Raw genomic sequence first — 56,984 nt, forward strand, 5'->3', positions numbered from 1 at the left:
CTCAAAAGATACATAGCACGAGAAGTCTTCAACATCATTGCGCGACGCCACAAACAGATTAATCAGGCTCAGATTGCCGCTTGACACTTAGAAGGGCGTCCAGGGCAGCCAATATACAGGCTCTGGCTGGATCACAACTTTGACTGAAGCCAAAATCAAAATCTCAATGGATGGGCGAGGCCGATATCTGGATAACATCTTCATCGAACGGCTGTGGCGATCCCTGAAACAAGAAGCCATTTATCTGCATGAGATCACCGACGGGTTCCAAGCAGAACGGATAATCGATAACTGGATCGCGTTCTACAACTCAGAGCGACCTCACACCGCCCTTGATAAGCGTACGCCGGACATCGCATACTTCGGACAACTAGAAACACGAAACGCGGCATGAACATAAACCAGGTGCATCTTAGCAAAGCCGTAAACCTGTCCTAAAAAGCAGGACCACTTCAATACTCTCAGAAGTGGGCCGACAAGGTCTGTGCATGTCGGTCGCAGTGTTCATAGGAGAGCTCGCTTTTGAGTTTTCGGACGCCGTAAAGGGAGCCGTCAAAATGTTCACGCAAATAGTTGAATAATAACGGATTAATGTAATTACCCCCGAACTCGAATATTGTCGGGTGCTATAATTTTTGGTGACACAGTGTAGGGGTGCGCGTAGTATGGCACGCACCCCATACTTTGGCATGAAGTGCCCATAGTTTGGCATACGTTCGCGAAATTTCCGTTTTTCGGCAACGTTCTTCAACTTTATGCAGAAGTTCGTGGGAGTGAAAACTTCTGCTCAATTCGCTGATGCTTTCGCACCGGGACCCGATGTTCAAGTGCAGCATTTGTCACTATGGGCGGTGGTTTCAACCGGTGGACGCAACACTTTAATCTTTTTGGAAAGATGGAGGGCACTGTCAGAAGAAAACTCGGTTGAAGTGTGCAAGTGGCACACTTAGCGTCTCCGGATGACAAAACGTGACCCATTCAAGTACTTCAAGACGAGCCCGCAGATCATCCGCTTGGCGGTGATGCTTTACGTTCGGCACCCTCTGTCACTCCGGAATGTGGAGGATCTGCTGCATGAGCGCGGTATTGAAATTAGCCATGAGACGGTGCGGTTCTGGTGGAACCGGTTCGGCCCGTTGTTCGCCGCGGAGATCCGAAGGAAACGGGTCGGTCGGATGCGTGCTCATTCGAATTGGCAATGGCATTTGGACGAAGTTTTTGTGAGGATCAACGGCGAGACCCATTATCTTTGGCGAGCCGTGGATCACGAGGGCGAGGTGCTGGAAAGCTATGTTATCAAGCGCCGGGATGGCAAGGCGGCGCTGAAATTCCTCAGGAAATCAATGAAACGATATGGTCGACCCCATGTCATCGTGACTGATCTTCTGCGGTCTTACGGCGCCGCGATGAAGGTCATCGGCAATGCAGATCGCCAGGAGACAGGTCGCTGGATGAACAATCGCGCCGAGAATTCACACTTACCATTTCGACGAAGAGAACGGGCAATGCTTCGCTTCCGACGAACGCGAACCTTGCAAAAGTTCGTCTCCGTCCACGCCTCCGTTCACAACCATTTCAACCAGGAAAGACATCTCTACTCCCGAGAAAACTTCAAGCTTAACCGCGCCGTCGCTCTTGCAGAGTGGCGTCAACTCGGTGCGGCATAAAGGGCGGCTTCATCGTCCTTGTCGAGACTGGTTCGCATTCGTCTGACAGCACCATCTGGGCAGTTCCATATTGAAATTGCGCGGATTGCCGGTCAGGCGACCATTGCCGACTTCGTTGAAACTCTGATTGCAAGATCGTCGCTCATCATTGCCCTTTATTGGCGCCGACAAAGTGCGTTGTGCGAGAGCCACGCTCATAATGCCTTGGTTCAATCGATCCAGGATCATGAAGCCACGCGGGCTGAAGAGCTCATGCGAAGTCACTTAGTTGACCTTCATTCCGCGCTCGACCTGCGCGAAAGCCCCAAACAAATGAAGAAATTACGGGATGTTCTGACGCCATAAAACGTCAGCTCAAGCGAAGACCGAACGCGTTTCTGCGAGGCCAACATCACGGCTTTCAATTACGCAAACCCGCCTCAAATCAGTTGCCGCCAAGTGTATCCAATGCTGCACTTGTGCCACGGGTTTGATAGGTACCAACCCCCATCTTCGCGACGATACCGCCGTTCAGGACGATAGTCTCTCCCCGCAAAATTGTGCGTGTGGGCCAACCCGTAATACGCATTCCCTCATAAGGTGTGTAGTCGCAACCGTGATGCAGTTTGTCCTGCGAAATAACAGCTGTTTTGGTCGGATCCCAAAGAGTGATGTCGGCGTCTGCACCGATGACAAGTGCGCCTTTCTGAGGATAGAGCCCATAGAGTTTGGCAGGGTTCGTTGAGGTCAGCGCTACAAAGCGCTCCAGCGAGATGCGCCCTTTACTCACCCCTTCAGAGAATAAGATTGGCAGGCGCGTTTCGACTCCAGGAATACCATTTGGCACCCATTTAAATGAGGTCCGCGCCTTGGGGTTGTCTTTGCCAGTATTCTCGGGCCCATCGAAATAAAACGGGCAGTGATCGGAAGAAAAAACATCAAATGTACCATCCCGTAGACCTTCCCAGATAGCCGCCTGACTGTCGCTATCACGCGGTGGTGGCGAGCAGACATATTTTGCGCCCTCGAAGTCCATGTTCAGCCCCTTTAGATCGTCGCGCGTCAGGACGATATATTGCGGGCACGTTTCTGCATGCACTTTCATGCCACGCCGCTGGGCCCACTGGATTTGCTCCATTGGATCGCGGCCGGACACATGCACGATCATCACAGGCACATCCGTCATCTGCGCATGACTAATAGCGCGATGTGTCGCCTCGCGCTCCGCGGCTTGGTGATGGGCTTCAGCGTGATAATAGGGCGCAGTTTTCCCCTCATCCTCAAGTCGTTGGGTCATGTATTTGATCGCATCATGCCCTTCGGCATGCACCATTACTAACGCGCGTTCGCGCCGTGCCACGTCGAACACCTCAAGCAATTCGGCATCATTCAGAACCAGATCGTCATACGTCATGAAAACCTTGAACGAGGTATAGCCATCACGTACCAATGCGGGCAATTCCTGTCCAAGCACCTGTGGCGTGGGGTCGGATATCACCAGATGAAACGAGATGTCCGTGTAGCATTGCCCCTCGGCTTTTGAATGATAATCCTGCACACAATCGCGAAGGGAGCTGCCTTTTTGCTGCATTGCAAAAGGCAACACAGTTGTGTTGCCCCCTGCAGCTGCTGAACGCGTACCGGTCTCAAAATCATCTGCCATCACGGTGCCGTCGGACGTTGGCTGCGCCAAGTGCACATGAGCATCGATGCCGCCGGGCAAGACCAGAAGACCGGTCGCATCAATAACTTCATCGGCATCACTAAGTGCGGCAGCAATTTCTACAATCCGCCCATCTTTGACGCCCAAATCCGCGCGGTATCGGTCTGAGGCCGTCACCAATGTCCCCCCACGGATAATTAAATCCAACCTTTCCCTCATGACGCATGCGCCATCTTCGAAACAACTTCGGCAAGGGCAGCAGTTGCGCGGTCGACCTGTTCCAGCGAATTATAATGCACCATCGAAATTCGTAAGACACCGTTGTCCACGTTTTCCTGTAGATCCTCTACCAAGCGGCGGGAATGGAAATCCCCAAACCGAATTGCGACCCCGTAGTCATCCATAGCCCGCGCAATGGCACCGCTATCCAAACCATCAAACTTAAAGGCAATTGTCGGCACCCGCGCCGCGTCATCCTCATGACCGATCACACGGCAATCATTGCGCGCGCTTAACCAGTCAAGCAGCCGCTTTGACAACACCGCTTCTTGCGCCTTGATGCCCTCAAAACCAGCTTCCAAAAGGGCACGGTCACTCCCCTCCCCACCCAGATGGCGACCAAGCGCTACAAAATACTCCACAATGCCCACGGTGCTATAAGCCAGTTCGTAATTTGGATTACCCGGTTCCAGTTTCCCCGGTACTTTGTCTTTGCCGTAAAAATAAAGATACTGCCCATCCAATTCACGAAGCAGATCGTATTTTCCGTACATGATAGCGGTATGCGGCCCATAGCATTTGTAGAGGCTAAAGGCGTAATAATCCACATCCCATGCCTCAACATCAATGGCGCGGTGGGGCGCATAGGCCACCCCATCAACACAAATGCGAGCACCACGTTCATGAACGAATGCCGCGATTTCCTTAACAGGGTTCACCATTCCCAAAATATTAGAAACATGGTGAACACAGACCAACTTGGTGCGCTCTGTCATCAGTGGCTCCAGATCTTCAAGCCTCAGCGACATGCTGGATTGATCCAGCGGCCAGCATTTAATAACAACACCAAATTCCGCCAATTCGTTCCAAGGTCCGATGTTGGATTCGTGATCAGCATGGCTGACAATGATCTCGTCACCGGGGAGGAATTGTCTCCTCATTGATGAAGCTAAAGTCCTCAGAAGCTGGGTTGTAGAGGGGCCGAATACAATTTCCTCCGGACGTGCTGCGTTGACCAACGTTTGCGCCGCTTGACGACCAAGCATCAAGGCCTCAGCTGCAGCCTGTGAAACTTGATAACTGCCCCCAATTTGAACGTTACGTTCAATCAAAAACTCGGTGATTTTATCCACAGCGCCCTGAATAATCTGACTACCACCGGCATTGTCAAGAAATACCCAACCCGATTTCAAACCGGGGAAATGACCCTGTACAAAGTCTAGATCAATTGCGTCTTTTACTGTGCTCATTTTTAGTCCTAACGTTTCTTGAAATCAATGATTCAGCACTGCGCTGAGAAAGTTCTGCGTGCGTGGTTCTTGTGGATTTCCCAGCACTTGTTCGGGTGGGCCAGCTTCAATAACTTCGCCAGCGTCCATGAAAATTACGCGATCAGCGACCTGACTGGCGAAGCCCATCTCATGGGTTACCACGACCATCGTCACGCCTGTGCCGGCCAGCGACTTCATCACATCCAATACTTCTCCCACCATTTCAGGGTCGAGTGCAGAGGTGGGCTCATCAAACAACATTACCTGTGGCTCCATTGCCAAGGCGCGGGCGATTGCCACACGTTGTTGTTGCCCGCCAGACAGATGCTCGGGGTATTTATCGGCCTGCTCGGCGATACCAACCCTTGCGAGCAAGGCATCGGCTTGTGCGATTGCTATCTTGCGCGTGGCTTTGCGAACAAGGCGCGGTGCCAGCATGATGTTCTCGCGCACGGTAAGGTGAGGAAACAAGTTGAATCCCTGAAAAACCATCCCAACTTCAGCGCGAACTTTTGCGAGTGAGCGTCCAGCCTTAACTGGCGTACCGTCTACGCGAATTTCACTACTCGCTTCGAATGCTTCCAGCCGATTGATACACCGAATTAGTGTCGATTTACCTGATCCAGAGGGGCCGATTACACAGACAACCTCGCCTTTTTCGATTTCCAAATTGATTCCGCGCAGCGCTTCATAGGTTCCGTAAAACTTGCGAAGATCGCGAATACTTATGTAACCGCTCATGCCTTTCTCCCCGAATTAAAACGTTTCTCCAGGTGTGACACCAGCAGAACCAACGGCCAAAGGAATGCAATATAGATCAGCGCAGCCCCAATCAGCGGCGTTGGATTGGCCGCCAAGGCCTGTGCCTGCGTAGCTTGCTTCAGTAGATCGGGCATGGCCACGACCGACGCCAATGCTGTGTCTTTGATCACGTTGATCGAGTTATTTGTTAGGGGCGGAATGACAATTCGGATCGCTTGGGGCAGGATTACATTGGCTAACGTTTGGCGCGGCCTCAGACCCAGAGCTTCAGAAGCTTCGAACTGGCCTTTAGGGATTGCCTCGATGCCAGCGCGAAAAATCTCCGCCGTGTAGGCGCTGGAGACAAGGGTAAGTGCGGCTAGAACCGAAGCAAAGGACGACAATCGGAGCCCGACAAATGGCAGAGCGTAGTAAACCACGATCAAGAGCACGAGCAACGGGATAGAGCGAAAAATATCAATATATATCCGCATTAATATACGAACTGGCGCGACGCTATAGAGGCGCATCATCGCAACAGCCAGCCCCAAAGCCAGCCCCGTAACGATGCTGGTGGCACCCAACTGCAGGGTCACAATTAAGCCCTGCATGAGCATCGGAAAACTGCGCTTCAGCACCGCCATATTGAGAAATGTGTCAAAAAAGTCCATGAGGTTCTTTCGTCGCATGGCGCAGACCGCGAACGGTCCACGCCAAGATGAGTTCCTAAAGCTTCGGCATATCCAAAACCATCACAGTCGAGGTCGTCGCTTCGGGCACGGCACCAAACCATTTTTCATGCAATTCAGAAATTACCCCTTCTTCTTTAAGCCCCGTAAGGATGTCGTTGACTTCGACAGCCAAAGGCGCGTCCTTGGCGAACATCATCGAATACTTTTCACCAGTTTCGATACGTTGCACGACTGAAAGGTTAGGCTTGTCCTTCACATAATAAAGCAGTGCGGGGATGTCGGAGATATAGCCATCAATACGACCTGCCGCGAGATCGAGCATGGCGGGGGATAGACCTTCGTAGCGCTTGATGTCTGAAAATCCGACATCACCGGTATTCTCAGTTGCCCACATGTCGCCGGTGGACCCAGTGTCCACCCCAACAACCTTCTCGTTCATGTCCTTTAGATCGATGGGACCACCCGAGACGACGGTGAGTGATTGGTCGCTGTCATAATAAGGTTGCGCGAACGTCACAGATTCTAAACGCGCATCCGTGATCGTGATAGAGGACATTGCCACTTCGATCCGGCCGGATTGCACGGCGGAAAATAAGCCGTTGAAAGGAATATTTACAATTTCGACGTCACGCCCGAGCTTTTCCGCGACGGCATTAACCAAGTCGACTTCAAAGCCGACGAAAGCGCCCGATTCGTCCTGAAATTCCCACGGCACATTGCCAATATTTGCGCCCACTATGAGCGTATCGGCAACTGCCGCGCCGCCAGCCAAGCTGGACACGACAAGTGTAAGTGCAGAGATTTTGCTGATTTTTCCAAACATGAGTAGATTTCCCTGTTGTTTTGTTGAATTTAAATTCAAACTGGTATGACCGGTCTGTCCGGTCATACCAAAACCAATCACGGTACTTGCCGTCTTGCAACCCCATAAGATTGGATTGGGAAAAAAAAGTGGCTATACGAGAGTAACTGCCAAAACAAAGGGCACTTCATGGACTATTCCACCGACAAAAGTTCCGTCACCCAAACCGTTGCGCGCCAATTGCAGGAAATGATCCGCTCGGGATCTTTGGCGAAGGATGAAAAGCTCCCGTCTCAACGTGTTTTATCAGAACAGCTAGGTGTCTCACGCACCTCTCTCCGCGAAGCGCTTTTGACATTAGAAACGTTGGGGCTAGTGCGAACCCTTCCGGCGCGCGGCACATTTGTGGTTGGAATAAACACACAAGAGGCCCGCGGTCAGGATCCGTGGCGTTTTGACGAACAATACAGCATTCTGGATGTATTCCAGTCGCGCATGATGATTGAAACCGAGATGTGCCGTCTCGCAGCGCCACATATTAACGATGCCGTGGCGCAAAAACTGCGCGAAGTCACAGATCAGTTTGAGCTTGCATGGACCCGAGGGGATCTGGTGACACATGTTGAAGCAGATCTAATGTTCCATAGATTGATAGCGCAGGCCTGCCCCAATGCCATGCTGCGCCGCCTGTATCATTCTGTCAGCGACTTGTTGACTGAAAGCCAGCGAGTGCCGATTCCCAGCACGGCGTTGGCTCGAATGAATGCCTCGATGGAGGAGCATCGTACAATTTTGCACGCCTTAACGAGAAATCGGCCTGAGGATGCAGCCAACGCGATGCAGGCTCATATCCGAAACACCGCTGCCTGTGTCGGAATATCGATCTAAGCGGGCTCTGTGGTGGTGTCATGTGTGGACGTATATGGACCCCGCCTTTTTGCAACGCCTTAGTTAGAGCTGATTTTGATCGTTGCAGGTTGCGGTCATGTGTCCCGTTGCCGGCAGTGCATGCAAAGCATGCATGAGAGGGGTCTGTTGACGCGGTGCATGTGACCGCTGGCCTTCCCTCTCAGCGATGCCAGCATCGCCTGCCGGGCAGCGGATGAAGTCCGCGTACCGAGTCCCAATCAGACGAACGAGCTTTAAAGCCCAGACAGCACCCTTAGCCGCAATGCAGCTTCGATACTTGCGATGAATGTCCAGTTTCGGCGGTGAGCTTAACACTTCCCGCGGCGAACGGCGGCTTTCATTAGGCGCCGTAAGACCGCAGAAGATCAGTCACGATGACATGGGGTCGACCATATCGTTTCATGGTGGTGTCAGACCAATTCGAACTCGTCTCAGCTAGGCCAGTGAGACTGCCCTTTATGCCGCGCAAAGACCGCGCCACTCAGCCAGAGCGGCGGCGCGGTTGGCCTTGAAGTGATCGCGTTGGGAGAGGCTTCGGTCCTGGTTAAAATGGTTGTGGATGGAAGCGTGGACAGCAACGAATTTCTGCAAGGTTCGCATGCGCCTAAAGCGGATCATGGCGCGTTCTCGTCGTCGAAACGGCAAGTGGGAGTTCTCGGCGCGATTGTTTTTCCAACGACCCGTTTCCTGTTTCGCCGCGTTACCAATTACCTTCATCGCGGCGCCATATGAGCGAAGTTTGTCAGTAACTAGCACCTCGGCTCTGCCATGACGTTTCATGGCTTTCTTGAGGAATTTCAACGCGGCCTTATGATCCCGACGCTTGGTGACATAGCTTTCCAGCACTTCTCCTTCATGGTCAACAGCCCGCCATAGATAGTGCAGTTCGCCGTTTATCTTCACAAAAACCTCATCGAGGTGCCACTGCCAATTCGAGTAACATCGCATCCGGCTGACCCGCTTTCTACGGATCTCAGCTGCAAACATTGGGCCCAATCGGTTCCACCAGAAACGGATGGTTTCGTGGCTGACATCGATGCCTCGTTCATGCAAAAGATCTTCCACATTTCGAAGCGAAAGTGGAAATCGAACGTAGAGCATCACTGCTAGACGGATGATTTCAGGACTCGTTTTGAAGTAGCGAAAAGGGGAGCGTTTTGCCATAATCAAACACTAGTTGGTTGACCTGCCCCGCTCAAGTCAGTTTCCTCTGACAGCGCCGTTTCGTGGAGTAAATCCTCCACGTTTCGAAGTGAGAGCGGAAACCGAACGTAAAGCATCACCGCTAGACGGATGATTTCAGGGCTCGTTTTGAAATAGCGAAAAGGGGAGTGTTTTGTCATGGCCCTAAGCTAGTTACTTACCCCCGCCCCGCCCCGCTCAAGTCAGTTTCCTCTGACAACACCTGCCCGCCAAATCGATGCGGCATAAAGGGCAGCGTCACTGCCCTTGCTGAGACGAGTTCGATTTTCTCTAATAGCACCCTAATTGGGGATATCGCCAAAGTGATGCGATAGGCCGTCGCGTGCTGCCGCATCAGCAGCGTCCGCAAGTAACTGTGCGTTCAAGCCATCTAAGCCGGAAGGCCACATAACGCCGCCCGATTGCACCACATCAACAAAATGAATCATTTCTGCACGGTAGGCAGCAGCATAGCGCTCAAGGAAAAATGGCTGCGTTGGCGCTGTTCGGGATCCTGAACCATTTGAAAGTTCCACCGTGTTTTCAAGCATATTTTCCGCTCGCAACATACCTAAGGAACCGTGGACCTCAATGCGTTGGTCATAGCCATAAGTGGCACGACGCGAATTGCTAATTTGACACAGTTTTCCGCTAGCTGTTTTAAGCGTCACAACAGCGGTGTCAAAATCACCCGCTTGGCCAATTTCGGGGTCCACAAGGCAGGAGGCTGCAGCCGTGAGTTCAACGGGTTCTTCGCCAAGCAAAAAACGCGCCATGTCAAAATCGTGGATCATCATATCGCGAAAAATGCCACCAGATGTTTTGATATAACCGATGGGAGGCGGGGACGGGTCGCGCGACAGGATCGTAACAATTTCAACGTTGCCAATCACTTGGTCGGTTATTTGTTTTTGCAGAGCGGCAAAGCTTGGGTCAAAGCGACGGTTAAAGGCTGTCATAAAGGGGACACCAGCTTTTTCGACCGCTGCCAAGCATTCGCGGATGCGGTCCACTGACAAATCCACCGGTTTTTCACAGAAGATCGCCTTGCCATTGGCGGCGGCCGCATGGATCAAATCATAATGTGTTGTTGTCGGTGTTCCAATGACCACGGCGTCGATTCCGCGATCGAGTAACACCTCTTCGCTACTCATCACTTTAGCGCCCAAATCCTGCGCCAGAGCCTCCGCCGCGGCGGGCAGAAAGTCAGAGACAGCAACAACGCGGGCTTTATCCATCCCCTTGAGGGTTTTGGCATGAACTTGGCCGATGCGGCCGCAACCAAGAAGTCCGATATTAAGCATTGGTCAGCCTTTCAAAGCAGAGAGAACGCGCCGAGCGGCGGCTACTGTGGGATCGTGGGTTTCCTTTAGGATGGACACACGATCAAAGCGTTTTGGATCTGCGTTTATCGCCGTGCGCATCGCTTCGCCAAAGGCCATGCGCAATTCGGTACCGATGTTGAATTTGCAGATATTGGTACTGTGCGCAAGACGGGCGCGTTGTTCTACCGGAACGCCAGACCCGCCGTGGATGACCAGTGAGACTGTTGTTGCCGCTTGGATGGCGGCAATGCGACCTTCATCCAGCCCACCTTCTTTGTTTTCCTGTAAATGCACATTTCCAACGGAAATCGCCATGGCGTCGACGCCAGTTTCCACCGCAAAAATGGCCGCTTCCGACGGGTCAGTGCCTGCGGATTTTTCGCCATTGGAATAGCCAACAAAACCAATTTCGCCTTCGCATGAAATGCCTGCCGCATGAGCGATTTCTGCTATTTGTTTGGTTTCTTTAATGTTCTCGGCCAGTGGCTTGCGAGAGCCATCATACATCAGCGATGTAAATCCGCTATCGAGCGCCAAGGAACATTCGTCATAGGTATAGCCGTGATCAAGATGAGCCACGACTGGAACAGAGGCGTTTTCGGCTAAATACCGGAACATTTTTCCCAGCACGGGCAGTGGCGTATGTTCCCGACATCCAGGTCCCGCTTGTAGAATTACAGCGCAGTTTTCCGCTTCGGCAGCCGCTACGAAGGCGCGCATATCCTCCCACCCAAGTGTGACCAATCCGCCCACGGCATAGTTGCCTTTTAAGGCGGGTTGAAGCACGTCGGCTAAGGTTACAAGGGGCATTATTTAAACTTCGCAATCATGTCTTTGATGCCTGGAATGGTTTCCAATTGATAGGCATGGCTGGGTTGGAAATATTGCACCAAGGAGCGTTGAGACAAACCACCCAAAATGGTGAAATAATACATCTGATAACCCGGAAGAACCGCGCAGGGATGGTAGCCAGAGTCCAGACAAATCGTGGAGCCATCAACGATGTGATATGCGTCGCCTGCCTTGCCGTCTTCCCTTTGTAGCATCTGAACGCCGGAACCGTGGTTGGGTTTGAAACGAAAATTGTAGGTCTCGTCGTGGCGTGTTTCTAGGGGGAGGCGGTCTGTGTCGTGCTTGTGACTTGGAAATCCAGACCAACCGCCTTCACCAACGGTGAACAATTCAGAAACGAGCAAGCGCCCAACTTTTCCGTGGTATTTTGTACCGAGGATGTGCTTGATTTTGCGGTGGGTTTTGGTGTCGTCAGAACCATATTGAATTTTGTCCAATTCGTCGGACCTTACGGCAAACGCATCCAAAACCTTGTCATAGCGCGCGCCTGCGACGAAGACTTCTGCGGTGTCACTTGTACAAACCATGGTCGCACGTGCCGCTGTCGGTACATACACGCCTTCGGGTTCGCCATCCCACACGTCAGCTTTGCGCAGGCCAAGGCCGCTCACTTTGAACCCTTCGATATCCACTTCAATCGTACCTGTCGCTGGGACAATGCAGGTTTCATATCCGGGAACCGAATACTCAAATGCTTGCCCCTTCGTCAATTTGACAATGTTGAAATAGTTCAACGGGACAGTGGCATCATCAATATCTACGATCGGATTGTTGTTGTTATCAAATGGCGCAATATGCATGAATTTTTCCTAGCTTTCTGTTGGGCCGGAATGGTCGGCCAGAAATTTTTCGAGTGTTGCAGTGTCTGCCATCGCGGGCGCGCAGCCCGGACGTGACACGGTGATGGAGGCGCAAGCAGAGCCACGCAAAATAGCTGTTTTTAAATCGTAACCACCGGCGATTGAGGTCAAGAAGCCAGCCATAAAGCTGTCTCCCGCACCTGTGGGTTTCAGAGCCGAAACCGGATAAATACCCGTGCGAATTTCCTGCCCATCGACAAAAGTAATCGCCCCTTCATGTCCCATTTTGTAGACCACTGCGGCGGCCGTTGTTTGGGAAAGCTCGCGCGCCTTGGCCAGCCCTTTTTCGACGCCACCTGCCATGAAGCCGAATTCTTCGTCATTGCCTACGATCATGTCGCTCTGCGCTGCGGCACGGCTTAAAACATCCGCGGCAACTTCAGCAGATGGCCATGAGTAGGGCCGGTAATCCACATCGAAAATAATGGGCAGACCCGCAGCTCGGGCCAAATCAAATGCATGAAATGTTGCAGCGCGAGAAGGTTCAGCGGCAAAAACGGTGCCCGCGGTAATAAGGGCGCCAAAAGCGTTATAATCAACAGCCGACACATCCGATTTATCCATTTGGAAATCGGCCGCACCGTTGCGGTAGATTACCGATTGGTGGTTTTCGACACGGGTTTCATAGACGGCCAGCGAGTTGCGATATTCGCCGCCAACGGGGGTTACATGGGTAGTATTCACGCCGTATCGTTTCAATTGATTGATGCAATACCGCCCGACGCTGTCGTCTGATACGCGCGTAACCAACGCAGCTTTGCCACCAAGTTTGCAAATTCCTGCTGCCATATTGGCTGAAGAGCCACCCAATCCAACTGTCATTGTGACAGCGTCTTCGGTCGCCGTGCCGGGAGGGTCGGGAAAGAAATCCATTCCCGCGCGTCCGATGACAACAAAATTGTTGGATTTAATTCCGTCAAAAAGTGTGGACATTTATAAGCCCTTCCGCTGCCGGGGGCGGGTCGCCTCCCAATCTTTGTGGGCGGTATTTACGCGCTCGCTTTTTGAGGTATGAGGCGTCCCGACTTCCCACCACGCGTGGCCCTCTGTTGTCCAGCCGTCATAAGGATCGACCTTCATAACGATGACATAAGTTTGCGTTGCGGCTTTCGCGCGCGCAAATGCATCCGCCAATTCGGCAGGGTTTTCAATGGTTTCCGCCAGCGCCCCCATGGAGCGCGCATGGGCTTCGAAATCGACACTCACTTGATGTGTAGCGGTGGGGGTGTCCGAAATGAGGTTGTTAAAGCTCTCGTTTCCAGTGTTGTTCTGGAGTTTGTTAATCACCGCAAATCCACCGTTATCCAAGACAAGAACAATCAGTTTCTTTTCGGTGAGGACCGAGGAATAGATATCCGAATTCATCAGCAGGTAAGAACCGTCGCCCGTGAAAACGATGGTGTCTTGGTTTGGTTCGTTTTCGGATTGAGCAATGCGCGCGCCCCAACCACCAGCAATTTCATAACCCATACAAGAGAAGCCAAATTCAACATCGACCGTGCCAATGTCCAAAGTGTTCCAATTTGCGGTGACTTCGGCGGGCAATCCGCCTGCGGCGGCAACGATGCGGTCGCGGGAATCGCACGCAGCGTTCACAACGCCGATGGCCTGTGCATAGGAAGAGGGGCCATTTCCAAGGCTGGTGTTTTGGGCTACATAGGTATTCCACTTGCTGCGTTCGTCGCGGGAAAATGCTGTCCAACCGGCGGGGGTTTGATATCCTGAAAGCTCATCGCTCAGCGCGGTAATTCCCAGTTTTGCGTCGCCCACAACGGTCAACGACATATGTTTCGCCGCATCATGACGCGCGGCGTTCAACCCGATGATCTTTGCGTCCTTCGCGAAGGCTGTCCACGAACCGGTCGTGAAATCCTGAAGGCGCGTGCCCACCGCTAGAATGACATCCGCTTGTTCTGCAATTGTATTCGCCGAATTCGAGCCCGTAACCCCAATAGGACCAATGTTTAGGTCGTGGGTCGCGAGCATGTTGGCGCGACCTGCAATGGTTTCCACCACGGGAATATTATGCGCTTCGGCAAATTTGGTCAGCTCGGATACGGCACCCGAATATTGCACACCACCGCCTGCGATAATCATCGGACGTTTGGCAGACTTTAGAAGCGCCACGGCATCGGCAACCTCCGCCATGTCGGGGGCTTGGCGGCGAATGCGATGCACATGTTCATCAAAGAATACGACGGGGTAATCATATGTCCAACCCTGAACATCTTGCGGCAGTCCAATGAACGCGGGGCCGCAATCGGCGGGGTCCAACAGTGTGGCGAGGGCTGCGGGGAGGGATTGGAGGATTTGCGCGGGATGGGTGATGCGATCCCAAAAACGGCTTACGGATTTGAACGCGTCATTGAGACCAAGGCTCGGATTGCCAAAATGTTCCAACTGTTGCAGCACTGGATCGGGGAGGCGGGTCACAAACGTATCGCCACACAGCATCAAAACTGGGAGGCGGTTGGCGTGGGCCAAGGCGGCACTGGTCAGAAGATTGGCCGTTCCGGGGCCCGCGGAGGCCGTGCAAAACATAAATCGACTCCGCAGATTGGCCTTGGCGTAAGCTGCGGCAGCAAATCCCATGCCCTGCTCATTTTGGCCGCGATAAAGAGGCAATTCATCTTTGTGGGTGTAAAGAGCTTCGCCTAAACACGTGACATTTCCATGACCGAAAATGCCAAAGCCACCGCCACACAGTCGAACGCGTTCTCCATCAATGTCAATGTATTGCGCTGCCAAATAGCGTACAATTGCCTGTGCAACTGTTAGGGTAACCGTCTCGTTCGCTTGTGCCAAAGTGCTCTCCACGCGTAGTCATTTGAGATGCGCAACGTTATGGGTATTGACCCCTGCGCATAAACAAGGTTACATAATTTGCAACCGGTTGCAATAGTGCTTTTACTTTGGGGGGCGGCATGACGAAAATAGGCATAGGGATTGTTGGCGGCGGCTATATGGGCAAAGCGCATGCTGCGGCCTACGGCTCTGTTGGGAGCCTTTTTGAAACCCCATTGCGCCCTGTGTTGGAAATGGTCTGTGCAACGTCGCAGGAAAGCGCACAGACATACCGTGACAAATATGGATTCGCCCGAGCAACGACCGATTGGCGCGCTCTTGTGGAGGATTCAAAAGTTGAGGCCATTGTGATTGCGTCTCCGCAATCAACGCATTGTGAAATCGCGAAGGCGGCATTTGCGATCGGCAAGCCGGTGTTCTGCGAAAAGCCGCTTGGGGAATCTCTGGCGCAAAGCCGTGCTATGCTGGCTGCAGCTGAGGCTTCTGGTTGTGTTAACATGGTTGGGTTTAATTACATTCGTACGCCTGCGTCGCAATACGCCCGCCAGTTGATTGCCGATGGGCGCATTGGCGATGTCACTTGGTTTCGGGGCGAGCATACGGAGGATTTTCTGGCCGATGCCAGTTTGCCAGCAACATGGCGCACGCAAGGCGCGGCCAATGGGACGATGGGCGATTTGGCCCCGCATATGATCAATGCAGCACGGGCGCTGATTGGTCCGATTGCCTCGCTCAATGCAAACGTAGAAACCGTGCATGCCAACCGCCCTGGCGGTATTGTTACCAACGACGATCAGGCGCAAATGATGTGCAAATTTGAGAATGGTGCACAGGGGCATCTGTTCTTTAGTCGTGTCGCGACGGGTCGTAAGATGGGCTACGCCTATGAGATCTTTGGCACCAAAGGCGCAATCCGCTTTGATCAGGAAGACCAGAACGCGCTGCATCTCTATACAATGGAAGGTCCAGAGGCAGAACGCGGTTTTCGCAAGATACTCGCGGGACCAGCCCATCCGGATTATTTGGCATTTTGTCAGGGGCCAGGCCACGGCACGGGGTACCAAGACCTTATCATTATCGAGGCGCATGATTTTCTGCGTGCCATCCACGAAAAACGAAACATCTGGCCGACTTTCTCCGAAGGTATGGAAGTCAATCGGGTCGTCGCCGCTGCACTCGCGTCGAGTGAAAAACAAGCCTGGGTTCAGATCTCAGATTTTTAAAAAGGGTAATAACATGATTAAAATAGGCAATGCGCCCTGCTCTTGGGGCGTGGAATTTGCAGATGATCCGCGTAATCCCGCGTGGCGCAAAGTTTTGCAAGAAAACGCAAGCGCGGGCTTCACCGGCATCGAACTTGGACCTGTAGGGTTTATGCCAGAAGACCCAGCAATATTGGCAGATGCCTTGGCTGAATTTGGCCAAGAACTGGTCGGGGGCGTTATTTTCCGCCCGTTCCATGATCCTGATATGTGGGACAACGTGATGGACGGTGCCGTCCGGACGTGCGAGGCCCTAAAAGCACATGGCGCAGAGCATTTGGTGCTCATCGACAGTATATCCCCACGCCGCGCGCCGACCGCAGGACGCGCGAGCGAAGCTGAGCAGATGGACAAGGCGGAATGGACGGCCTTTCGTGACCGCATCGCCACTGTCGCGCGTTTGGGGACCGAAGAATACGGCCTAAAGGTTGGCATTCACGCCCACGCTGCTGGGTTCATTGATTTTGAACCGGAGTTGGAGCGCCTTTTAAGTGAAGTCGATGAAAACATCCTGAAGATTTGTTTTGATACGGGGCATCATTCCTATGCTGGTTATGATCCCGTTGCGTTTATGAAGCGGCATATTGATCGCATCAGCTATATGCACTTCAAGGATATCGACCCCAAGGTTAAAGCCGATGTTGTGGCCAAGCGTACGGATTTCTACACGGCTTGTGGGCAGGGAATTTTCTGTAATTTGGGCGACGGCGATGTTGATTTCCCCGCTTTACGGCAGTTGTTGTTGGACAATGATTTCAATGGCTGGTGCACCGTTGAACAGGATTGCGACCCTGAGGGCGACACCTCGCCTATCGACGACGCAAAACTGAACCGCAACTATTTGCAATCCATCGGATTCTAGGGAGACACCGCATGAAAAAATTGAAATGGGGTATGATTGGCGGCGGTGAAGGCAGTCAAATCGGCCCAGCACACCGTTTGGGTTCGGGCTTGGATGGATTGTTAGAGTTCACCGCAGGGGCGTTGGATCACCGCCCTGAGCAAGGCATTGAATACGGCCAGCGCCTTGGATTGGGGGATCGCGCCTATGGCGGTTGGCAGGAAATGCTGGAGGCAGAAAAGCAGCGCGGCGACGACAAAGTCGATCTGGTGACGGTTGCCACTCCAAACTCGACGCACTTTGAAATCACCAAGGGGTTCCTTGAGGGCGGTTTCCATGTGCTCTGTGAAAAACCCATGACGATGACCGTCGAAGAGGGTGAAGAGATTGTCAAAATTGCCGAAAAAACGGGTAATATTTGTGCCGTGAATTATGGCTACTCTGGCTATAGTTTGGTGCGCCATATGAAGGCAATGATTGCGCGCGGAGACATTGGCAAGGTGCGGTTGGTGAATGCAGAGTTTGCTCATGGTCATCACGCGGATGCCGCCGACGCAGAGAACCCACGCGTGCGTTGGCGCTATGATCCCGCTTTGGCTGGCGTTAGTGCGCAGTTTGCGGATTGTGGTATTCACGCGATGCATATGGCCAGTTTTGTAACAGGCCAAGAGGTGACAAAATTGTCTGCAGATACAGTGTCTTGTCTGTCGCAACGTGTCCTGGAAGACGACGCAATGGTCAACTTCCGCATGGATGGCGGTGCCGTTGGTCGGCTTTGGACTTCGAGCATCGCGATCGGGCGCCAGCATGGTTTGGGTATTCAAGTTTTTGGCGAAACAGGCGGTTTGCGTTGGAGTCAAGAGCAGCCAAACCAGCTGTTTTACATGCCTCTGAATCAACGGTTGCAGGTCATTGAACGGGGTGAGGCAAATCTCTCGCCTGAAGCGGATCGCACCTCGCGTGTGACCATTGGCCATGCAGAGGGAATGCCTTTGGCATTTGCGAATATCTATACCGACTTAGCCGAAGCAATTCAGGCCCGCAAAGAGGGGCGCGCAATGGATCCTGCGGCCGATTTGTATCCAAAGGCCGTGGACGGATTGCGGTCAATGGCGGCGGTTGTAGCCGTTGCAAAATCGGGAAAATCGGATGGCGTGTGGTTAGACGCTCGTCCGCCGATGTTCCAATAAATTAAGGGCAGGGCGCGGGACGCAAAGTTCCGCGCTCAATCACCTCACAATCGAAAAGATGGGCTTCTGGCGGGATGCTTTGGTCTTGGATCAAAGCTGCAACTCGCTCAATGGAGGCCGAAATAATTTCAACTAAAGGGTTGCTGATTGTTGTAAGGTTGATGTTGGCCCAACTCGCCATTTCCATATCGTTCAACCCGATCAAACCCACATCTTCGGGTACGCGCAATCCGGCGGTTTGCAAGGCGGACAAAGCCCCGATGGAGAGCACGTCATCTCCGCAAAAATAGGCTTGTGCCGGCTTGCTAGCTAAGAGGCGAAGCATTTCTTTACGGCCTGCTTCAAAGGAATAAGCGCTTGCAAAACTGGTCGTGCAAGAAATGCCCTTATGCGCGGCAATTTCGCGGACAAACCCCGTTTCGCGATCAAGGGTGGAGGTGGCATATTGGGGACCACCCAGAAAGGCGACCTCGTTGTAACCCCGTTCAATCAAAGTACGCGCGGCCATTCGGCCTGCTGCAATATTGTCAATCCCTAGAACATCCACAGTTGGGTTTTCCAAATGGCGACCAAATGAATGGACAACCGGTACGCCCGCGTCACGGAATGCCCGAGCAAACCCAGGCTTTAAGGTTGACGAGGCAACAATCACCCCATCAACGGAGTATTGGCGCAGCATTCGCACCGAGGCTTCAGGCTCAGTTTCATCCGTTAAATTGACCAGCAAGGGGCGCAATCCGCGTTCCTGAAGTCCACGCGTAAACAGATCAAAAACCTCAAGGAATATCGGGTTGTGAAAATTGTTAGAGACAAGGCCGATCATTTTGGTGCGGCCTGTGGTCAAGGAGGAGGCCAGCGCGTTCGGGCTGTAGCCCAAAGTCAACGCGGCGCGCATGACTTTTTCGCGGGTCTTGAGGGAAACGGAGGCACCTTCGGTGTAGGTCCGTGAAACGGCTGAACGTGACACGCCTGCAAGCTCGGCCACATTTTTCAGAGTTACGGCCATCGGACCTCTCCTCGATTAATTATCCGCGTCTGTCCTATAGTCAATTGTCGCGAAACGCCACGTGCAAATACCCGCTACGCCAAGGAAAATAACAGCCCACATGGCCCGCCCGGTAGATAATTCAAACAGACCCCATCCAAAGAGAACGGCAACGATTGCCACACGTATCCATATGGGCGCAAAGAAGGGGCCTGTGAGGTCAATTAGTTTCAAGCAGCGCCCGCATATTCAGCGCCGGTTTTCGCACCAGTGATATAGGCTACGACATCCTGCCCATCGGTTTCATCCTTGTTGAGATTGGCCACGATACGTCCTCGGCGGAACACGATAATCCGATCCACCAGATCAAAAACTTGACGCATGTTGTGGCTGACCAAAATAAGGCTTTCGTTCTGTTCTTTCAACGTGCGAATGATGTTTTCAACCTGCGCGGTTTCTTGCACCCCAAGGGCTGCCGTAGGCTCATCCATGATGGTCAGTTTTGACGCAAATGTTGCCGTGCGTGCAATGGCGACACATTGGCGTTGACCGCCTGACATATTGGCAATCGTGTTGCGGATGTTGGGGATTTTAACGCCCGTTTTGACCAAGCCGGCCATTGTTGCTTCGCGCATTGCTTTGTAGTCCAACAAACGAAAGGGGCCAAGAAAGTTCATTTTGGTGACTTCGCGACCCAAAAACAGATTGTCTGGGACGTTAAGATCATCGGCCAAAGCCAGCGTTTGAAACACAGTCTCAATCCCTGCTTCGCGCGCATCCAAGGGGCCGGAAAAATGCACGTCCTTGCCGTCAAAAGTGACCGTGCCACGCGTACGTTGCTCGACGCCGGTGATTTGACGCACAAACGTGGACTTCCCCGCTCCATTGTCCCCCATAATCGCGACGTGTTCGCCCTTGCGTAGGATAAAATCTGCACCCTCAAGGGCGTGAACGCCGCCGTAATGTTTGGTGAGGCCTTTGGTTTCTAGAATAATATCTGACATTTTACTCTCCTAAGACCGAGCTGCCGCACGTTGTTGTTGCAATTGATCGAGGGCAACCGCACCGACGATAATCCCGCCGAGCACCATTTCCTGATAATAGGCCCCGAGCCTTAGGAAGGTGAAGCCCGATGTAATCACACCGATAATCAACGCACCAATCACGGTACCAATGATAGAGCCACGTCCGCCGAACAACGACACACCGCCAATAACGGCCATCGCGATGGCGTCCAATTCGTAGGACAGGCCCATGCCCGATTGCGCGGTCAAGTTTTTAGAGGTCAAAATCACAGCAGAGAGACCAGCGAGCATCCCCGCGATTGCATAGACCAGCACCAGATGACGCGGAACATTGATGCCCGACATCCGCGCGGCCGCTTCGTTGGAGCCAATCGCGTAGGTGTGTTTTCCATAGACCGTGTAGTTCATAATCAAGTGAAATAGTACCGCGAGCGAAAGGAAAATGATCACGGGCATCATACCCGCACCGATTTTCGCATAGGCTTCGGTGGGGAAGGAAACGGGTTTGCCGCTAGACCACCACTGCGCCACACCACGCGCGAAAAGCATCATGCCAAGGGTCGCAATGAAGGGTGGAATGCGCGAATAGGCCACAAGAATACCGTTGACCATCCCAGCAATTATCCCGCAACCTAGCCCGACAAATATAGGAACGATAACTGGCAAATCCAGAAACGCAGGACCGAAAATTGCTTTTGGGTTTGGGCTGCCGTTCACGATCGAAACCTGTGCAAAACTCATGGCGATCATCGCAGTGGCACCCAAGACCGATCCAGAAGACAAGTCGATGCCAGCAGTGATGATCACTTGCGTTACACCCAGAGAGATGATGCCGATAATGGCAACCTGAATGATGATAATCCGCAGACGCTGCTCGTTGAAAATACTGTCAAAGCGGTCGGTTGTGTCGAACAGGAGGCTTTGTCCCATGAATACCGCCCCGAGGACTTCGAAAACAATAACGATCAAAATGAGCGCACCCAAGACGTTCAATTCGTTTGGCCACTGCCGTTTTGTCTTGTCGTAGGTCAGTCCGCCCGTTCCGTGGCTTGTGTCTGACATCAGTCAGCCTCCAAAATTGTGTGGTTTTTGTGCGATATGGGGCAGCGAGAGGCCGCCCCATATGTTGGCTTGAATTGGTAGCTTACTGCATGAATTCGCCGATATTTTCAGGAGTGACCAGCTTGAAGGGAATGAAGACAGTTTTGTCTACAGCTTCGCCTCTTGCCAATTTCAACGCGGTGTCGATGGCGCCTGATCCTTGACCTGCAAGGTCTTGGAAAACAGTTACGTCCATGTCGCCCGCTTGCATGGAAACAAGCGCATCCGCTGTGGCGTCAACGCCGCCAACAACCACGTCATCCATAGAAATACCGGCAGCCTTCATAGCTTGAATCGCACCGATTGCCATTTCGTCATTGTTGCCAAAGACGGCATCAAATGGTTCGCCAGAGGAGATCCAGTTTGTCATCAAATCTTGCGCTTTATCACGTGACCATTCAGCAGTCTGCTTGTCGATCAGTGTGATGAAGTTACACATGTCCATGCCGATAACGTCTTCGAAGTCTTTCGAACGCTGAACTGCTGCTTGGTTGGAAAGCTGTCCCATCAACATATAGGCTTTAGCACCACCAGACTTACCCTGCGCGCGCAAATCTTGACACATGCGGAACGCGGCCAGTGTGCCGGATTCAATCTCGTTGGACGCAACAAACGCCTGACCTACGGGCAACGTGTCCATGTTTACAGGCTGTCGGTTTACATAAACCAGAGGCACACCCGCTGCGGCGGCGGCATTAGACATCGCTTCAGTCGCGTTCGTATCCACAGCATTCACGATGATCGCATCAACGCCGGAAGCGATGAAATTGTTGATCTGGTCAAGCTGTTTTGCAACGTCATCTGTTGCATCTTCAACCTGCAAGCTAACATCGGGTAGGGTGTCGGCATGGTCGGTCATGCCATTGCGCATAACAGTCAAGCCGTTGTCATCAAAACGTGCAACCGATACGCCGATTTGCTCGGCGAAAGCGGTTGTGCTCAACAAGGCTGTGATACCTGCGGCTAAAATAATCTTTTTCATTTGTATCCTCCCATTGCGTGCCCGGCACACAGTTTTTTACCGGGACCTCATATTGAGGCGTTTTTTTTCAGAAGTCTTCCATCGTCATTGTGGCATTCGGAATTAGTCCAAAACTGTTGAAAACAAGGTGTTGGGCTGCGGGGCACCTCAAATATTAATCTCAGAGCGCAAAGCGACAAAAGAAGAAACTTTTACGCCTCGATTTAACTTCAAGATTAATTTTCGGAATGTTCCCTAAGTTCACGACCCACCCTGATTCGTAGTTTACTTTAACCCAGTTTAATATTTTTGCAACCGGTTGCACAGACCGGCGCGATAAGCTCATTCGAAAGAGGAAATCACTGAAGCTGTGACCTCAAGTTGGGTTGCGACATTTTTTCTATCTCAGTTTTCTAATTCTTCGGTGAAGGCTTCGGTTGGTGGTGTCAGACGAATTCGAACTCGTCTCAGCTAGGCTAGGACCCCTGCCCTTTTATGCCGCACAAAGGCCGCGCCACTCAGTCAGTGCGGCGGTGCGGTTGGCCTTGAAGTGATCGCGTTGGGAGAGGCTTCGGTCCTGATTCAAATGGTTGTGGATGGAAGCGTGGACAGCAACGAATTTCTGCAAGGTTCGCATGCGCCTGAAGCGGATCATTGCCCGTTCCCGTCGTCGAAACGGCAAGTGCGAATTTTCAGCGCGATTGTTTTTCCAACGACCCGTTTCCTGTTTCGCCACGTTACCAATTACCTTCATCGCGGCGCCGTATGAGCGAAGTTTGTCGGTTACTAGCACCTCGGCTCTGCCATGACGTTTCATGGTTTTCTTGAGGAATTTCAATGCAGCCTTGCGATTTCGACGTTTCGTAACGTAGCAACTGTCTTAATTCAGGCCGTTATTTTGCGATAATCTTGGCCTGCTTTCAACATCGCATTTATGATGGTTAGTAGCTTTCTTGCGCACGCCGTCACGGCAAGTTTCACTGGTTTTCCTGCATCCTGAAGCTGCTTGCGGAATGCCTTGAAGTTGAAATCATGGCGCGACGCGATGAAAGCCGCGAGATAGAGTGCGCGCCGGACATTAGCCCGCCCACCCCAAATGCGGCGTTTGCCTTAGAATATGCCGGAATCACAAGCGTGCGGCGCCAAGCCAGCAAGTGCTGCGATCTTTCGCCGATCTAACTGTCCGAGTTCTGGCAGTGACGCAATCAGCACTGCCGCCAAAACAGGCCCAACCCCAGGGATTGTTTGCAGTCGAGTGTGATCCTCGACCAACTTTTCATGCTGTTGAATATGGCCGTTTATTTCGGCATCGCAACGCTTGAGATGTCGCGCAAGAATGCGCAGAAGGCCACTGATTTGGCGACGGATCCAAGCGTCACTTGTCTGAGCATGTCGGTTTCGCTCCCGCCCGATTGTCGCCGTGGGTGGTGTCAGACAAATTCGAACTCGTCTCAGCTAGGCCAGTGAGACTGCCCTTTATGCCGCGCAAAGACCGCGCCACTCAGCCAGAGCAGCAGTGCGGTTCATTTTGAAATGATCTCTTTGGGAAAGGCTGCGCTCCTGATTGAAGTGGTTAAAAACGGATGCATGGACGGAAACAAATTTCTGCAAGGTTCGCATGCGCCTAAAGCGGATCATTGCCCGCTCCCGTCGTCGAAACGGCAAGTGCGAATTTTCAGCGCGATTGTTTTTCCAACGACCCGTTTCCTGTTTCGCCACGGCACCAATTACCTTCATCGCGGCGCCGTATGAGCGAAGTTTGTCGGTAACTAGCACCTCGGCTCTGCCATGGCGTTTCATGGTTTTCTTGAGGAATTTCAATGCAGCCTTGCGATTTCGACGTTTCGTAACATAGGACTCCAACACCTCACCCTCGTGATCTACGGCACGCCATAGATAGTGCAGTTCGCCGTTTATCTTCACAAAAACCTCGTCTAGGTGCCATTGCCAATTCGAGTAACATCGCATCCGACTAACCCGTTTTCTACGGATCTCAGCTGCAAACATTGGGCCAAATCGGTTCCACCAGAAACGGACGGTTTCGTGGCTGACATCGATGCCTCGTTCATGCAGAAGATCTTCAACATTCCTAAGCGACAATGGGAACCGAACGTAGAGCATTACCGCTAGACGGATGATTTCAGGACTCGTTTTGAAGTAGCGGAAAGGGGAGCGTTTTGTCATGGACAAACGCTAGTTTCTTGCCCTGCCAGCCTCAAGAGAATTTCCTCTGACAGTGCCCGATCCCTCGTTCGTGGAGTAAATCTTCCACGTTTCGAAGTGAGAGTGGGAATCTGACGTACAACATCACCGCAAGACGGATGATTTCAGGAGACGTCTTGAAATAGCGAAAAGGAGCGCGTTTTTTCATGACACAACGTTAATTGGTAGCCCTGCCCTTCTCAAGTCAGTTTCCTCTGACAGTGCCCTCTGTTGGTAAAGTCAGAACAAAGCCAAAGGCAATAAGTTTGAGAGCACATGGAAGGGCGACATAGGCGAAAGTCAGTGTTGACAGAGCTTCTGGGCTATTGCTTTGACCAGGGGTAAAGCCGCTTTGTTCCAGAAGCGGCAATACGGTGAAAGCCGCCAGTGCGAGCCCAAGTTTTCCGGCAAATGACCAAATGCCAAACGCCGCCGATGCATTCAGCCCGGCCTTTGTCAAAGCAACGGAAAACATAGTGGGCAGGACGACCATGTCAGCCCCCAAGGCGGCACCAGACGCAACGCAAATGATCGCAAATCCAACCGCATTCCCTGGCGCCAGAAAACCCGCGCCAACGAAGCCAGCAATTGCAAGCGGCATCGCGATCGTCAAGATCGTCTTACTGCCGAAGCTTTGGCTAAGTGCTGCCCAAAGCGGGACGCTCAATCCGGCGCACAGAAAAAACAGAACCAAGAAACCACCGGCTTTTCCGCTAAGTTGCAGACGATCTTCGACAAAAAACAGGAACAAGGTCGAGGTCAACGCCACAGGCATGCTATTGGCCAATGCCAGCGCCAAAAGCTTCAAAGCCCCGGCTTTGGCTAGGCCAGACACAGAAATGCCCTCCCCTAAGATTGGGGTGCGGCGCCAGATCGGAAAAGTTACAATCGCGGCGAAAACAGCGATGGCACCCAGCAAGAAACCAAAGGCTGGGTATCCTAAACCCTTAGCTCCCAATCCGACAAAAATAGCTGGGGCGATCGCTGCAATCACAACGCCGCCCAGCATCCCGCCTTCGCGAAAGGCGGCAAGCGTCAACAATTCGCGCGGGTCAGGACGTTTGGCCAGTGTCGCACTTCGGCCATACAACAAGATAATCCCAAGGCTATAGGATGAGAAGAGCAGGATCAGGATGGCCACTAATTCTGTCGTCGCCATGGGGCCCGGGGTGATCGAGAAAAGCAGCGGAAAGCCAATTGCAAGCCCGCCTGCCGCAAGCATGGCAAACATCGTTTGCGCGTTTGGCCAGCGATCAATGGCCCAGCCAATCAACGGATCCTGAACCAGATCAATCAGGCGGATCAACAGCAAGACTGTCCCGATCACACCCAATCCGATACCAAGATTGATCGACGCAAACCGTGGTAAATGGATGTACAGAGGGATGCCAGCCGCGGCCAGCATCAATGCGTAAAGGCTGACGCGCGGGTAAACCATCATTCACCTTTTAACTTGCGGGTAAAGGCCTTGGACCGGGTGTTTTGGCCAACAAAAATGGCCATAAATTGTTGCTTGAGCTGAGGGTGCGTAAGGGTGCACACACGCATGCCATTGCGCCAGAACCCGATCTGGTCCTGCCCACGCGACACTGCCAGATACTGATCCCCTTTGCTGACATCATCAAAGCACTGGCCAAGCTGCTCGCGCAGCGGCAACGGGTGCCCCAAACGGTCCAGCTCTTTAAGGGTTGATTCAACCAGATCTTTCTTGGTCAGATTGCGAAGATAATTCAGCTCGATTGCGAAATCTTGGCTCCAATCCAGCGGCGCACCGTCTGTTGTGTAAAGACGGGCTTGATAGAGCGGGAATCCCATGAACCGAAGAGTCGCCTCACCGCGAACTTGCAGCGTTGAAAGAACGGTTTTCACTGTCGACGCCTGCAAAAATGTCGGAACCGCCAAAACAACAAGGATCACAAGAGCCCTAAGCATGCGCCAGCTCCACTTGCACCACATTTGTATGGCTAACGGCAAACGAGGCCGCGCAAATTTCCATGCAATACTGCCAGTTTCGAAAGAAAGAGTCACCATACCCCAGTTCGGTGATTTTGCAATTCTGCGAAACCAGGCTTTCTGACCAAATTCTACAGGTCTTGGCATAGTCCTGGCCAAAGGCGAAACTGTCTCGGACCTCAAGGCCAACGTTTTTGGCCTGTTGGGAAATCACCCTGTCGGATAGCAAAATGCCCCCGGGAAATGCATACTGGCGGATATATTCGGACGAGGTTTTGTAGGTCTCAAAAAAACTGTCTTTGACGGTGATCGCCTGTAATACGACACGCCCGCCTTCGGCCAGATTGCGTTTCCACACATCGAAATAGCTGGGCCAATATCTTTCCCCGACAGCCTCGATCATTTCGATGGAGACGATGTTGTCAAATCGCCCATCGATGTCTCGATAGTCACGCAACTGGATGTCTGCGCGTCCTTCCAGACGGCAGACGGCATAGCTGTGCTGGCTTCGGGAAATGGTGACGCCAGATAGGATGCAGACAAGCCCGCAATTCCGCCCCCAACAATGGCGATTTTCTTTCGGGGGCCCTCAGTTTGATCTAGCATTAGAACCTCTTTATCTTCTTGTATTTAGAGGGATACGCTGGGTATCACGGATTGGATCACCTATCCCTTGCAAAAATACTTATCGAATAAGGTGATCCGGATGGTTCGCGCGCGTGCCTGATCTATAATGATGGAACACAAACAATCTCAAACGGTGGTTTCAGACTAATTCGAACTCGTCTCAGCTAGGCTAGGATCCCTGCCCTTTTATGCCGCACAAAAGCCGCGCCACTCAGTAAGAGCCGCGTTGCGATTGGCTTTGAAATGAACTCTTTGCGATAGACTGCGATCCTGATTGAAGTGGTTGAAAACGGATGCGTGAACGGAAACAAATTTCTGCAAACTTCGCATTCGACGAAAGCGGTGCATCGCTCGCTCTCGTCGTCGGAACGGCAAGTGTGAATTCTCAGCGCGATTGTTTTTCCAGCGTCCTGTTTCCTGTTTCGCCGCGTTACCAATCATCTTCATCGCGGCGCCGTATGAGCGAAGTTTGTCAGTGACTATAATCTCAGGCTGGCTGTACCGTTTCATCGCTTTCTTCGTAAATTTAAGGGCTGTGCCCTCATCGCGGCGCTTGGTGACGTAACTTTCCAACACCTCACCTTCATGATCAACCGCTAGCCATAAGTAGTGACGTTCGCCGTTTACTTTCAAAACAAACCTCATCTAGGTGCCACTGCCATTGAGGCCAGGATCGCAATCGTTCCACTCGTTTCTTCCGTATCTCAGACGCAAACATTGGCCCGAACCTGTTCCACCAAAACCGAACCGTTTCGTGGAGTAAATCCTCCACGTTTCGAAGTGAGAGCGGAAACCGAACGTAAAGCATCACCGCTAGACGGATGATTTCAGGGCTCGTTTTGAAATAGCGAAAAGGGGAGTGTTTTGTCATGGCCCTAAGCTAGTTACTTACCCCGCCCCGCCCCGCGCAAGTCAGTTTCCTCTGACAACACCATGCTCCCTCTTGTCGAGATGGTTTTGAAATAGGTCCCGCCGTGTCGTCTTCTTGGCCATGTGCGGATGTATATGGACCCCGCCTTTCAGAAAGTGGCAAACTTAGTCGATGTAGATTGTGCTGGTTTCAGGACCGGAGTGATCATTTTGTTCCGCGCCGTTTCGGGAGACTTCAATAACTCCAACACCAGATCGGCGGCGCTCTCCCCGATTTCTTTCGACATCGGGTCAATAGTGGTCATTGTCGGCACGCAGACCTCAGCAATATCGTATGCCCCAAACCCAGCGATTGCGATTTGATGAGGAACAGCTATGCCGCGGCGTTGACACTCGGACAACGCGCCAAAACCCACAAGATCAGACACGCAAATCACCGCATTCGCATCAGGAAACCGTTCAAGTAATTCGCTCATCGCTTTTGCACCCTTTTGCATAGGACCTTGCGGCGCACCAGAACCGACCAAAAGATCAGTCGGCAATCCATGGCTCGCCATAGCCGCTTGAAAACCACGGCGCCGATCTTGTCCACGCGTGTCGCTTTCAGAATCGCCACCCATAAACGCAATACGCGTGCGCCCTTGCTGAACGAGATGATCTACAAGTAGCTGCATCGTATCTGCATTGGAAAACCCAACTACATGGCCAATTGGGCTATGCGGATTGTCCCATGTTTCAATGACAGGCACACCGGCCCCTATCAACATTTGACGGGCCTTGTCGGTGTGGTGTCCACCTGTGACGATTATCGCTTCAGGGCGACGGCGCAGGAATTGACCGATCAGCTGCTCTTCGCGCTCCAATTCATAATTAGTATGTCCTAGCAGCACCTGGTAGCCCGCTTGGCTAAGCTTGTTGGTCAGCGCCACAACGGTCGCGGCAAAATTGGCATTATTAAGGGACGGAATTGTCACCGCGATAAAATCACTGCGCTTGGTGCGAAGGTTCGCGGCTGTCATATCAAAAACGTAGCCAAGCCGGTTCGCCGTTTCGTGTATTTTTGCCCGAGTCGCAGCCCCCACAGAAGCCTCTTCCTTGAAAGCGCGACTGACCGTCATAACGGACAAGCCAGTAGCTCGCGCTACGTCTTTCATAGTTGGGCTACGCTTCATAGAGCTTCCTTATATGTGATCGATACCACTTCTGGCGAGTTCATCTCGGACTTGCAACCAAATCATGCGCTAACAAGCCTTGGTGGCAACATGGTGGTGGATCCGACCCTTAAAGAACCGCGGCAGCAATGCTTCTGTCGCTTTTTTACCCTCCGTCCTCGCGGGCGAATTCAACGCAGTGGTCACGGCGGTGAGATCATCGTAATCGATCTCCATGATCAAGGGGAATTCTGGCGCGCCAGGATCGGCCTCCTCGGTGAACGTTACACGCACTGCTCGTGCACCGGGGAATGCCTGCCACTTAGGCAAGAGTTCATCCATTATAGCTGCGCGAAACGCGTCCGTCTTTCCCGCGTGGATTGTTCCTTCAAACATTGCAAATCTCGTGATCATTCTGCCAACTCCTCTGGGCCATTGAAATATTCCATCAATGCCGCTTGATCCTCGCCGCCCAATCCGGCGGCCGTCAGCAGGCGGTGCACTTCGGCGCAAACGGCGGTCATCGGCATGGCGGTGTTGGTACGCCGCGCCAAATCTTGGGCGCCATTCAGATCCTTGACCATATTGTCTATTCGGCCTGTGCGACGATAATCTTTGGCGACGTAACGGGGCATGTATTCTTGCAATATTGCGCTATCTGCGCGCCCACCTTTTAAGGCGATCGGGATTTTTGCCGCATCAACACCGGCATCAAGTGCCAATTTTGTAGCCTCAGCCACCGCCAGAAAGTTGAGCCCGCATAGAACCTGATTGATAAGTTTTGTTGTCTGCCCTGCTCCAACGGGCCCCATATGCGTGTAATTCGAAGCGACATGTTTCAGCACATTATGCGCGTCCGCGACGTCTTGCGCATCGCCGCCCGCCATCAACGTCAACTCTCCGATCAATGCCTTGGGTGCACCTCCCGATAGCGGACTATCGACCCAGCGCAACCCTATCTCTGATGCCTTCGCGGCAAGGTTCTTTGTTGCTTCGGGGTCAATAGAGGACATATCGATAATCAGTGTGCCGGGCTTAGCACCCTCCGCCACGCCAGCTTTGCCAAACACGGCGATGTCTACGATGCGCGGCGCATTAAGGCTGGTGATGACATAATCACTCGCAGCAGCGGCCGCGGCGGCAGACTCTGCGGCCACGGCGCCATGTGCGACCAATTCCGCGACTTTGTCGGCATCTAGATCAAAGACTGTGAGCTGATTGCCGGTTTGTGCCAAACGGGTGCCAATCGCACCGCCCATGGCTCCTGCGCCAATTAATGCGACCTTTACTGACATTTTGTATCCTTATAAAAATGGGCGACCAGTTCGGCTACGATCGCATCCGGGCTCTGGGCAATATCGACTCTAACTGCGTTTTCATCCGGTGCGGGTGGTTCAAGAGTTGATAACTGACTGTCAAGCAAGGCAGGCGGCATAAAATGATCTGTACGCGCAGCCATCCGGCCCGCAATCACATCGCGAGTGCCGTCAAGATGCAGAAATGTGACGGCACCACGTGCAGCTCTGCGGATGATATCGCGATAGCTACGCTTGAGAGCAGAGCAAGCAACGACCAACGGAAGCTTGTGATCTACAAAGGTGCGTCCGACGGCAGCGAGCCATGGACCACGATCAGCATCGTCCAAAGGAATACCCGCTGCCATCTTTGTAATATTAGCAGCTGAATGCAGATCATCGCCATCTATAAAATCCGCACCCAACTGGACGGCAAATTCCGCCCCAATCGAAGACTTTCCGCAACCCGCTACACCCATGACCACGAAGCGTTTCATCATAGAGAAGCAGTGATGCCGCCATCCACAAACACTGTCGTGCCATTCACAAAAGAGGACGCGTCGGAGGTCAGAAAAATACACGCCCCAACCAGTTCTTTGACATTGCCCCACCGTCCTGCCGGCGTACGCTTTGCTAGCCACGAGGAGAATTCGGGATCTGCTACAAGAGCCGCATTCAAGGGCGTATCAAAATATCCAGGAGCCAAAGCATTGCATTGCAATCCATGCCGCGCCCAATCTGTCGCCATCCCCTTTGTGAGGTTCCCAACTGCCCCTTTCGTCGCCGTATATGGTGCAATTCCGGGGCGCGCGAGTGCGGTCTGAACGCTTGCGATATTCACAATTTTACCCTTACCACGTTTGATCATATGGTTCGCGCATGCCTGACCGACGTGAAACACGGATGCAATGTTGGTTTGCAGCATTTTTTCGAACATATCAGCTGGAAAGTCTTCAAGCATTTCGCGGTGCTGCATGCCTGCATTGTTTACTAGGATATCAATCGGGCCGGTTTCTGCCTCAAATTTATCAACAGCCGCGCGTACTCGAACATGATCCGTAGCATCAAAAGCAAGCACCTCAACTACCGCGCCGTCTTCCCGCAATCTCGCTGCAGCAGCGTTTAACTTGGCGGTGTCGCGCCCGTTCAGCACGATCGACGCGCCCGCAGATGCAAGGCCGCGCGCAAGGGCAAAGCCTATTCCCTGAGACGACCCCGTTATCAGAGCTCGCTTACCTGTCAGGTCAAACAATTGAAGGCCCATTTTTCGAATCCCTTTTAATATCAGTACCCAATTTATGTTATCGATAACAAATTTTGTCAATAGACCACTTAACAAACGAAGTTACGACTGGACGGCTCCAATTGTCTGATCTATGTTATCGATAACAAATTCAGTCGAACCGCAGGAGTGCACAATGACAAAACCAGATATTCTTCAGGTTGGTTACTATCCGGACTGGGACCAAGAACCGCTGGATGAAGCATTCAACATGCACAAATATTTCGAAGCTGATGACAAAGCTACATTCCTTGCCAAGGTAGGTCCAAGCATCAAAGGCATCGCAACGCGTGGTGAACTCGGGACCACGCAGGCCATGCTCGATGCGTGCCCCAATCTCCAAGTAGTTTCGGTTTACGGCGTTGGCTATGACGCGGTCGATGTGGCTGCCTGCACTGCACGCGGTATCCATGTAACAAACACGCCCGATGTGCTGACAAGCGACGTGGCCGACCTTGGCGTAGCGATGATGCTCGCCCAGTCGCGCGGCATGATCGGTGCATCCCAGTGGGTCCGTGACGGGTCTTGGGAGGCAAAGGGTCTGTACCCGTTGCAATCGCGCGTTTGGGGCAAAAAGGCCGGAGTCCTGGGCCTTGGGCGGATCGGGTTCGAGGTCGCTAAACGGCTCTCGGGTTTCAATCTCGACATCGCCTATAGTGATGTCAGCGCCAAAGGCTACGCGCCGGACTGGACGTTTATCGCAGATCCGATTGCACTCGCGAAACATGCGGATTTCTTGTTCGTAACCCTCGCTGCATCCACTGACACGCGCCATATCGTTGGCAAAGAAGTATTGGATGCCCTTGGGCCTGATGGCATGGTCATTAACATCTCACGTGCGGCCAACATCGACGAAGAGGCATTGTTAATTGCGCTGGAAAACAAGACCGTCGGTGCCGCTGCATTGGACGTGTTTGAAGGCGAGCCGGCCTTGAACCCACGTTTTCTTGCGTTAGACAACGTGATGGTCCAACCGCACCACGCGTCTGGCACCTTTGAAACACGCAAAGCAATGGGTAAGCTGGTGCGTGACAACCTGATTGCGCATTTCGCAGGCAATCCACTTTTGACGAAGGTAAATTAGGATGAAATCGCTTGTCATTCACGCAGCAAATGATCTGCGCATCGAAGACCATGACATCACCCCACCCGCCAGCGGCGAGGTACAGATCACCATGGCCATTGGAGGTATTTGCGGCACCGATTTACACTATTATAACCACGGTGGGTTTGGCGTCATCAAGCTGCGCGAGCCGATGGTACTTGGACATGAAGTCGCCGGACACATCACTGAACTAGGCATTGGTGTTGAACACCTAAAGCTTGGCCAACTTGTAGCCATTTCCCCGTCGCGGCCCTGCAATACATGTAAGTTTTGCCTAGAGGGCGCGCAAAACCAATGCCTGAACATGCGTTTCTATGGCTCAGCCATGCCATTCCCGCATATCCAAGGCGCGTTCCGCCAAGTGTTGAATGTTAGTGACAGCCAATGCGCAGTCGCAGACGGCATAACTCCGGGCGAAGCCGCAATGGCTGAACCACTTGCCGTTTGCCTGCACGCGACGCGGCGGGCGGGCAACTTGGTCGGGAAGTCAGTGCTGGTGACCGGCTGTGGCCCTATTGGCATCCTGTCCATCCTATGCGCCCGTCGCGCCGGTGCGGACCTGATTGTGGCAACAGATCTGAGTGATTACACACTACAAATGGCGCGCGCTGCGGGAGCAGATAAAGTTATCAACATGGCGCAAAATCCCGATGGATTGGCAGAGTTCACACCGGACAAAGGCACGTTCGACGTCTTGTATGAATGCACGGGTGCGGCCCCCGCGCTGGCGGCAGGCATTCACGCGATGCGCCCGCACGGCACGATCATGCAGCTTGGGCTTGGCGGGGACATGACCCTACCGATGATGGCTATCACGGCTAAAGAGCTGTCACTCAAGGGGTCGTTCCGGTTTCATGATGAATTCCAAACCGGTGTCAGTTTGATGCAAAAAGGGTTGATCGACGTGAAGCCGCTGATCACGCACACCGTCAGCATTGATGATGCTGTTGCAGGGTTCAAGCTGGCGTCAGATCGCACGCAGACGATGAAAGCACAGATTAGTTTCGCTTAAGGTCCAGCCATTCATAATAGGCGGAGTGGTCTTTCTCGCCGCCGTTATGGACTTCAACAAAATCGCGAAACCCTGCTGTGATCGTTTCTGAAAGTGGCAAAGACAGACCCGCTGTATGTGCCAAGGTCATCGCGTTGTTGAGATCTTTAAGTTGCGCGACAGAGCGACCACCGGGGGTAAAATTACCCTCGACCATGCGTGCACCGTGCAGATCAAGGATACGACTATCGGCAAACCCGCCACGCAGGGCGTCGCGCAACGCAGCCTTGTCACACCCCCCTGCCTCGGCCAATCGCATAGCCTCAGCCACCGCGCCAATCGTGGTTGCGACGATCAATTGGTTGGCCAATTTCGCGACCTGCCCTGCGCCTACTTCCCCCAAATGCGTTGCCCGACCAAGCAAATTAAAAACAGGGGTTGCACGTAGGAATGAAGCCTTTGAGCCACCAACCAAGATCGCGAGACTTGCGGCCTCGGCACCCGTCACGCCGCCTGACACTGGCGCATCCAGGTAGGCCAACCCGATACTTTCGCTTTGCCTTGCCAGTGCCCGATCTGTGTCAGGATCAACGGATCCCATATCTATGATTAGCCCACCTTTCGCCGCAGCGTGCATCGTAAGGTTATCCAAAACTGCGCGCGTTGCAGGACCATCCAATAGCATGGAAATCACGCACTCCGCACCTTTTACAGCTTCCTGCGGAGTTGCACGGACATTACATACATCCCCAAGGGCCTTCGCCTTGTGCTCACTGCGATTCCACACGGTCACGTCGTGCACAGCGGCCAAATGGCGTGCCATGGGCGCACCCATTAATCCGGTGCCGAGAAACGCAATTTTCATATGTCAGCACCGATTGAATTCAGCGCCGCCACTGCGACCTCAATGTCTTGCTGACCTGTGCCCGACCCGACACCGATCCCTCCCAGCACAACGCCATTTACAATAATCGGCAAACCTCCTGGTAAGCCAGTCATGTGGCCGCCTGTCGCGACCCCAATTGCTGGGCGTACGCTCTCCGGAATATTGGATGAAGCTCCACCGGTCGATGCAGCTGTCAACGCCTTAGCTTTTGCCGACTTGCGGCTCAGAAACTTGGCACCCGTCATCCGGATTTCCGCAATCAACTGCCCGCTGGCATCGACAATAACAATACATTGCGGCTGGCCCATCTGTTCAGCGGCTTCCACACCCGCTGTAAGCATCCCCATCGCTCCCCGATGGGTGAGCAATTTGGTGTCCATAGTTGCAATCATAATAGCCTTCTTTCGTTTTGAAGATGCGAGCAGTTATCGATAACACTTACCCAGACTAGGAAATAAAACACAAATGTCATTTCACAAAAACCATGGCAAGTGTGTGACCGCAATGTCTGGGTCGCATCGGTCAAGTTTCTCGCAACTAGGACGAACTGGTTCAGTATCTGAACTGTTTACTTTTCTCGGACCATCACAATGACAGAATCATACGCTACGCGCCCGTTACAGGTTTGTTGACATTTGGCAGGCCGCCCAGCTTCGACAATGGCTAAACCCGTACCGCGTGGGGCGCTTGGTCTCGTGGTGACATTGAACCCACCGCGTGCCGCATGGATAGCCAAGTAAAAACGCCGATTGTTGCATCCCCGCCTAGCTTTTCCTTTCAAACCTTGCCTCGGAGACAGGTAAAGACACATACTTTTCACTTTACCAACGTGCCCGAAGGTGACTCCACCTGATCGGATTGAGGCGATCAGGTTCCCAGTGCGCCCTCCCCTTAGTTAAAATGAAAACTATGGTTATTGACAGAAAGTTGTTGCAAGTGTTATCGATAACATTCAATATGTGTTATCGATAACATATCTTGGGACATTTGCAATCCCAACTATAGTATTCGATTATTCGACTCTGGCGCCTGATTTAGCCTGTTGAAATTTGCTTTGGGAGGAGCGCATGAGTAAACTTGCCGAAAGGTTATGGAACTCCATTGAAGCCGTAATAGCGGTTCTTATGATTGTCATGATCGCTTTTGTTTTCACAAATGTGGTATTGCGCTACGGCTTTTCGTCAAGTTTGCGGCCTTCAGTCGAGTTATCAAGAATGTGCTTTGTATGGGTAGTCATGCTTGGCGCGGTGGTCGTATTGCGACGTGATGAACATCTCGCAGTGACTGAAATATCAGATGTTCTTTTTCCTCGTGCCGTCCCCTTTCTGCGACGCCTCGGTTGGGTAATTATCTTGTTCGCCGTTGGTATGCTGTTTTGGGGGTCGTTCCGCCAAATGATGGCCAATTGGAACAATATTTCACAACTTACTGGGCTGCCTTCAGGGCTCTTCTATGCAGCCGGCGTTATTTCTGGTGGCTTGATGGCCTTCGTAGCAGCCGTGCGAATTTTCTATCCCGATGCGTTCGCCACTAAAGATGGACCCACACTATGACTCTGGCAATTTTCCTCAGTGTTCTGCTGTTCTCGATCATGCTTCGATTGCCCGTCGCGTTCGCACTGTTGTTGTCGTCCATCGCGCTCATGTTTTACATGGATACGTTCAGCGTTGATATTCTTGCACAGTCGCTGATCAACGGTGTAGATAGTTTTCCGCTGCTAGCGATTCCATTCTTCCTTGTGGCGGGCGAGGTTATGTCCGTTGGTGGCCTCTCGACGCGTATTGTGCGGATGGCGACGATGTTTGTTGGGCACCGTAAGGGTGGCTTGGGGTACGTTGCGATTTTCACTTCGGTCTTGTTGGCCGGTCTCTCTGGATCGGCTGTCGCCGATGCCGCCGCTTTGGTTAGCATTCTGTATCCGATGATGAAACAAGCCGGATATCCAGAAGGACGCTCTATGGGCTTGCTGGCGTCTGGTGGTATCATTGCCCCAGTTATTCCACCCTCACTGCCACTGATCTTGGTCGGTGTTGCGGGCGGAATTTCGATTAAGGATTTGTTCTTGGGTGGGATTGTCCCTGGGCTACTGATGGGGCTAACGCTTATTCTGGTCTGGTCTATTCTTGTACGCAACGAGGATCTGCCTGTTGCACCCAAGGCCCCGTTGGCCGAAAAAATGGCCTCGTTGCGTGAAGGCATTTGGGCACTCCTGATGCCTGTTATCATCATCGGCGGTATTCGGTTTGGAGTCTTCACCCCCACAGAGGCTGCGGTTGTCGCTGCGGTTTATGCGCTCGTTATCTCCACGTTTGTTTATCGAGAGATGACTTGGAGCAAGTTTTATTTGGTACTGAAAAATTCTGGACGCGCAACTGCAATGGTCATGTTTCTTGTCGGCTGCGCTATGGTTGCGGCATGGCTCATTACTGTGGCGCAGTTGCCGCAACAGCTGGCAGTACTGCTTGGGCCATTTATCGATAATCCGCGCACTCTGATGCTGTTGATTATGTTGCTGGTTTTGGCCGTCGGCATGGTCATGGATCTGGCGCCTACCGTGCTTATCCTTGTGCCGCTGCTGATGCCTGTCATTAAATTGGCGGGGATCGATCCAGTCTATTTCGGGCTGATGTTCGTGATCAATTGTTCCATTGGATTGATCACGCCACCAGTCGGCAATGTTCTGAATGTTGTTTGTGGTGTTGGCCGCGTGCCAATGTCCAAGGCTGTCAAAGGGGTGCTCCCTTTCATAGCTGCATATTTGGTGCTCTTGGGGCTGTTCATAGCTTTCCCGGACATCATAATCGTGCCGATGAAATTCATCACCGGCTAAATTGTCCTCGGAGGAGAAAACAAGTGAAATCTTTTATGAAACCAATGGTGCTTGCTGGCACAATGATTTTTGGCGCTACATTCGCTACAGCTGAAACAACGCTAAAGTTGGCGCACGCAGCACCGGAATCCGACCTCCAGCAAACAATGTCTCTGTTCTTCAAAGAGCAAGTCGAAGCACGCACGGACGGCAACGTCATGGTCAACATTTTCCCATCCGGTCAATTGGGCAACGATGCACAGATGATTGACGGAATTCGTTCCGGCATTATCGATTTGGCAATGGTTGGGTTGAACAACTACTCCGGTTTAATGCCTGAGTCCGCAGCTTTCACTTTGCCTTTCATGTTTCCAACCCGCGAAGCGGCCTATCAGGTTCTAGACGGACCGGTCGGTCAAGGCGTACTGGATCAAATGGGTGAATTTGGTCTTAAAGGTCTAGGTTTTCCAGAAAACGGCTATCGCAACATGACCAACAATCGCGGCCCAATAAAAGTACCAGCTGATGTTGCGGGCCTCCAAATGAGGGTTAACAACTCTATCGCGCTCAACGACATGTTCTCGGCCCTTGATGCAAACCCTCAGCAAATTCCAGTAGCCGAACTATACACCGCCTTGGAAACTGGTGTTGTCGACGCGCAGGATCACCCGATTGGTGTGACTCTTTCGTTTAAGTTCTATGAAGTGCAGAAATTCCTCAGCCTGACCCAGCACGCCTATTCACCGTTGGCACTTGCGATGAATAATAATGCTTTTGAAGGTTTGTCAGCAGATGAACAGACGGTTATTCTTGAGGTGGCAGCAGAAGCCGTTGCGATGCAGCGCGAGTTGAGCATCGCGAAAGAAGACGAAATGCTTGCCGCACTGGAAGCCGATGGAATGACAATCAACCGCGACGTTGATGGAAACGCATTTCAAGAGGCTATTAAACCAGTTTGGGAAGCCTTTATCGAAACCAATGGTGACGGCCTTGTGAACGCTATCCTTGAAGCTTCTAACTAAGTCAATTTCTTAATCTTTGGACCCCGCCGACACTCGGCGGGGTCCAATTTGTTTGGAAACACAAACTTTGCCTAGGGTCAGGACTCGTTAAATCCAAAATATCACGATTTCTGCGATGCATATTGAGGAGAAAAAAGTGTGTGCACAGCGGTCATATCGAGTTGATATACGCCTCCAGTCTTTGAGTTTATCGAACATGTTTTCGACCTTATGCCTCTGTTTATGCGAAGCCTTATTGTATTCTATCAGACGCTTTCGGTTCCTCCTTAAGGGAATGCAGGGGGCTATCCCTTTGTCCAGTAAGCCATCCCTGAACCAGTCCGCGTCGTAACCTCGATCAGCAAGGAGGTGCTTGGCCGCCGGGAAATCGGCCAGCAATAGTTCGGCCCCTTTTTTTGGAGGCTGCAAGCGGTACGATGCGCCTTGAGGTGCGTCGCGTCTATCTGCAATTGTTTCGGCGTGTCCTGAGATGATAAGGCTTTAAAATATTATTAAATACGCCTAACCTGCTCCAGCGGATGAAGCGATTATACAGGGTCTTATGCGGGCCGTATTCGGGGGGAGCATCCCGCCACTGCAACCCACGTTTCAGGACATGGATGATGCCGTGTTGTTTTGCACTGAGAGCTGACCCGGTAGCCCCATAAATTTTCACTGAGAATTGACCCATGTAAACACACTACCCTGACGGATTTGGTCGGGGAGATATGGAGTGATCGACATGGGATTTTTAAGTGTAATACGACGTTGGGCATTGCGTGAAGAGATGCCAATTCGAGAGATTGCCCGCCGGACGGGTCTGTCTCGTAACACAATTAAGAAGTACCTGCGTGAGGGCGCTGTTGAGCCGAAGTTCAAGACGCAGTAGATCAGTCACGATGACATGTGGTGGACCAAAGCGCTTCATTGTTTTTCTGAGGAATTTCAACGCCGCTTTGCGATCCCGGCGCTTGGTGACATAACTTTCAAGCACCTCGCCCTCGTGATCCACGGCCCTCCAGAGATAGTGGGTTTCACCGTTGATTTTTACAAACACTTCGTCCAAATGCCATTGCCAATTCGAATGAGCTCGAAGGTGCTGAACCCGTTTTCTTCGGATCTCCGCGGTGAACAACGGACCGAACCGGTTCCACCAAAACCGCACAGTCTCATGGCTAATTTCGATCCCGCGCTCATGCAACAAATCCTCCACATTCCGGAGTGACAGAGGGTACCGAACGTAAAGCATCACTGCCAGGCGGATGATCTGCGGGCTCGTCTTGAAGTACTTGAATGGGTCGCGTTTTGTCATCCTGCGACGCTAGGCGTTCACCCTGCCCGCCTCAACCGGTTTTCTTCTGACAGTGCCAGGTACAATGCTAGAAGCATAACCTACAGATCATTTCCATAACGGATACAATCGTCGTCAAATCTCTATTTCTTTGCGTTGCTGTTCACAAATGTGTTATGGACTTCCACGAGAATTTTTTTCTACCTGAGGCAAATGCCAGGCGGGAACCTTCAACGATTATGGAGGATTCAAATATGGCAAATCTAATAACTTTAGACGGCAAGGGTGTATCGATCGATTCGGAAGCAATCGAAACCCTTGCAGCGTCACTACGTGGCAGCATTTTTAAAGACGGCGATGCCGGATATGACGAAGGCCGTACAATTTGGAATGCAATGGTGGATCGCAAACCCGGTCTGGTCGTTCGGGCGATGGGTACGAGCGACGTTCGCAACACGGTAAACTTTGCTCGAGAGAATAACCTTTTGATGGCAGTCCGCTCGGGTGGGCATCAGATCGCCGGACATGCCGTTGCGGATGGGGCATTGCTTCTTGATCTGTCCCAAATGCAGTCGGTTCGCGTTGATCCAAAAGCAAAAACGGCTCGCGTTGAACCGGGCGCCGCTTTAAGTGATGTCGATTTTGAAACACAGTCGCACGGGCTGGCGGTTCCGATGGGAATTAATTCAACAACGGGTATCGCCGGGTTGACGCTCGGTGGTGGATTTGGCTGGATTACTCGCAAATACGGCATGACCATCGATAACTTATTGTCCGCGGATATTGTGACCGCCGATGGAGCGATGGTGAAGGCAAGCGCATCCGAAAACCCCGATCTCTTTTGGGCAATCAGAGGCGGCGGCGGTAACTTTGGAGTTGTAACTTCGTTTGAGTTCCAACTTCATGACGTCGGTCCCGAAGTGTTGGCTGGGTTGATTGTGCATCCAATTGAGGACGCCGGATCTTTGCTGCGAGAATTTGAGGGAATTGCCAATTCTGCTCCTGACGAGTTGACTGTATGGGTTGTGATGCGCAAGGCGCCACCGCTGCCCTTCCTTCCCGAAGACTGGCACGGGAAACCCGTTTTAGTGTTCGCAGTTTGCTATATCGGCGATGAGGATGGGGGGGGCGACGCACTCAAAAAACTTCGAGCGCTGGGCAAACCTATCGCAGATGTCATCGGACCATCGCCGTTCGCTGGTTGGCAACAAGCGTTTGATCCGCTGCTCACACCTGGCATGCGAAACTACTGGAAAAGCCACGATTTCAATGAACTCAAAGAAGATGCCGTACAGGTTCTTTTGAATGCAATTGAGACCCTCCCTGATCCAAACTGCGAAGTCTTTATCGCCCATGTTGGCGGTGCGATGGCGCGGATTGCAGATGATGCGACGGCCTATCCACAGCGGTCCTCGCATTTCATTATGAATGTTCATACGCGTTGGGCCGAACCCTCGGGTGATGACCTCTGTATCGGTTGGGCGCGTAAACTCTTTGACGACACCGCCAAATATTCAACCGGCAGTGTTTATGTGAACTTCATGCCTGAGGACGACGTAGATCGCGTCGGAGGCGCTTATGGCGTCAATATGGATCGCCTGAGCGCAGTTAAAGCCAAATATGACGGCGGAAACCTGTTCCGTCTGAATCACAATATTGCACCTAAATCGTAAAACATCTTGATAGGAGGAAATTATGTCAATCTACGAGAAAATAGAGAAAGCCACGATAGACAGAGACGCTAACGGATACATTGATCTGATGTCAGACGATTGTGTTTTTGTCCGCCACCAAACTGGAACCGAGATGAATAAGGCCGATATGTCCGATATGTTACGAGGAATGATGAGTTCCGACAGCATGGATTTTGGTAAACGTCGTTGCATTTATGAAAACAACGATATCTTGGTCGTCCATTCTATAAATGACTATCCGGATGGATCGAGAGAAGCGGTTCTGTTAGCATATTCTCTACGAGATGGGAAAATTGCGCGACTGGAAACAGGAGCAACACTGCTCGATAAATAATGCGCAATTTTGGTCGCGGCTAAGGCCGCGGTCACTCAATGTTTGGTTGGAATGCTGAATTCTCTGCGACCCGATTGACTGACCGAAGTACAAGCGGCGACCTCAGTTCTCTAGCGTCCATCAGTGTTTTCGGGCCTATGAGGCGCGAGCACACCGTATGCGATGCCTCCCATTACCAGCACACCAGCCAAAACAAATCGTAACGTCAGGGCTTCGCTCAAAAACAAAGCACCACCGGCCATCGCAATGATTGGCACCGACAATTGCGCTAGAACAGCTTTCAATGCTTGCATATGAGGCAGAACGCGATACCAACGCGCCGTTTGTTTCTTACGCTACATCCAGCATATTTCGACTTTAGGGGTGAAAACGGGGCCTTCACTGGAGAAGGCTCGATTTCCGGTAGGTTATAGAGGCATCTACATTGAACGATTTTACTCCCTGTTACGCTCAATTCTTTCCCTGTTCACAAAATAAATTTCCCTGTTAACATTCTTAGGGAAATCACCTGTAAAGCACTGTAAATGCGTCTATATTCCGAGTGAAAAACCTCAGATATCTCTCATATTACGGAAATTCCCTGTTAATTTCCCTGTTAGCAGGGAATTTCGGGCGAGACTCGCTAGCTCAGGACTGCGCCCACAGCCAACACTCATAACATATTGATAACACTATATAATATCGTATTTTACCCGGTGTTTTCGCGGACATTTCAGGGTATTTGGATACGCCAGACTCGGATCATGCCGTGAATCGGCCGGATCCCGCTAAAAGTCTGGGACTGGCTTTTGCACGGTCGCAGTTTGCGTAAGTGTGATGCTCAAGCGATCCGGCTCCTAAATTGATGATGCAGCGCCCCGACGAGAACCCGCAACCGGTTCCGTGATATCCTCATAAAGTGAATGGCGGGATACTCCAGAACTCCCTCCTCAACGGCGAGCGCCCAGACAATTGCGATGGCCATCTCCTTGTAAGCCTTTGAAAACAGGGCGTTAATTGGGGTGCATCAAATGATGTAGTGATGGTTCGAATCCTACCATCCCAGCCAATTCATTTTTGATCATTTGACTAAGCAGACAGGGTTCCTATCGGGACCCAAAATGCCCCTGTTTATGCCCCCCAGGCTATTAGGCCCCTTTAGCCCCCCCCCTTCAGGCTTATTCTCTCAGGTGAAATCATCCTGGATGGGAAGTAATTGTGGGGGGGAGATACCTAGTAATGAATAGGTATAAGTAATGGATAAAATAGGAGGAGAGAGAGGGAGGGAAAAATCCCCCTAAGAGGTGACCTTACCAGGCCCCCAGTAGGTAGCCCCTTGTTATAGTTCCCTAATAATAGTGTAATTACTCCTCTTCCTCCTCCTTCCAACCATAAACCTCTACTACCCAAAGGACCCTACGACGATGAACGAAATAGAGGACCCTTGGCATTCCCGACCCATTGACGTGCATAGATGGTCCGATCACCCAGAAGTGGTCCAGTTCGTGGATAGGGTGTGGGACGAGTACCTGCCACAGGACATTGTGGGGAAACCGGGGCCGAAACCAAAGATGGCCTTCAGGAAGCAGCTCAGGGTGCTGGTGCTGGATCTGTATGTGGCTTGGCTGGAGGATCCTATAAGGGCGGGAAGCGGTCATTCGCTGCGGTTGCTAAATGAATGGTCGTTGTTTGCAGAAGCGGATGTACCGAGTGTTTTATAACCTCAGTCCGCTCTACTACGCCGCAAGAGGCTTTGTCACAGTAACTCATTCAGGTCAGCGAAATTGAAACCGCCCGAATTTAGGCGGCAACAATCTCACACCATTCAGCAAGCGCCTTAGCGCGTAAGTGACGGAGATTTGAGCGGGAGATCAGATGACGTTGCAAATTGAAATGGTTGTAGATGGCATCATGGGCAGACAGAAACCGTTGCATTGAACCTGGCGATTTGAACCTGCCCATTCGCCGTTCCCGTCGGCGCGTCGGTTGATGTGAAACTTCTGCCCGATTGTTCAGTCGACCACCTGTAACATGAAGATGCTCCAGGCCAAGCTCCCGAAGTGCCGCAGAATATGAACCCAACTTGTCGGTAACAATCTTATCCGGAATATATCCCTGCTTCTTTAGGAGTTTCCGCATAAGTTTATGGGCTGCGCGCTTGTTTCGGCGAGGTTGGGCCAGGACTTCAAGAACTTCGCCCTCATCGTCTACGGCTCGCCACAAATAGATCCGTTTACCGCCAATGCGAACAAAGACCTCATCAAAATGCCAAGTTCCTGAAGGTTGAACTCTGCGGGATCTGACGTTCGCAGCAATAGCCGGGCCGAATTTCAAAACCCATCGACGGATCGTCTCATAACTGACATCAATCCCGCGTTCGGCCAGCATTTCCTCAATGTCTCGAAAGCTTAGCGGAAATCGGAAATACAGCCAGACAGACCGTTGGATTATTGTCGGTGGGAATCGGTGGCGTGCGTAGGATATCTTGCTCATTCGACCACAACTATCCGTAGCAATCCCGCTCGTCGAGTTAATGTGTCAATGCCCACTCAAGACAGTTCCATCTGACTCTGCCGCTTCACCTTTTTCCATAGCATAATGAGATAGCATCCCATATTGTCACTCTGGAAACAGGATGGATCGAATGGTGGACACCGCAACTTTTGCCCCCCCCGGAAAAGACCTAACTGCAGTGGCGGAATGGGTCGCAGAAATATTGCGTGACCGCATAATAAAGGGGCAGCTAACATCAGGCGAACGTATTGTTGAACGCAAGCTCGCGATCGAGCTAGCAGTTTCCCGCACGCCAATCCGCGAAGCCCTTAAGTTACTTCACGCCGATAGGTTGATCGATATTTCTCGCAATAAAGGGGCGCAGGTAACGGAATATACATCGCAACAGGCCCTTGATTTATTCGATGTGATCGCGTCGTTAGAAAGCCTAGCTGCAGAGAGGCTTACGGCGACGATTTCAAACGAAAACCTTGATATCCTGGAGGATCTGCACGCGCAAATGCTGTTATTTAAACGGATCGGTAATGCCGAGAATTATTTTGACGCCAATTCAGAGATCCATGACGCAATTCTTCGGATGTGTGGCAATCCGATCTTAAGCGACGCGCATACCAAACTGATGGCGCGGGCGCGTCGGGGCCGTTTTATGGCGATTATTGATCCTGTACGGTGGGACGAATCCGTCGAGGAACACGAGCAACTGATGGCTTACTTGCGGTCTCGTGACGGCGACGGTGCGCGTCGAACTTGGTGCGCTCACCTTCAAAACACGGGCCGCACAGTTGCCGAGGTTCTGAAACAGGCTGAAATCGATTGATAGACCAAAACGCGCTCTGAAAGTTTTCCCTTCGATTTTCGACCTCCCCCCAACTTCCTTCGTGGCAACTCGGAGGGGCTTTTGATCGCGGACACGCCAGTCCGCCACCCGTCACGTTCCCAACGGAAACTAAAAAACGCGACTGACCTAAAGTTCGGCAGGCGCTACTGGCGCGCCCAAACGCAACTCAAGCGATGCCTGAACGCCAAAATCGTGAAAAGCGCGAATCCCCTGCGGCCCCGTGAAACAAAGTGCCTCAAAATGGAATGCCATATTTTTCATTGCGCGCCTAAGACTCGATATTGCGGCAAAAAACGTGCCCAAATTTCAATCAATCTATAAAAAATCGGTCTTTTTGTTTGCATTTACTGTGCACTCCTCTCCCAGCTCAACATATTAAAATGGAATGCCATTTGAAGAACCGCCTTCAATTTGAGTGGTATAACATGAAAAAGGCCGCACTATGAGACTCCTTCTAATCAATCCCAACATGACACAGTCCATGACCGATACGATGGCAAACATCGCTCAGCGCACTGTTGGAGCGAATGTTGAGATTGTAGCGATCACAGCCGAGCGCGGTTTTCCATACATTGCGAGCCGAGCCGAAGCACAGATTGCAGGAGGCATTGTGCTAGACATGATCGCCGAGCACGGTGCGGATTTTGACGCGGTCATCGTCGCGGCATTTGGGGATCCTGGGGTCGCTGCGGCACGTGAACTCTTTGATATACCGATTGTTGGCATGGCCGAAGCCGCCGTGATGTCGGCCGCGCTGTTGGCCAAAACCTTTGCCGTAGTCACTTTTTCCAGCGTGATGCACCGCTGGTACACCGATTGTGTCAATGCAACGGGGTTGAGCGCCCGGTTTTGTGGGGTTCTAACACCAGAAGCCCATTCAGTTGATGTCTCGGCTGTTCGCCACGAACTTCGTAAAGAAATGATCCAATTGGCAACGAAGGCCGTGCAAGAAGATAGCGCAGACGTCATTATCATGGGGGGGGCGCCTCTGGCAGGGCTAGCCCCTGATATCGCTCTTGAGGTTCCGGCAATCGTTATTGATCCGATTGCTGCCGCTGCGGCGCAGGCCGTGGCCCTTGCACAGATCACCGACAAAGGGGCCTTTGCAAACCGCGCCTCCAAGCCCGTTGCGAAATCCTCGGTCGGACTAACACCGCCCCTCGCCGCAGCCATTGGCAAGGAGAACGTGTGATGTACCATGACACGATCATCAAAAACGCCCGCGTCGTCACAGGCAGTGGGGAAATCCTTTGTGATATTGGTATCAAGGACGGCTGTATCGCCACGCTTGGGCTGGATCTCGGGCCCGCACCTGAAGTGATTGACGCCACTGGGTTGATCGCGCTTCCGGGTGGGATCGACAGCCACGTCCATATCGCCCAGCCTTCTGGCCCCGGGATTGAGATGGCGGATGATTTTGCCTCCGCGACCCGTTCCGCGGCTTGTGGCGGGAACACCACTGTTATGCCGTTTTGTTTGCAAGAAGACGGATACACATTGCGCGATGCCGTTGCGGATTATCACGCAAAGGCTGATGGGCAGTGTTTTGTGGACGTATCTTTCCATCTAATTATCAAGAATACCGATCCGCAAACAATTGGACAGGATCTACCCGCCTTAATTGAAGCGGGATATACCAGTTTCAAAATCTTCATGACCTACGAGGGCTTAGCTCTTTCTGACAGCCAAATACTGGAAGTGATGGATGCCGCCAAACGGCATAATGCCATGGTCATGGTGCATGCAGAAAACGAAGCCGCCATAGAGTTTCTGCGCGACAAGGCCGAAGCACACGGCGAGACAGCTCCCCTTTATCATGCCCGCACCCGTCCAGTTCCCGTCGAGCGGGAAGCCACGCATCGCGCCATTTCGTTGGCGGAAATAGCTGGTGTGCCCGTGACCATCGTGCATGTATCAAATGGCGCGGCACTCGACGAAATCATGCGCGCAAGGCAGCGCGGCGTAAAGGTTTTCGCGGAAACTTGCCCTCAATATATCACGCTTACCGCCGATGATCTTGACCGCGCCGGTTTTGAAGGAGCCAAATACGTGTGCTCGCCGCCCCCTCGCGACACCGACGAACAAAATGCGATCTGGGCGGGGATTGAGCGGGGCGATTTCAACCTGTTCTCATCAGATCATTGTCCTTTCAGGTTTGCCGACCCCGCAGGAAAAGACGCGGCTGGTGCACGCGCCTCCTTTCGAAATATCCCGAACGGAATTCCAGGAATTGAAACGCGCCTGCCCATCCTGTTTTCAGAGGGCGTGATGAAGGGACGCATCTCTCTTAGCCGCTTCGCCGAGCTGACCGCCACCAATCACGCGCGTTTGTATGGCTTGGCCCCCCGCAAGGGCGCCATCGCCGTAGGGGCGGATGCAGACATCGTTTTGTGGGACCCAACCCTCACCAAAAAAATTTCCCAAACCGATCTGCATCACGGGTCTGACTATACGCCATGGGAAGGGTTTACCGTCACGGGCTGGCCCGTTCGCACAATCCTGCGCGGCAAAACAGTTTGCCAAAACAACACCATCACAGAAAACGCCAGTGGCACCTATCTGCCTCGCAAATCGCCGGAGGTGTTGTTGTGAAATCTTACCCAAGGCAGACCGGCAAGCGCATCGGAATGCTGACCCCCTCTTCGAATACTGTTCTGGAACCTTATACCTCCGCGATGTTTGCCCCGTTTGGCGACGAAGCCTCCGCACATTTTGGGCGCTTCCGCGTGGTTGAAATTTCAATGTCGGATGCGTCGAAAACCCAATTTACGAACGCACCCATTTTGGAGGCCGCCAATCGCCTCGCGGAGGCACAGGTTGATCTTATCGCTTGGAATGGCACTTCGGCCAGTTGGCTGGGGCTAGACACGGACCGAGCGCTGTGCGCGTCAATTGAGACCGAAACGGGTATCAAGGCGACGTCCACAGCCCTTGCTTATGACCGGCTCTATCGAGGCCTCGGGATTGAAACCCTTGGTCTTGTGACGCCGTATATAAGCGAAATTCAAGACCTCATTATCGAAAATTACGCAGGCCAAGGCATTGCGGTCACCGCGGATGAACGTCTGCACGAAAAAATCAACCACGCGTTTGGCACCTATTCGGCGGACCATGTTGCCGCCCTGATACGGTCGGTTGCCAAGGCCAAACCTGCTGCCGTCTCAATTGTCTGCACGAACTTTAGAGGTGCCCCTCAAGCCGCTGAAATCGAAGCAGAAACGGGCGTAGCTGTATTCGACTCCGTGTCGGTCACAGCGGCCCATTGCATGCGCGAAGTCGGGCTTGACCCTGCGCGCGTCACCGGATGGGGCTCAGTGTTCCAGCGTTTTTCAGAAATTTAAACCCCAACCTAAATGAAAGTGAGACCGACATGAAGATGAAAACCCTTGTTACCAGCTTGGCGCTCTGCGCGATGGCTCTACCCGCCGCCTCCGAAACGATGCGCGTCATGGGCCAGCCCGCCGGAACAGGCCTCATTCAAAAAAACGTTGAAGGTCCATTCTTTGCAGATTTCGCGGCCCGTACCGGACTCGATATTGATGCAGATTTTCAGCCTGCCGATGTCACTGGGATTAAAGATACCGAGCAACTTCGCGTGCTAAAAAGCGGCTTGTTCGACATCATTTCCTTGCGCCTAAGTCAGGTGTCGCGGGACGAGCCAACCATTCTGGGCCTCGACCTTGTTGGGCTAAACCCCGACTATGAAACGGGCAAGAAAACGGCCGCTGCATACCTGCCCGTGGTCGACGCGCGCCTTCAGGAAAAATTCAACACAAAACTTCTGGGCGTTTGGCCCTTCGGACCTCAAGTGCTGTTCTGTAAGCCAGAAATTTCCTCTCTGGCGGATATGAAGGGCCTCAAAGTGCGGGTCTATGACCAGAACCTTGCAAATTTTGTTTCCCTTGTGGGTGGCACACCGGTTCCGCTGTCCTTTGGGGATGTGCAACAGTCCTTGGCTCGTGGCGTAGTTGATTGCGCGATCACGGGGCCCTCCTCCGCGAACTCCGCTGGCTGGCCAGAAGTTACGTCCTATATGCTGCCAATCGCTTTCCAGCTCGCCATGAATGGTTACGGCATGAACCTCGACAAATGGAACGCGCTGTCCGCCGAAGATCAAGGCAAGATGCAGGCCGCTTTTGACACTCTGAGCGACGAGATTTGGGCCTATTCCGAAGAACTGTTCGCGGATGCGGTTAAATGCAACGTGGGGCAACAACCCTGCGAGACAGGCACGCTTTATGACCTGAAACTGGTCGAAGTGACCGAGACAGACAAAGCGCTCATTTCCACTGCGGTAACGGATGTGTCTTTCCCTGCTTGGAAAGAAATTTGCGATGCCACAAATGACGCTTGCTCAAGCGATTGGATGGAAACTGTCGGCGTTGATATCGACTTTTAAATTTTATCTAGGGGCGGTGCAAGCCGCCCTCAGACCTCATTAATAAGGGATATCAATGGATTATATCGCCACTTGGATCAGCCGCCTCTTCGGCTGGTCGCTTCTTTTTCTCGCGGCCTTCGTCTCTCTGGAAACCGTGATGCGCAAGCTTTTCAACACGTCCCTACAAGGCGCGGACGAGCTGGGGGGCTATATTCTCGCCTTTGGATCTTCGCTGGCTTTTGTGGTCACACTCGCAGAACGCGCCCATATCCGCATCGACATCCTACACCAGAAATTCCCGGTTTTCATTCAGTCCTTAATCGACTGGCTTGCGGCCGTTGCCATGGCGCTTTTGGGGTGCTTTTTTCTCTATGTTGGGTGGTTTGTGATCATTGATACGATTGATTACGGCTCAACCGCCCCGACCCCTTGGGCGACACCTTTGATCTGGCCGCAATCCGCATGGTACGGGGCGCTCGCTGTGTTCTCGATCTGCGCCATTGTTTTATCCCTCCGCGCCACATGGCTGTTTTTCACGGGCCGCCACACGACCTTAACCGCCGAATTCAACCCAAAAGGCGCGGCGGATGAACTCGCCGAAGAGCTGCAAGGGCTCAAACAACGGGCAGGAAAATAACATGACAATTCTTGATATCGCAATTGGCTTCTCGGTCATGATGGGCTTGTTGTTAATCGGTTTTCCGGTTGCCGTGGTCATGGTGGCTATGGGGGTTGTCGGTGGCATGATCCTCTATGGGCCGGTTTTGCTACAAAGTATGGGGCCCGTCCTGTGGGGAGTTCAAAACGAAAATGTTCTGACGGCGATCCCGCTGTTTATCTTGCTCGGCGAGTTGCTCCTGAGGTCCGGTATTGCGGATCGGATGTATGGCGCATTGGCCCTTTGGCTCGGGCGTCTTCCGGGGGGATTACTACACACCAACATTGGCTGTTGCGCCCTGTTTGCCGCTACATCCGGATCTTCTGTGGCAACGGCGGCGACCGTCGGCACTGTGGCCCTCCCCTCGTTGACCGAACGTGGCTACACCCCCTCACGCTCGCTTGGCTCCCTCGCGGCGGGCGGCACTTTGGGCATTCTCATCCCGCCCTCCGTGAACCTTTTGGTGTATGGATCGCTGGCGAATGTTTCTGTGGGGCAGTTATTCATTGCGGGCATTGTGCCTGGCATTTTGCTGACACTGTCCTTCATGGTTTTGATTGCCCTTCAACACTATTGGCGCCCCGACGATGTTGCCGCCCCTCCTGAGGTTTCCCGCAGCGAACGGATCAGTGCCCTACGACATTTAGTCCCCCCCGCGGTGGTCTTCTCGATTGTGATGGGCTCGATTTATCTGGGGATTGCGACCCCCACGGAAAGTGCTGCTCTTGCCGTGATCGTGGCACTTCTTTTTGTTTGGCGTGAAGGCAAGCTTAACTTTGCGTTTCTGGATATCTGCTTTCGCCAAACCGCTAAAACAACGGGCATGATCCTTTTGATAATCGCGGCAGCCTTTACGCTGAACGTCACGCTGGCCCTCGGTGGGATCACTGGCGCCATGAGTGATTGGGTCGAGGGGCTTGGCTTAACCTCAATAGCGCTGCTCTTTGCGCTCATGTTATTCTATCTGATTTTGGGCATGTTTATGGATGTTTTGTCGATGCAGGTGCTGACAATCCCGATTGCCGTTCCGATCATCGTTGCGGCGGGTATCGACCCAATCTGGTTTGGCATCTTTGTCGTTTTGATGAGCGAACTTGGCATGATCACCCCACCGGTTGGAATGAACCTCTATGTTGTGCAGGGCGTGCGCGATGACAACGGTCCGTTCTTGGACGTGGTTATCGGTGCCATCCCTTATGCGGCGATTATGATTTTGTTTGCGACAGCGCTGATTTTGTGGCCGAGTATCGTGATGTGGTTGCCCGAAAGCATCATGGGATGAGTATCTGGAAACTGGATATAACCGATCTGCTCGCGGGCTATGCCGACGGCAGTATCACGCCAACACAGGCGGTGGCCTGTCTGCAAGAGCGCATCGCGGCCCTCAACCAGACGCTAAATGCCTACACCGCGATAAATCCAGACGCGCTGATCCAAGCAGCCGCGTCCACACAACGGTGGCAAAATGGCACGCCGCTTGGTCTTTTGGATGGCGTGCCGCTTATTATCAAAGACAACCTTGTGACAGCGGGCATGCCCGCATCTTGGGGAAATGCCTATTTGTCCAAACTTGCCTGTACTCACGATGAAGCGCCTATCGCTAAATTGCGCGCGGCAGGTGCAATATTTTTGGGCAAAGGCAACACGCCTGAGTTTGCGGTTGAAGGGTACACTGACAATCTGACTTTCGGCGTGACGCGCAACCCTTTTGATCCTGCGCTAACACCGGGTGGATCCTCCGGCGGCGTCGTTGCGGCCGTCGCTGCGGGTATGGCAGCGGCTGGAATCGGAACGGATGGAGGCGGCTCAATCCGCAGACCTGCGGGCTACACCGGCCTTTTGGGGCTGAAACCCGGAATCGGGCATGTCGGTCGCCGCGGCGGGCTTGCGCAGGTTCTTCTTGATTTTGAGGTGGTTGGGCCTATTGCCCGAAGCGCGCGGGACCTTGCTTTGCTGGACATGGTCCTCGCCGACACCCCCTGCCCGCCTACGCCTTTGAAAAGTATGCGTATTCTGGCCGTCGAGGCTTTGGGAGAGTCCCCTTGCGATCCGACGATCCGCGAGGCTTTCAATGATACATGCGAGAGGCTCGCAGCCTTGGGCCATCCCGTAACGCGGGCGCAACTGCCCATTGATCTAAGGGCGCTGAATGCCGTCTGGAGCCAGATCGGCGCGATTGGCCTTGCAAATTATTTCACTCAGGCACCGGAGGTGCGCGCCAGTGCGAACCCCAAATACTTGGAGATGGCACAAGCTGGAGCATCCAAAACAGCAACAGACCTATATCAAATTATGGAGATCGTCTTCGCGTTGCGAAATGAGTTAGCGGCGTTGTTCGCGGCCTACGACATAGTCCTCACGCCCACTGCCGCAGCCAATCCGTGGCCAGCCTCCGAGCCTTTTCCAACCGAGATTGACGGGCACACTGTTGGACCGCGCGGTCATGCGGTTTTCACAGGATGGGTCAACGCGGCAGGACTTCCTGCTGTCGCATTTCCCGCTGCATCAGAGGGGCTTCCGATTGGAATGCAGCTTATTGGGCAACACGGGTCAGAAGCGCTTTTGACGGACCTTGCTTCAACCTGCGTCGCCCCGTTTAGATGGCCCGCATTGGCTGCTACGCCAACGTAACCTTTACCGTGCCAATACCTGCAATCTCGCCCTCCACCTCGCACCCTTTTGGATAATAAACCAGCGGATGGAGGGACCCAGTAATGACGATTTGACCTTTGCGCAGCCCGCCACAATGATTGCCAATCCGCCTTGCAAGCGCTGCAAAAGTCTCCAAGGCGGACCCACCGGGAACCGTGGTCGTCCCAGATAAAACCTGATCGTCCCCAGCCCGCAATTGCGCTTCAACAACGCCAATATCGCGACCGTCCCACGCCTGAACTTCTCCCCCGACGACAAGACCAAAATTAATCTGATTATCGGCAAGTTTGACCAAAGGATTTTGGGACAATGGCCCGTCAAAGCGCGTGTCGACCAATTCGATCACCGCAACGGGCTGTAGGTACGCCGCCAAGTCGCCCTCAGGAACCATTGCGAAATCATCAGGCAAATCCGACAGGATCCGTAATCCCACTTCCAACTCAATACCCATCATATCGGCCACGTTCAGCTGCGCGCCACTTGGCACCACACTCGCCGCAAAAATAGGCGCCATGATGGGCTCCTCCCCTAGCTTACGGGCCGTTTTGAAGCCGCCAACTGCACCCATTTCGCGGCACACACCTGATTGAATCCGGTACGCGTCGTCAAAGTTTTGAGGCCCCGCGCCCTCTGGCACAAACCGACTGTTCGCCCGATGCGCAGCCACAAGCTTTGCAGTCCAGTCATCACTCATTTCATTCTCCATTTTTGGTCGCCATGAGGGCAATACATTCTTTGACCGCTTCCTTGATTGGATGGATCAGGGGCACCGTGGCCTGACCGCACAGCCTTTCAGCCGCTTCGCCCAAGGGTCCGCCGCCAATAATAACCTGCCTCGCACCTGCATGAACGGCACGTTCAATTTGGTGCAACAACGCGCGATCCAACGCCTCGGCCTGCGCCATAAGGGAAACCGCGTCGCCTTCCGGAACGAACGATCCAATATATGGGGCTGCACCCCCATTGGCGCGCATTAAGGTATCGATACTCGGCACAAGCGCGGGTGTTGTGGTCGCAACGGCAAATGGCATGCCCTCCCGCATCGCTCTGCGCGCCGCAGCCGCTCCAATACCAATGACCGGCATCGGCAAATTTCTTCGCAAAATATCCGCGCCTGGATCGCCGAAGGCCGCCACAATAACGCAAGAGTATCCGTGCATTGCACTTGCAATTTCCACCACCTCGGCAGCACTGGCATCCAACGACGCCTTGTCGATAATCAGCTTCGGTGCACGTTGCGCGGTAAAGCCGTCTATTACTAGATCGAGATCAACCTTGCGAGCAATCGCGACCATCTTTTCGGTTGTTTCCGCATTGGAATTCGGATTGATAAGCGCGATCTGGTTCACTCGAGTTTCATCCCGTTCGCCGCGATGCCTCAAAAGGGATTCGTGGTCTGTTTCAATTGATAGGGTTACTACTTTGAATGTGAGGGTGCCACAAATCTGCAAACCACCCCCCACTTTGATCTAAATTCTTTATCTTTTTCAAAACAAATCGCCATCCCTCACCGTCGGCCTTGCCACCTGCCGCGCCGCGGCTACGCCCCGAACTTCGGCGATACAGCTTGCGATCTCTTCTGCAACAATTTCAGAAACAGTCGTACAAATGCGGGGCAATGTCCTGCGCACACTCACAACAAGTCCGATGGATTGACTAGAGATTTTTTGCTCCGAGATAGGAATGGCGATCAGGCTACCGTCCAGAAGTTCCGAAGAGGCATCGAGTTCCGACGTCAACGCAATGTGAGAGCCTGACACCGCCATTTGCTTAAGGAGCTGCAAAGAATTGGTCACAACTGGCGGCCTCGTATCGGAGAAAAGCCACGTGTGCCGCGCTTCAAGTATCCGTCGAATGGCAAGTTTTGCGCTTTGAACAACCAAAGGATAGGCCCGAACATCTTTGATCGAGATCGTCTCGCGTTCCGATACTGGATGATCTGGAGACGCGACGCACACAAGCGGCAGTTCGTCGCTCCAGAGCACGTGCAAATCGCGCGACGCCTTGAGATTGAACCCCAACACGATATCCGCCAAACCTTCGTCAATTGCGACAAGGGCTTCGTCGGGCGTCATGATCTCTACTTCGATCTCCACCCGAGGATATTCCCGCCCGATCCGTGCCAATATCTGGGGCAAAGGTCCATTGGTAAGACTGTCCATCGTTGCCAGTCGCACAAGACCGACTTCGACACCGTGCATCTGTTTCACATCCGAAAGAACACGGTTTTCGTCGTCGCGCCACCTGCGGGACAGCACCACGAACATTTCGCCAGCAGCACTCAGATCCATGCCCGTACTTCGCCGGTCAAAAAGCTGGAGATCCAGTTTGTCTTCAAGCAATACGATTTGACGATCAATTGCCGAAGCTGAAATACCAATCGCACGCGAAGCAGCCTGAATTGAGCCGTGTTCGGCAACAGCCTCGACATACAGTAGGACGCGGGGAACCAAGTTTAAGGGCATTGTTAAGACCATTCGAATAATTCGAACGAAGCATCGATCTTTATGTTATGGATTGCAATGCATTTAATACGTAGGTTTGCATTATCAGCAAGCGGACGGCATCATGAATTCCTCTCTAAACACACTCAACATGCTCCAACGCGACGAGGCTCTTGTCGTACTCGCACCCTTGGTCGAGAATTCGCCATGGGTCACCGAAATTGTGGTCGACCAGCGGCCCTTTTCGTCGGACGAAACCCTCGCTAAGGCTCTGGTCGAAGTTATAATCGAGGCACGCCATGAAACACGGTTAGCTTTGTACAATTCCCATCCGGAACTCTCGGGTGCCGAAGCCGCTGAAGGCCGGATGACAATAGAATCAACATTCGAGCAAGCGCGCCTTGGACTGAACAGCCTATCGCGGGCAGAGGCCCTGAGATTGGCTGAGCTTAATCAAATATACCGCGCGCGCTTTGATCATCCGTTCATTCTCGCACTGCATCGGGTTCCCGACCGCAAGACTCTATTCGAAATCTTCGAGCGCCGCCTGAACGAGACGCCGCTCGAAGAACACACAAGCACATTGGCCGAAATCGCATCAGTCATTCGGGCGCGTTGTCGCCGGACATTCGGTGCCAGTGCCAAAACCTCTCTAGAACAACTTTTATAAAACCAACCGAACCTCAGGAGACTACCCATGAAACGTCAGATATTCGCTCTCGCCACATCTTTCTTCGCACTCGCCACAGCAGCAAACGCAACTGATGTGATCCGGGTTGCCGGAAACTTTGCGACGGAACATTCGTCCTCGGTTGCTATGGAAACTTTTAAAAGCCAGCTCGAAGAACTTTCCGGTGGCGAAATCGAAGTCAACATTTTCCCCGCCCGCCAATTGGGTGGCGCGTCCGAAAACGTTCAAAACGTCAAAATCGGCACGGTTGAAATTATCTGGGTTGGCAGCGCCTACCTGACGCGTACCGTGCCTGAATTGGAAATTGTCGGCCTTCCTTTTGAGTTTGAAAGTCGGGAACAGGCGTTCAAGGTTATCGACGGCCCCGTCGGTGACGCGCTCGACATAAAGCTAGCCACACACGACATAACTTCACTGGGCTATATGGAACTTGGCTTCCGCCAACTCACCAACTCGGTGCATCCGATTGAAACTGTAGACGATATCGCGGGTCTGAAAATCCGTCTTCAGCCGAATGAAACCCACCTTGCCACGTTCCGCGCGCTTGGCGCCAACCCCCTCGCCATGGACGTGAACGAGCTTTATTCGGCGCTTGAGCAAAAGGTCGTCGACGGGCAAGAAAACCCATTCTCCATCATTCAAGTTGCAGGATACCCAGAAGTGCAGCCCTACGTTTCCAACACAGGCCATTTCTTTGACTTCATCTCCGTCGTGGCAAACAAGAAATGGTTCGACGGCCTTGCTCCCGAAGCCCAAGGCTGGGTAACAGAGGCAATGGATACTGCCGTTACCCTCCAACGCACCCTTGCAGCAGAACAGGACGATGCCGCACTTGCCAAGATCATCGAAATGGGCATGACCTACACTGAAGTTTCACCAGAACTCGCCGCCGCCCTGCGCACGGGAACAGCAGGCGTCGCAGCCGAAACCAAGGCGCGCCTTGATCCAGAGTTGGTCGCACTACTCGACGCTGAAATAGCTTCTCCATCGAACTGATCCAGTGA

The 56,984-nt window shown here is 52.7% G+C and carries 55 protein-coding genes and 7 pseudogenes (1 of these 62 running past the window's edge); 26 read left to right on the forward strand and 36 right to left on the reverse strand.

Going from position 1 to position 56,984, the window contains the following annotated elements:
* The first annotated feature begins 139 nt into the window (after positions 1-139).
* The 3 genes from AB9F27_RS17290 to AB9F27_RS17300 all read left to right on the forward strand — a co-directional run bounded on the left by AB9F27_RS17290 (position 140) and on the right by AB9F27_RS17300 (position 2,012).
* Entirely contained in the window at positions 140-394 is a 255-nt protein-coding gene (locus tag AB9F27_RS17290; protein ID WP_369757963.1) for an integrase core domain-containing protein, read from the forward strand.
* 565 nt (positions 395-959) lie between these two features.
* Positions 960-1,667 carry an IS6 family transposase gene (locus AB9F27_RS17295; RefSeq protein WP_335586577.1) on the forward strand — a complete coding sequence of 236 codons (708 nt, stop codon included), beginning with the start codon at positions 960-962 and terminating at the stop codon, positions 1,665-1,667.
* Positions 1,668-1,685: 18 nt separating this feature from the next.
* Positions 1,686-2,012, forward strand: a complete 327-nt coding sequence (locus AB9F27_RS17300; RefSeq protein ID WP_369756947.1) for an FCD domain-containing protein — start codon at positions 1,686-1,688, stop codon at positions 2,010-2,012.
* Positions 2,013-2,091: 79 nt separating this feature from the next.
* Here the strand turns inward: AB9F27_RS17300 and hydA (AB9F27_RS17305) are convergent, their stop codons facing one another.
* Genes hydA (AB9F27_RS17305) through AB9F27_RS17325 form a run of 5 tightly spaced genes read right to left on the reverse strand, consistent with a single transcriptional unit; the run spans position 2,092 to position 7,136 of the window.
* Positions 2,092-3,516: a dihydropyrimidinase gene (gene hydA, locus AB9F27_RS17305; protein WP_335586578.1), complete on the reverse strand. Its 1,425-nt coding sequence runs from the start codon at positions 3,514-3,516 to the stop codon at positions 2,092-2,094.
* A gap of 8 nt (positions 3,517-3,524) precedes the next feature.
* Positions 3,525-4,778: an aminotransferase class V-fold PLP-dependent enzyme gene (locus AB9F27_RS17310; protein ID WP_335586579.1), complete on the reverse strand. Its 1,254-nt coding sequence runs from the start codon at positions 4,776-4,778 to the stop codon at positions 3,525-3,527.
* Between the two features lie 24 nt (positions 4,779-4,802).
* Positions 4,803-5,540 carry an amino acid ABC transporter ATP-binding protein gene (locus AB9F27_RS17315; protein WP_335586580.1) on the reverse strand — a complete coding sequence of 246 codons (738 nt, stop codon included), beginning with the start codon at positions 5,538-5,540 and terminating at the stop codon, positions 4,803-4,805.
* Positions 5,537-6,211, reverse strand: coding sequence for an amino acid ABC transporter permease (locus AB9F27_RS17320; RefSeq protein ID WP_335586581.1), 675 nt, complete (start codon positions 6,209-6,211; stop codon positions 5,537-5,539). Before AB9F27_RS17320 ends, AB9F27_RS17315 begins: the two co-directional genes overlap by 4 nt.
* Before the next feature lie 55 nt (positions 6,212-6,266).
* Positions 6,267-7,136: an ABC transporter substrate-binding protein gene (locus AB9F27_RS17325; RefSeq protein WP_369756948.1), complete on the reverse strand. Its 870-nt coding sequence runs from the start codon at positions 7,134-7,136 to the stop codon at positions 6,267-6,269.
* Between the two features lie 87 nt (positions 7,137-7,223).
* On the opposite strand from AB9F27_RS17325, the gene AB9F27_RS17330 reads away from it, so the two are divergent.
* A complete protein-coding gene (locus AB9F27_RS17330) occupies positions 7,224-7,922 on the forward strand; it encodes a FadR/GntR family transcriptional regulator (RefSeq protein ID WP_335586583.1) in 699 nt (232 codons plus the stop codon).
* Positions 7,923-8,399: 477 nt separating this feature from the next.
* Here AB9F27_RS17330 and AB9F27_RS17335 read toward each other — a convergent pair whose 3' ends face one another.
* From AB9F27_RS17335 to iolD, 6 genes are all read right to left on the reverse strand, one after another.
* On the reverse strand, positions 8,400-9,107 hold the full coding sequence (locus AB9F27_RS17335) for an IS6 family transposase (RefSeq protein ID WP_369756949.1): 708 nt from the start codon (positions 9,105-9,107) through the stop codon (positions 8,400-8,402).
* Between the two features lie 320 nt (positions 9,108-9,427).
* Complete coding sequence (iolG, locus tag AB9F27_RS17340) at positions 9,428-10,429, reverse strand: inositol 2-dehydrogenase (RefSeq protein WP_335586818.1); 1,002 nt, start codon at positions 10,427-10,429, stop codon at positions 9,428-9,430.
* Positions 10,430-10,432: 3 nt separating this feature from the next.
* Positions 10,433-11,260, reverse strand: coding sequence for a class II fructose-bisphosphate aldolase (locus AB9F27_RS17345; RefSeq protein WP_335586817.1), 828 nt, complete (start codon positions 11,258-11,260; stop codon positions 10,433-10,435).
* Positions 11,260-12,102, reverse strand: coding sequence for a 5-deoxy-glucuronate isomerase (locus tag AB9F27_RS17350; RefSeq protein ID WP_335586816.1), 843 nt, complete (start codon positions 12,100-12,102; stop codon positions 11,260-11,262). Before AB9F27_RS17350 ends, AB9F27_RS17345 begins: the two co-directional genes overlap by 1 nt.
* A 9-nt stretch (positions 12,103-12,111) precedes the next feature.
* The gene (iolC, locus tag AB9F27_RS17355) at positions 12,112-13,095 is read right to left on the reverse strand and encodes a 5-dehydro-2-deoxygluconokinase (protein ID WP_335586815.1); all 984 of its coding nucleotides are present in this window, start codon (positions 13,093-13,095) and stop codon (positions 12,112-12,114) included.
* The gene (gene iolD / locus AB9F27_RS17360; RefSeq protein WP_335586814.1) at positions 13,096-14,967 is read right to left on the reverse strand and encodes a 3D-(3,5/4)-trihydroxycyclohexane-1,2-dione acylhydrolase (decyclizing); all 1,872 of its coding nucleotides are present in this window, start codon (positions 14,965-14,967) and stop codon (positions 13,096-13,098) included. It abuts the gene before it with no gap.
* Positions 14,968-15,086: 119 nt separating this feature from the next.
* Here iolD and AB9F27_RS17365 point away from each other — a divergent pair, with 119 nt between their 5' ends.
* The 3 genes from AB9F27_RS17365 to AB9F27_RS17375 are packed head-to-tail and all read left to right on the forward strand — an operon-like array spanning position 15,087 to position 18,260.
* Complete coding sequence (locus AB9F27_RS17365) at positions 15,087-16,190, forward strand: Gfo/Idh/MocA family protein (protein WP_369757965.1); 1,104 nt, start codon at positions 15,087-15,089, stop codon at positions 16,188-16,190.
* Between the two features lie 13 nt (positions 16,191-16,203).
* Entirely contained in the window at positions 16,204-17,091 is an 888-nt protein-coding gene (locus AB9F27_RS17370) for a TIM barrel protein (protein ID WP_335586812.1), read from the forward strand.
* Positions 17,092-17,102: 11 nt separating this feature from the next.
* Entirely contained in the window at positions 17,103-18,260 is a 1,158-nt protein-coding gene (locus AB9F27_RS17375; protein ID WP_369757966.1) for a Gfo/Idh/MocA family protein, read from the forward strand.
* A 1-nt stretch (position 18,261) separates the two neighbouring features.
* Here AB9F27_RS17375 and AB9F27_RS17380 read toward each other — a convergent pair whose 3' ends face one another.
* From AB9F27_RS17380 to AB9F27_RS17460, 17 genes and pseudogenes are all read right to left on the reverse strand, one after another.
* Positions 18,262-19,266, reverse strand: a complete 1,005-nt coding sequence (locus AB9F27_RS17380; protein WP_335586810.1) for a LacI family DNA-binding transcriptional regulator — start codon at positions 19,264-19,266, stop codon at positions 18,262-18,264.
* Positions 19,267-19,475: 209 nt separating this feature from the next.
* Complete coding sequence (locus tag AB9F27_RS17385) at positions 19,476-20,249, reverse strand: ATP-binding cassette domain-containing protein (protein ID WP_335586809.1); 774 nt, start codon at positions 20,247-20,249, stop codon at positions 19,476-19,478.
* Between the two features lie 9 nt (positions 20,250-20,258).
* Positions 20,259-21,332, reverse strand: a complete 1,074-nt coding sequence (locus AB9F27_RS17390) for an ABC transporter permease (RefSeq protein ID WP_335586808.1) — start codon at positions 21,330-21,332, stop codon at positions 20,259-20,261.
* 82 nt (positions 21,333-21,414) lie between these two features.
* Positions 21,415-22,353: a sugar ABC transporter substrate-binding protein gene (locus AB9F27_RS17395; protein ID WP_335586807.1), complete on the reverse strand. Its 939-nt coding sequence runs from the start codon at positions 22,351-22,353 to the stop codon at positions 21,415-21,417.
* A 472-nt stretch (positions 22,354-22,825) separates the two neighbouring features.
* Positions 22,826-23,203: pseudogene (locus AB9F27_RS17400) on the reverse strand (DDE-type integrase/transposase/recombinase); the annotation flags it as partial.
* 239 nt (positions 23,204-23,442) lie between these two features.
* Complete coding sequence (locus tag AB9F27_RS17405) at positions 23,443-23,604, reverse strand: transposase (RefSeq protein ID WP_369756955.1); 162 nt, start codon at positions 23,602-23,604, stop codon at positions 23,443-23,445.
* A gap of 204 nt (positions 23,605-23,808) precedes the next feature.
* The gene (locus AB9F27_RS17410) at positions 23,809-24,516 is read right to left on the reverse strand and encodes an IS6 family transposase (RefSeq protein ID WP_369756956.1); all 708 of its coding nucleotides are present in this window, start codon (positions 24,514-24,516) and stop codon (positions 23,809-23,811) included.
* Positions 24,517-24,574: 58 nt separating this feature from the next.
* Positions 24,575-24,703: pseudogene (locus AB9F27_RS17415) on the reverse strand (IS6 family transposase); the annotation flags it as partial.
* Positions 24,704-24,739: 36 nt separating this feature from the next.
* Positions 24,740-25,972, reverse strand: coding sequence for an MFS transporter (locus AB9F27_RS17420; protein WP_335586986.1), 1,233 nt, complete (start codon positions 25,970-25,972; stop codon positions 24,740-24,742).
* Positions 25,972-26,466, reverse strand: coding sequence for a hypothetical protein (locus AB9F27_RS17425; protein WP_369756722.1), 495 nt, complete (start codon positions 26,464-26,466; stop codon positions 25,972-25,974). Before AB9F27_RS17425 ends, AB9F27_RS17420 begins: the two co-directional genes overlap by 1 nt.
* Positions 26,459-27,019 (reverse strand): annotated as a pseudogene (locus AB9F27_RS17430) (class I SAM-dependent methyltransferase); the annotation flags it as partial. The pseudogene AB9F27_RS17430 and the gene AB9F27_RS17425, both read right to left, overlap by 8 nt.
* 281 nt (positions 27,020-27,300) lie before the next feature.
* A pseudogene (locus AB9F27_RS17435) lies at positions 27,301-27,985 on the reverse strand (IS6 family transposase).
* A gap of 148 nt (positions 27,986-28,133) precedes the next feature.
* Positions 28,134-29,156: a LacI family DNA-binding transcriptional regulator gene (locus tag AB9F27_RS17440; protein ID WP_369756723.1), complete on the reverse strand. Its 1,023-nt coding sequence runs from the start codon at positions 29,154-29,156 to the stop codon at positions 28,134-28,136.
* A 69-nt stretch (positions 29,157-29,225) separates the two neighbouring features.
* Positions 29,226-29,549 carry a hypothetical protein gene (locus tag AB9F27_RS17445; RefSeq protein ID WP_369756724.1) on the reverse strand — a complete coding sequence of 108 codons (324 nt, stop codon included), beginning with the start codon at positions 29,547-29,549 and terminating at the stop codon, positions 29,226-29,228.
* Positions 29,546-30,430, reverse strand: coding sequence for an NAD(P)-dependent oxidoreductase (locus AB9F27_RS17450; protein WP_369757967.1), 885 nt, complete (start codon positions 30,428-30,430; stop codon positions 29,546-29,548). Before AB9F27_RS17450 ends, AB9F27_RS17445 begins: the two co-directional genes overlap by 4 nt.
* Entirely contained in the window at positions 30,421-30,930 is a 510-nt protein-coding gene (locus AB9F27_RS17455) for a gluconokinase (RefSeq protein ID WP_369756726.1), read from the reverse strand. Before AB9F27_RS17455 ends, AB9F27_RS17450 begins: the two co-directional genes overlap by 10 nt.
* On the reverse strand, positions 30,927-31,694 hold the full coding sequence (locus AB9F27_RS17460; protein ID WP_369757968.1) for an SDR family oxidoreductase: 768 nt from the start codon (positions 31,692-31,694) through the stop codon (positions 30,927-30,929). The genes AB9F27_RS17455 and AB9F27_RS17460 overlap by 4 nt, the downstream gene beginning before the upstream one ends.
* A 154-nt stretch (positions 31,695-31,848) precedes the next feature.
* Between AB9F27_RS17460 and AB9F27_RS17465 the strand changes: the two genes are divergently transcribed.
* The gene (locus AB9F27_RS17465; protein WP_369756729.1) at positions 31,849-32,796 is read left to right on the forward strand and encodes a 2-hydroxyacid dehydrogenase; all 948 of its coding nucleotides are present in this window, start codon (positions 31,849-31,851) and stop codon (positions 32,794-32,796) included.
* 1 nt (position 32,797) lies between these two features.
* Entirely contained in the window at positions 32,798-33,829 is a 1,032-nt protein-coding gene (locus AB9F27_RS17470) for an L-idonate 5-dehydrogenase (RefSeq protein ID WP_369756730.1), read from the forward strand.
* Here the strand turns inward: AB9F27_RS17470 and AB9F27_RS17475 are convergent.
* Both AB9F27_RS17475 and AB9F27_RS17480 read right to left on the reverse strand, forming a co-directional pair.
* Entirely contained in the window at positions 33,816-34,673 is an 858-nt protein-coding gene (locus AB9F27_RS17475) for an NAD(P)-dependent oxidoreductase (RefSeq protein WP_369756731.1), read from the reverse strand. The genes AB9F27_RS17470 and AB9F27_RS17475 overlap by 14 nt on opposite strands.
* The gene (locus tag AB9F27_RS17480; RefSeq protein WP_369756732.1) at positions 34,670-35,086 is read right to left on the reverse strand and encodes a heme-binding protein; all 417 of its coding nucleotides are present in this window, start codon (positions 35,084-35,086) and stop codon (positions 34,670-34,672) included. Before AB9F27_RS17480 ends, AB9F27_RS17475 begins: the two co-directional genes overlap by 4 nt.
* 675 nt (positions 35,087-35,761) lie before the next feature.
* Here AB9F27_RS17480 and AB9F27_RS17485 point away from each other — a divergent pair.
* Genes AB9F27_RS17485 through AB9F27_RS17495 form a run of 3 tightly spaced genes read left to right on the forward strand, consistent with a single transcriptional unit; the run spans position 35,762 to position 38,525 of the window.
* Positions 35,762-36,247, forward strand: coding sequence for a TRAP transporter small permease (locus AB9F27_RS17485; protein ID WP_369757969.1), 486 nt, complete (start codon positions 35,762-35,764; stop codon positions 36,245-36,247).
* Positions 36,244-37,524, forward strand: coding sequence for a TRAP transporter large permease subunit (locus AB9F27_RS17490; RefSeq protein ID WP_369756734.1), 1,281 nt, complete (start codon positions 36,244-36,246; stop codon positions 37,522-37,524). The genes AB9F27_RS17485 and AB9F27_RS17490 overlap by 4 nt, the downstream gene beginning before the upstream one ends.
* Before the next feature lie 23 nt (positions 37,525-37,547).
* A complete protein-coding gene (locus tag AB9F27_RS17495; protein WP_369756735.1) occupies positions 37,548-38,525 on the forward strand; it encodes a DctP family TRAP transporter solute-binding subunit in 978 nt (325 codons plus the stop codon).
* Positions 38,526-38,612: 87 nt separating this feature from the next.
* Here AB9F27_RS17495 and AB9F27_RS17500 read toward each other — a convergent pair.
* Positions 38,613-39,132, reverse strand: a pseudogene (locus AB9F27_RS17500) (transposase); the annotation flags it as partial.
* 114 nt (positions 39,133-39,246) lie between these two features.
* Between AB9F27_RS17500 and AB9F27_RS17505 the strand changes: the two are divergent.
* Positions 39,247-39,384, forward strand: a pseudogene (locus AB9F27_RS17505) (helix-turn-helix domain-containing protein); the annotation flags it as partial.
* Here the strand turns inward: AB9F27_RS17505 and AB9F27_RS17510 are convergent.
* Positions 39,385-39,816 (reverse strand): annotated as a pseudogene (locus AB9F27_RS17510) (IS6 family transposase); the annotation flags it as partial. It lies immediately after the preceding pseudogene.
* Between the two features lie 233 nt (positions 39,817-40,049).
* Between AB9F27_RS17510 and AB9F27_RS17515 the strand changes: the two are divergent.
* Together AB9F27_RS17515 and AB9F27_RS17520 are read left to right on the forward strand one after the other, a co-directional pair.
* Entirely contained in the window at positions 40,050-41,468 is a 1,419-nt protein-coding gene (locus AB9F27_RS17515; RefSeq protein WP_369757970.1) for an FAD-binding oxidoreductase, read from the forward strand.
* Between the two features lie 22 nt (positions 41,469-41,490).
* A complete protein-coding gene (locus AB9F27_RS17520) occupies positions 41,491-41,823 on the forward strand; it encodes a hypothetical protein (RefSeq protein WP_369757971.1) in 333 nt (110 codons plus the stop codon).
* A gap of 1,779 nt (positions 41,824-43,602) precedes the next feature.
* Here AB9F27_RS17520 and AB9F27_RS17525 read toward each other — a convergent pair.
* A complete protein-coding gene (locus tag AB9F27_RS17525; RefSeq protein ID WP_335586474.1) occupies positions 43,603-44,295 on the reverse strand; it encodes an IS6 family transposase in 693 nt (230 codons plus the stop codon).
* Between the two features lie 151 nt (positions 44,296-44,446).
* On the opposite strand from AB9F27_RS17525, the gene AB9F27_RS17530 reads away from it, so the two are divergent.
* The 8 genes from AB9F27_RS17530 to AB9F27_RS17565 all read left to right on the forward strand — a co-directional run bounded on the left by AB9F27_RS17530 (position 44,447) and on the right by AB9F27_RS17565 (position 52,824).
* Entirely contained in the window at positions 44,447-45,133 is a 687-nt protein-coding gene (locus tag AB9F27_RS17530) for a GntR family transcriptional regulator (RefSeq protein WP_335586473.1), read from the forward strand.
* A 463-nt stretch (positions 45,134-45,596) separates the two neighbouring features.
* Entirely contained in the window at positions 45,597-46,346 is a 750-nt protein-coding gene (locus AB9F27_RS17535; RefSeq protein ID WP_335586472.1) for an aspartate/glutamate racemase family protein, read from the forward strand.
* Complete coding sequence (gene hydA, locus AB9F27_RS17540) at positions 46,346-47,746, forward strand: dihydropyrimidinase (RefSeq protein ID WP_335586471.1); 1,401 nt, start codon at positions 46,346-46,348, stop codon at positions 47,744-47,746. Before AB9F27_RS17535 ends, hydA (AB9F27_RS17540) begins: the two co-directional genes overlap by 1 nt.
* On the forward strand, positions 47,743-48,495 hold the full coding sequence (locus tag AB9F27_RS17545) for an Asp/Glu/hydantoin racemase (protein ID WP_335586470.1): 753 nt from the start codon (positions 47,743-47,745) through the stop codon (positions 48,493-48,495). The genes hydA (AB9F27_RS17540) and AB9F27_RS17545 overlap by 4 nt, the downstream gene beginning before the upstream one ends.
* A 29-nt stretch (positions 48,496-48,524) precedes the next feature.
* A complete protein-coding gene (locus AB9F27_RS17550) occupies positions 48,525-49,553 on the forward strand; it encodes a TRAP transporter substrate-binding protein (RefSeq protein ID WP_335586469.1) in 1,029 nt (342 codons plus the stop codon).
* A gap of 55 nt (positions 49,554-49,608) precedes the next feature.
* Positions 49,609-50,172, forward strand: coding sequence for a TRAP transporter small permease (locus AB9F27_RS17555; RefSeq protein WP_335586468.1), 564 nt, complete (start codon positions 49,609-49,611; stop codon positions 50,170-50,172).
* 1 nt (position 50,173) lies between these two features.
* Positions 50,174-51,475, forward strand: a complete 1,302-nt coding sequence (locus AB9F27_RS17560) for a TRAP transporter large permease (protein ID WP_335586467.1) — start codon at positions 50,174-50,176, stop codon at positions 51,473-51,475.
* Positions 51,472-52,824 carry an amidase gene (locus AB9F27_RS17565; RefSeq protein ID WP_335586466.1) on the forward strand — a complete coding sequence of 451 codons (1,353 nt, stop codon included), beginning with the start codon at positions 51,472-51,474 and terminating at the stop codon, positions 52,822-52,824. The genes AB9F27_RS17560 and AB9F27_RS17565 overlap by 4 nt, the downstream gene beginning before the upstream one ends.
* On the opposite strand, the gene AB9F27_RS17570 is transcribed toward AB9F27_RS17565, so the two are convergent.
* The 3 genes from AB9F27_RS17570 to AB9F27_RS17580 all read right to left on the reverse strand — a co-directional run bounded on the left by AB9F27_RS17570 (position 52,811) and on the right by AB9F27_RS17580 (position 55,310).
* Positions 52,811-53,539 (reverse strand): hydratase, encoded by a 729-nt coding sequence (locus AB9F27_RS17570; protein WP_335586465.1) that lies wholly within the window; start codon positions 53,537-53,539, stop codon positions 52,811-52,813. The two genes, AB9F27_RS17565 and AB9F27_RS17570, sit on opposite strands and share 14 nt — an antisense overlap.
* A gap of 1 nt (position 53,540) precedes the next feature.
* Positions 53,541-54,194: an aspartate/glutamate racemase family protein gene (locus AB9F27_RS17575; RefSeq protein WP_335586464.1), complete on the reverse strand. Its 654-nt coding sequence runs from the start codon at positions 54,192-54,194 to the stop codon at positions 53,541-53,543.
* 138 nt (positions 54,195-54,332) lie between these two features.
* Entirely contained in the window at positions 54,333-55,310 is a 978-nt protein-coding gene (locus tag AB9F27_RS17580; protein ID WP_335586463.1) for a LysR family transcriptional regulator, read from the reverse strand.
* 103 nt (positions 55,311-55,413) lie between these two features.
* On the opposite strand from AB9F27_RS17580, the gene uraD reads away from it, so the two are divergent.
* The 3 genes in view from uraD to AB9F27_RS17595 are tightly spaced (at most 27 nt apart) and all read left to right on the forward strand, a layout consistent with a single transcriptional unit that may run on beyond the window.
* The gene (gene uraD / locus AB9F27_RS17585) at positions 55,414-55,959 is read left to right on the forward strand and encodes a 2-oxo-4-hydroxy-4-carboxy-5-ureidoimidazoline decarboxylase (protein WP_335586462.1); all 546 of its coding nucleotides are present in this window, start codon (positions 55,414-55,416) and stop codon (positions 55,957-55,959) included.
* 27 nt (positions 55,960-55,986) lie between these two features.
* Positions 55,987-56,976, forward strand: a complete 990-nt coding sequence (locus AB9F27_RS17590; RefSeq protein WP_335586461.1) for a TRAP transporter substrate-binding protein — start codon at positions 55,987-55,989, stop codon at positions 56,974-56,976.
* A 4-nt stretch (positions 56,977-56,980) separates the two neighbouring features.
* On the forward strand, positions 56,981-56,984 hold the beginning of the coding sequence (locus AB9F27_RS17595) for a TRAP transporter small permease (RefSeq protein WP_335586460.1). Its footprint extends 479 nt past the window's final position; only the first 4 of its 483 coding nucleotides appear in the window; its start codon is at positions 56,981-56,983; its stop codon lies off the right edge, out of view.

This window comes from Falsihalocynthiibacter sp. CO-5D18, assembly GCF_041205445.1.
GTDB classification, from domain to species: Bacteria; Pseudomonadota; Alphaproteobacteria; order Rhodobacterales; family Rhodobacteraceae; genus Falsihalocynthiibacter; species Falsihalocynthiibacter arcticus.

Bases quoted from the DNA above. Each gene is read 5' to 3' on its own strand.
- AB9F27_RS17295 (WP_335586577.1), top strand. From the start codon at position 960: ATGACAAAACGTGACCCATTCAAGTACTTCAAGACGAGCCCGCAGATC.
- AB9F27_RS17310 (WP_335586579.1), bottom strand. From the start codon at position 4,778: ATGAGCACAGTAAAAGACGCAATTGATCTAGACTTTGTACAGGGTCAT.
- AB9F27_RS17315 (WP_335586580.1), bottom strand. From the start codon at position 5,540: ATGAGCGGTTACATAAGTATTCGCGATCTTCGCAAGTTTTACGGAACC.
- AB9F27_RS17320 (WP_335586581.1), bottom strand. From the start codon at position 6,211: ATGGACTTTTTTGACACATTTCTCAATATGGCGGTGCTGAAGCGCAGT.
- AB9F27_RS17330 (WP_335586583.1), top strand. From the start codon at position 7,224: ATGGACTATTCCACCGACAAAAGTTCCGTCACCCAAACCGTTGCGCGC.
- AB9F27_RS17335 (WP_369756949.1), bottom strand. From the start codon at position 9,107: ATGGCAAAACGCTCCCCTTTTCGCTACTTCAAAACGAGTCCTGAAATC.
- iolG (WP_335586818.1), bottom strand. From the start codon at position 10,429: ATGCTTAATATCGGACTTCTTGGTTGCGGCCGCATCGGCCAAGTTCAT.
- AB9F27_RS17345 (WP_335586817.1), bottom strand. From the start codon at position 11,260: ATGCCCCTTGTAACCTTAGCCGACGTGCTTCAACCCGCCTTAAAAGGC.
- AB9F27_RS17350 (WP_335586816.1), bottom strand. From the start codon at position 12,102: ATGCATATTGCGCCATTTGATAACAACAACAATCCGATCGTAGATATT.
- iolC (WP_335586815.1), bottom strand. From the start codon at position 13,095: ATGTCCACACTTTTTGACGGAATTAAATCCAACAATTTTGTTGTCATC.
- AB9F27_RS17365 (WP_369757965.1), top strand. From the start codon at position 15,087: ATGACGAAAATAGGCATAGGGATTGTTGGCGGCGGCTATATGGGCAAA.
- AB9F27_RS17370 (WP_335586812.1), top strand. From the start codon at position 16,204: ATGATTAAAATAGGCAATGCGCCCTGCTCTTGGGGCGTGGAATTTGCA.
- AB9F27_RS17375 (WP_369757966.1), top strand. From the start codon at position 17,103: ATGAAAAAATTGAAATGGGGTATGATTGGCGGCGGTGAAGGCAGTCAA.
- AB9F27_RS17380 (WP_335586810.1), bottom strand. From the start codon at position 19,266: ATGGCCGTAACTCTGAAAAATGTGGCCGAGCTTGCAGGCGTGTCACGT.
- AB9F27_RS17385 (WP_335586809.1), bottom strand. From the start codon at position 20,249: ATGTCAGATATTATTCTAGAAACCAAAGGCCTCACCAAACATTACGGC.
- AB9F27_RS17390 (WP_335586808.1), bottom strand. From the start codon at position 21,332: ATGTCAGACACAAGCCACGGAACGGGCGGACTGACCTACGACAAGACA.
- AB9F27_RS17395 (WP_335586807.1), bottom strand. From the start codon at position 22,353: ATGAAAAAGATTATTTTAGCCGCAGGTATCACAGCCTTGTTGAGCACA.
- AB9F27_RS17410 (WP_369756956.1), bottom strand. From the start codon at position 24,516: ATGACAAAACGCTCCCCTTTCCGCTACTTCAAAACGAGTCCTGAAATC.
- AB9F27_RS17420 (WP_335586986.1), bottom strand. From the start codon at position 25,972: ATGGTTTACCCGCGCGTCAGCCTTTACGCATTGATGCTGGCCGCGGCT.
- AB9F27_RS17425 (WP_369756722.1), bottom strand. From the start codon at position 26,466: ATGCTTAGGGCTCTTGTGATCCTTGTTGTTTTGGCGGTTCCGACATTT.
- AB9F27_RS17440 (WP_369756723.1), bottom strand. From the start codon at position 29,156: ATGAAGCGTAGCCCAACTATGAAAGACGTAGCGCGAGCTACTGGCTTG.
- AB9F27_RS17445 (WP_369756724.1), bottom strand. From the start codon at position 29,549: ATGATCACGAGATTTGCAATGTTTGAAGGAACAATCCACGCGGGAAAG.
- AB9F27_RS17450 (WP_369757967.1), bottom strand. From the start codon at position 30,430: ATGTCAGTAAAGGTCGCATTAATTGGCGCAGGAGCCATGGGCGGTGCG.
- AB9F27_RS17455 (WP_369756726.1), bottom strand. From the start codon at position 30,930: ATGATGAAACGCTTCGTGGTCATGGGTGTAGCGGGTTGCGGAAAGTCT.
- AB9F27_RS17460 (WP_369757968.1), bottom strand. From the start codon at position 31,694: ATGGGCCTTCAATTGTTTGACCTGACAGGTAAGCGAGCTCTGATAACG.
- AB9F27_RS17465 (WP_369756729.1), top strand. From the start codon at position 31,849: ATGACAAAACCAGATATTCTTCAGGTTGGTTACTATCCGGACTGGGAC.
- AB9F27_RS17470 (WP_369756730.1), top strand. From the start codon at position 32,798: ATGAAATCGCTTGTCATTCACGCAGCAAATGATCTGCGCATCGAAGAC.
- AB9F27_RS17475 (WP_369756731.1), bottom strand. From the start codon at position 34,673: ATGAAAATTGCGTTTCTCGGCACCGGATTAATGGGTGCGCCCATGGCA.
- AB9F27_RS17480 (WP_369756732.1), bottom strand. From the start codon at position 35,086: ATGATTGCAACTATGGACACCAAATTGCTCACCCATCGGGGAGCGATG.
- AB9F27_RS17485 (WP_369757969.1), top strand. From the start codon at position 35,762: ATGAGTAAACTTGCCGAAAGGTTATGGAACTCCATTGAAGCCGTAATA.
- AB9F27_RS17490 (WP_369756734.1), top strand. From the start codon at position 36,244: ATGACTCTGGCAATTTTCCTCAGTGTTCTGCTGTTCTCGATCATGCTT.
- AB9F27_RS17515 (WP_369757970.1), top strand. From the start codon at position 40,050: ATGGCAAATCTAATAACTTTAGACGGCAAGGGTGTATCGATCGATTCG.
- AB9F27_RS17520 (WP_369757971.1), top strand. From the start codon at position 41,491: ATGTCAATCTACGAGAAAATAGAGAAAGCCACGATAGACAGAGACGCT.
- AB9F27_RS17525 (WP_335586474.1), bottom strand. From the start codon at position 44,295: ATGAGCAAGATATCCTACGCACGCCACCGATTCCCACCGACAATAATC.
- AB9F27_RS17530 (WP_335586473.1), top strand. From the start codon at position 44,447: ATGGTGGACACCGCAACTTTTGCCCCCCCCGGAAAAGACCTAACTGCA.
- AB9F27_RS17535 (WP_335586472.1), top strand. From the start codon at position 45,597: ATGAGACTCCTTCTAATCAATCCCAACATGACACAGTCCATGACCGAT.
- hydA (WP_335586471.1), top strand. From the start codon at position 46,346: ATGTACCATGACACGATCATCAAAAACGCCCGCGTCGTCACAGGCAGT.
- AB9F27_RS17550 (WP_335586469.1), top strand. From the start codon at position 48,525: ATGAAGATGAAAACCCTTGTTACCAGCTTGGCGCTCTGCGCGATGGCT.
- AB9F27_RS17555 (WP_335586468.1), top strand. From the start codon at position 49,609: ATGGATTATATCGCCACTTGGATCAGCCGCCTCTTCGGCTGGTCGCTT.
- AB9F27_RS17560 (WP_335586467.1), top strand. From the start codon at position 50,174: ATGACAATTCTTGATATCGCAATTGGCTTCTCGGTCATGATGGGCTTG.
- AB9F27_RS17565 (WP_335586466.1), top strand. From the start codon at position 51,472: ATGAGTATCTGGAAACTGGATATAACCGATCTGCTCGCGGGCTATGCC.
- AB9F27_RS17570 (WP_335586465.1), bottom strand. From the start codon at position 53,539: ATGAGTGATGACTGGACTGCAAAGCTTGTGGCTGCGCATCGGGCGAAC.
- AB9F27_RS17580 (WP_335586463.1), bottom strand. From the start codon at position 55,310: ATGCCCTTAAACTTGGTTCCCCGCGTCCTACTGTATGTCGAGGCTGTT.
- uraD (WP_335586462.1), top strand. From the start codon at position 55,414: ATGAATTCCTCTCTAAACACACTCAACATGCTCCAACGCGACGAGGCT.
- AB9F27_RS17590 (WP_335586461.1), top strand. From the start codon at position 55,987: ATGAAACGTCAGATATTCGCTCTCGCCACATCTTTCTTCGCACTCGCC.